This window comes from Microbispora siamensis (assembly GCF_016863095.1).
Lineage (GTDB): Bacteria > Actinomycetota > Actinomycetes > Streptosporangiales > Streptosporangiaceae > Microbispora > Microbispora siamensis.
Map to the genome: position 1 here is coordinate 57,672 of NZ_BOOF01000033.1, position 55,179 is coordinate 112,850.

58 protein-coding genes, 1 pseudogene and 1 riboswitch (2 of these 60 running past the window's edge) are annotated in these 55,179 nt (G+C 72.1%); of the genes and pseudogenes, 39 read left to right on the forward strand and 20 right to left on the reverse strand.

The genetic code is table 11. The features are described 5' to 3' along the window. From Msi02_RS26975 to thyX, 3 genes are all read left to right on the forward strand, one after another. Positions 1-1,200: the 3' portion of an anthranilate synthase component I gene (locus tag Msi02_RS26975; protein WP_204050859.1), read on the forward strand. Its footprint begins 936 nt before the window's first position; only the last 1,200 of its 2,136 coding nucleotides appear in the window; its start codon lies beyond the left edge, outside the window; its stop codon occupies positions 1,198-1,200. A 58-nt stretch (positions 1,201-1,258) separates the two neighbouring features. Further along, positions 1,259-2,515 carry an amidohydrolase family protein gene (locus Msi02_RS26980; protein ID WP_239108740.1) on the forward strand — a complete coding sequence of 419 codons (1,257 nt, stop codon included), beginning with the start codon at positions 1,259-1,261 and terminating at the stop codon, positions 2,513-2,515. Between the two features lie 107 nt (positions 2,516-2,622). Then, positions 2,623-3,405, forward strand: a complete 783-nt coding sequence (thyX, locus tag Msi02_RS26985; protein ID WP_204050860.1) for an FAD-dependent thymidylate synthase — start codon at positions 2,623-2,625, stop codon at positions 3,403-3,405. Between the two features lie 82 nt (positions 3,406-3,487). Here the strand turns inward: thyX and Msi02_RS26990 are convergent, their stop codons facing one another. After that, the gene (locus tag Msi02_RS26990; protein WP_204050861.1) at positions 3,488-4,564 is read right to left on the reverse strand and encodes a WD40/YVTN/BNR-like repeat-containing protein; all 1,077 of its coding nucleotides are present in this window, start codon (positions 4,562-4,564) and stop codon (positions 3,488-3,490) included. Positions 4,565-4,644: 80 nt separating this feature from the next. Continuing rightward, on the reverse strand, positions 4,645-5,754 hold the full coding sequence (locus Msi02_RS26995) for a globin domain-containing protein (protein WP_204050862.1): 1,110 nt from the start codon (positions 5,752-5,754) through the stop codon (positions 4,645-4,647). A 294-nt stretch (positions 5,755-6,048) separates the two neighbouring features. Between Msi02_RS26995 and Msi02_RS27000 the strand changes: the two genes are divergently transcribed. The 3 genes from Msi02_RS27000 (at position 6,049) to Msi02_RS27010 (ending at position 8,567) form a co-directional block, all read left to right on the forward strand. Beyond that, positions 6,049-6,747, forward strand: a complete 699-nt coding sequence (locus Msi02_RS27000; protein WP_079313927.1) for a gamma-glutamyl-gamma-aminobutyrate hydrolase family protein — start codon at positions 6,049-6,051, stop codon at positions 6,745-6,747. Between the two features lie 99 nt (positions 6,748-6,846). Next, on the forward strand, positions 6,847-7,776 hold the full coding sequence (locus Msi02_RS27005; RefSeq protein ID WP_204050863.1) for an alpha/beta hydrolase: 930 nt from the start codon (positions 6,847-6,849) through the stop codon (positions 7,774-7,776). Beyond that, positions 7,773-8,567: an enoyl-CoA hydratase/isomerase family protein gene (locus Msi02_RS27010; RefSeq protein ID WP_204050864.1), complete on the forward strand. Its 795-nt coding sequence runs from the start codon at positions 7,773-7,775 to the stop codon at positions 8,565-8,567. Before Msi02_RS27005 ends, Msi02_RS27010 begins: the two co-directional genes overlap by 4 nt. Positions 8,568-8,627: 60 nt before the next feature. Here the strand turns inward: Msi02_RS27010 and Msi02_RS27015 are convergent, their stop codons facing one another. Next, entirely contained in the window at positions 8,628-9,146 is a 519-nt protein-coding gene (locus Msi02_RS27015; RefSeq protein ID WP_204050865.1) for an enoyl-CoA hydratase/isomerase family protein, read from the reverse strand. A gap of 9 nt (positions 9,147-9,155) precedes the next feature. Here Msi02_RS27015 and Msi02_RS27020 point away from each other — a divergent pair, with 9 nt between their 5' ends. Next, positions 9,156-9,596: a winged helix-turn-helix transcriptional regulator gene (locus Msi02_RS27020; protein ID WP_204050866.1), complete on the forward strand. Its 441-nt coding sequence runs from the start codon at positions 9,156-9,158 to the stop codon at positions 9,594-9,596. Positions 9,597-9,612: 16 nt separating this feature from the next. Here Msi02_RS27020 and Msi02_RS27025 read toward each other — a convergent pair whose 3' ends face one another. The 3 genes from Msi02_RS27025 to Msi02_RS27035 all read right to left on the reverse strand — a co-directional run bounded on the left by Msi02_RS27025 (position 9,613) and on the right by Msi02_RS27035 (position 11,913). After that, positions 9,613-10,035, reverse strand: a complete 423-nt coding sequence (locus tag Msi02_RS27025; RefSeq protein WP_204050867.1) for an SRPBCC family protein — start codon at positions 10,033-10,035, stop codon at positions 9,613-9,615. A 67-nt stretch (positions 10,036-10,102) separates the two neighbouring features. Next, a complete protein-coding gene (locus Msi02_RS27030) occupies positions 10,103-11,284 on the reverse strand; it encodes an acyl-CoA dehydrogenase family protein (RefSeq protein WP_204050868.1) in 1,182 nt (393 codons plus the stop codon). Between the two features lie 38 nt (positions 11,285-11,322). After that, entirely contained in the window at positions 11,323-11,913 is a 591-nt protein-coding gene (locus Msi02_RS27035; protein ID WP_204050869.1) for a class I SAM-dependent methyltransferase, read from the reverse strand. Between the two features lie 173 nt (positions 11,914-12,086). Between Msi02_RS27035 and Msi02_RS27040 the strand changes: the two genes are divergently transcribed. The 15 genes from Msi02_RS27040 (at position 12,087) to Msi02_RS27105 (ending at position 29,102) form a co-directional block, all read left to right on the forward strand. Further along, positions 12,087-13,781, forward strand: a complete 1,695-nt coding sequence (locus tag Msi02_RS27040) for an ATP-binding protein (RefSeq protein WP_204050870.1) — start codon at positions 12,087-12,089, stop codon at positions 13,779-13,781. Further along, positions 13,778-14,488, forward strand: coding sequence for a response regulator (locus tag Msi02_RS27045; RefSeq protein WP_204050871.1), 711 nt, complete (start codon positions 13,778-13,780; stop codon positions 14,486-14,488). Before Msi02_RS27040 ends, Msi02_RS27045 begins: the two co-directional genes overlap by 4 nt. 144 nt (positions 14,489-14,632) lie before the next feature. After that, positions 14,633-14,785, forward strand: a complete 153-nt coding sequence (locus Msi02_RS27050; protein ID WP_143737104.1) for a putative ATP-grasp target RiPP — start codon at positions 14,633-14,635, stop codon at positions 14,783-14,785. Positions 14,786-14,893: 108 nt separating this feature from the next. After that, the gene (locus Msi02_RS27055; RefSeq protein ID WP_204050872.1) at positions 14,894-15,910 is read left to right on the forward strand and encodes an MvdC/MvdD family ATP grasp protein; all 1,017 of its coding nucleotides are present in this window, start codon (positions 14,894-14,896) and stop codon (positions 15,908-15,910) included. Continuing rightward, positions 15,891-16,862 carry a TIGR04500 family putative peptide maturation system protein gene (locus tag Msi02_RS27060; RefSeq protein ID WP_204050873.1) on the forward strand — a complete coding sequence of 324 codons (972 nt, stop codon included), beginning with the start codon at positions 15,891-15,893 and terminating at the stop codon, positions 16,860-16,862. Before Msi02_RS27055 ends, Msi02_RS27060 begins: the two co-directional genes overlap by 20 nt. Continuing rightward, a complete protein-coding gene (locus Msi02_RS43480) occupies positions 16,859-17,035 on the forward strand; it encodes a hypothetical protein (RefSeq protein ID WP_179155037.1) in 177 nt (58 codons plus the stop codon). The genes Msi02_RS27060 and Msi02_RS43480 overlap by 4 nt, the downstream gene beginning before the upstream one ends. Next, the gene (locus tag Msi02_RS27065) at positions 17,032-19,161 is read left to right on the forward strand and encodes a peptidase domain-containing ABC transporter (protein WP_239108741.1); all 2,130 of its coding nucleotides are present in this window, start codon (positions 17,032-17,034) and stop codon (positions 19,159-19,161) included. Before Msi02_RS43480 ends, Msi02_RS27065 begins: the two co-directional genes overlap by 4 nt. Before the next feature lie 120 nt (positions 19,162-19,281). Beyond that, the gene (gene clsA / locus Msi02_RS27070) at positions 19,282-19,848 is read left to right on the forward strand and encodes a cardiolipin synthase ClsA (protein ID WP_079313915.1); all 567 of its coding nucleotides are present in this window, start codon (positions 19,282-19,284) and stop codon (positions 19,846-19,848) included. A 3-nt stretch (positions 19,849-19,851) separates the two neighbouring features. Beyond that, positions 19,852-22,356: a mannose-1-phosphate guanyltransferase gene (locus tag Msi02_RS27075; protein ID WP_204050875.1), complete on the forward strand. Its 2,505-nt coding sequence runs from the start codon at positions 19,852-19,854 to the stop codon at positions 22,354-22,356. A 361-nt stretch (positions 22,357-22,717) separates the two neighbouring features. Continuing rightward, a complete protein-coding gene (locus tag Msi02_RS27080) occupies positions 22,718-23,221 on the forward strand; it encodes an FHA domain-containing protein (protein WP_079313913.1) in 504 nt (167 codons plus the stop codon). Positions 23,222-23,240: 19 nt separating this feature from the next. Then, complete coding sequence (gene ftsR / locus Msi02_RS27085; RefSeq protein ID WP_079313912.1) at positions 23,241-23,897, forward strand: transcriptional regulator FtsR; 657 nt, start codon at positions 23,241-23,243, stop codon at positions 23,895-23,897. A gap of 76 nt (positions 23,898-23,973) precedes the next feature. After that, complete coding sequence (locus Msi02_RS27090) at positions 23,974-24,444, forward strand: bifunctional nuclease family protein (RefSeq protein WP_139577972.1); 471 nt, start codon at positions 23,974-23,976, stop codon at positions 24,442-24,444. Positions 24,445-24,599: 155 nt separating this feature from the next. Next, a complete protein-coding gene (locus Msi02_RS27095) occupies positions 24,600-25,217 on the forward strand; it encodes a MerR family transcriptional regulator (protein ID WP_030506528.1) in 618 nt (205 codons plus the stop codon). A 154-nt stretch (positions 25,218-25,371) separates the two neighbouring features. Beyond that, positions 25,372-25,463: riboswitch (glycine riboswitch) on the forward strand. Positions 25,464-25,645: 182 nt separating this feature from the next. Then, positions 25,646-28,471 (forward strand): aminomethyl-transferring glycine dehydrogenase, encoded by a 2,826-nt coding sequence (gcvP, locus tag Msi02_RS27100; RefSeq protein ID WP_204050876.1) that lies wholly within the window; start codon positions 25,646-25,648, stop codon positions 28,469-28,471. A 91-nt stretch (positions 28,472-28,562) separates the two neighbouring features. Then, a complete protein-coding gene (locus tag Msi02_RS27105) occupies positions 28,563-29,102 on the forward strand; it encodes a hypothetical protein (protein WP_079313910.1) in 540 nt (179 codons plus the stop codon). A 14-nt stretch (positions 29,103-29,116) separates the two neighbouring features. On the opposite strand, the gene Msi02_RS27110 is transcribed toward Msi02_RS27105, so the two are convergent. Continuing rightward, positions 29,117-29,524, reverse strand: coding sequence for a hypothetical protein (locus Msi02_RS27110; RefSeq protein WP_204050877.1), 408 nt, complete (start codon positions 29,522-29,524; stop codon positions 29,117-29,119). 93 nt (positions 29,525-29,617) lie between these two features. On the opposite strand from Msi02_RS27110, the gene Msi02_RS27115 reads away from it, so the two are divergent. Next, positions 29,618-30,214, forward strand: a complete 597-nt coding sequence (locus Msi02_RS27115; RefSeq protein WP_204050878.1) for an alpha/beta hydrolase family protein — start codon at positions 29,618-29,620, stop codon at positions 30,212-30,214. On the opposite strand, the gene Msi02_RS27120 is transcribed toward Msi02_RS27115, so the two are convergent. Together Msi02_RS27120 and Msi02_RS27125 are read right to left on the reverse strand one after the other, a co-directional pair. Beyond that, complete coding sequence (locus tag Msi02_RS27120; RefSeq protein WP_079313908.1) at positions 30,201-30,401, reverse strand: DUF5999 family protein; 201 nt, start codon at positions 30,399-30,401, stop codon at positions 30,201-30,203. The genes Msi02_RS27115 and Msi02_RS27120 overlap by 14 nt on opposite strands. A gap of 322 nt (positions 30,402-30,723) precedes the next feature. After that, positions 30,724-31,299: a TetR/AcrR family transcriptional regulator C-terminal domain-containing protein gene (locus tag Msi02_RS27125; RefSeq protein WP_079313907.1), complete on the reverse strand. Its 576-nt coding sequence runs from the start codon at positions 31,297-31,299 to the stop codon at positions 30,724-30,726. A 114-nt stretch (positions 31,300-31,413) separates the two neighbouring features. On the opposite strand from Msi02_RS27125, the gene Msi02_RS27130 reads away from it, so the two are divergent. Continuing rightward, entirely contained in the window at positions 31,414-31,866 is a 453-nt protein-coding gene (locus Msi02_RS27130; RefSeq protein WP_204050879.1) for a hypothetical protein, read from the forward strand. A 163-nt stretch (positions 31,867-32,029) separates the two neighbouring features. Here the strand turns inward: Msi02_RS27130 and Msi02_RS27135 are convergent, their stop codons facing one another. The 3 genes from Msi02_RS27135 to Msi02_RS27145 all read right to left on the reverse strand — a co-directional run bounded on the left by Msi02_RS27135 (position 32,030) and on the right by Msi02_RS27145 (position 35,182). After that, positions 32,030-33,409 carry an RNA polymerase sigma factor gene (locus tag Msi02_RS27135; protein ID WP_204050880.1) on the reverse strand — a complete coding sequence of 460 codons (1,380 nt, stop codon included), beginning with the start codon at positions 33,407-33,409 and terminating at the stop codon, positions 32,030-32,032. A gap of 168 nt (positions 33,410-33,577) precedes the next feature. Continuing rightward, the gene (locus Msi02_RS27140; RefSeq protein WP_079313904.1) at positions 33,578-33,958 is read right to left on the reverse strand and encodes a hypothetical protein; all 381 of its coding nucleotides are present in this window, start codon (positions 33,956-33,958) and stop codon (positions 33,578-33,580) included. A 39-nt stretch (positions 33,959-33,997) separates the two neighbouring features. Continuing rightward, positions 33,998-35,182 carry an AMP-binding protein gene (locus Msi02_RS27145; RefSeq protein WP_239108742.1) on the reverse strand — a complete coding sequence of 395 codons (1,185 nt, stop codon included), beginning with the start codon at positions 35,180-35,182 and terminating at the stop codon, positions 33,998-34,000. Positions 35,183-35,285: 103 nt separating this feature from the next. Here Msi02_RS27145 and menB point away from each other — a divergent pair, with 103 nt between their 5' ends. From menB to Msi02_RS27190, 9 genes are all read left to right on the forward strand, one after another. Beyond that, the gene (gene menB / locus Msi02_RS27150) at positions 35,286-36,116 is read left to right on the forward strand and encodes a 1,4-dihydroxy-2-naphthoyl-CoA synthase (protein ID WP_142560577.1); all 831 of its coding nucleotides are present in this window, start codon (positions 35,286-35,288) and stop codon (positions 36,114-36,116) included. A gap of 133 nt (positions 36,117-36,249) precedes the next feature. Then, a complete protein-coding gene (menD, locus tag Msi02_RS27155) occupies positions 36,250-37,899 on the forward strand; it encodes a 2-succinyl-5-enolpyruvyl-6-hydroxy-3-cyclohexene-1-carboxylic-acid synthase (RefSeq protein ID WP_204050881.1) in 1,650 nt (549 codons plus the stop codon). Between the two features lie 127 nt (positions 37,900-38,026). Continuing rightward, positions 38,027-38,668 carry a DedA family protein gene (locus Msi02_RS27160; RefSeq protein WP_204050882.1) on the forward strand — a complete coding sequence of 214 codons (642 nt, stop codon included), beginning with the start codon at positions 38,027-38,029 and terminating at the stop codon, positions 38,666-38,668. A 55-nt stretch (positions 38,669-38,723) separates the two neighbouring features. After that, complete coding sequence (locus tag Msi02_RS27165; RefSeq protein ID WP_204050883.1) at positions 38,724-39,254, forward strand: DUF1203 domain-containing protein; 531 nt, start codon at positions 38,724-38,726, stop codon at positions 39,252-39,254. Between the two features lie 72 nt (positions 39,255-39,326). After that, the gene (locus tag Msi02_RS27170; protein WP_204050884.1) at positions 39,327-40,646 is read left to right on the forward strand and encodes a serine hydrolase domain-containing protein; all 1,320 of its coding nucleotides are present in this window, start codon (positions 39,327-39,329) and stop codon (positions 40,644-40,646) included. A 9-nt stretch (positions 40,647-40,655) separates the two neighbouring features. Continuing rightward, the gene (locus Msi02_RS27175) at positions 40,656-42,251 is read left to right on the forward strand and encodes a PucR family transcriptional regulator (RefSeq protein WP_204050885.1); all 1,596 of its coding nucleotides are present in this window, start codon (positions 40,656-40,658) and stop codon (positions 42,249-42,251) included. 195 nt (positions 42,252-42,446) lie between these two features. Continuing rightward, positions 42,447-42,908 (forward strand): SRPBCC family protein, encoded by a 462-nt coding sequence (locus Msi02_RS27180; protein WP_204050886.1) that lies wholly within the window; start codon positions 42,447-42,449, stop codon positions 42,906-42,908. Further along, positions 42,905-43,255 carry an ArsR/SmtB family transcription factor gene (locus Msi02_RS27185; RefSeq protein WP_204050887.1) on the forward strand — a complete coding sequence of 117 codons (351 nt, stop codon included), beginning with the start codon at positions 42,905-42,907 and terminating at the stop codon, positions 43,253-43,255. The genes Msi02_RS27180 and Msi02_RS27185 overlap by 4 nt, the downstream gene beginning before the upstream one ends. Positions 43,256-43,276: 21 nt before the next feature. Then, complete coding sequence (locus Msi02_RS27190; RefSeq protein ID WP_204050888.1) at positions 43,277-43,720, forward strand: SRPBCC family protein; 444 nt, start codon at positions 43,277-43,279, stop codon at positions 43,718-43,720. Between the two features lie 18 nt (positions 43,721-43,738). Here the strand turns inward: Msi02_RS27190 and Msi02_RS27195 are convergent, their stop codons facing one another. Then, complete coding sequence (locus Msi02_RS27195; protein WP_204050889.1) at positions 43,739-44,362, reverse strand: TetR/AcrR family transcriptional regulator; 624 nt, start codon at positions 44,360-44,362, stop codon at positions 43,739-43,741. 122 nt (positions 44,363-44,484) lie between these two features. On the opposite strand from Msi02_RS27195, the gene Msi02_RS27200 reads away from it, so the two are divergent. Continuing rightward, positions 44,485-44,895, forward strand: coding sequence for an ester cyclase (locus Msi02_RS27200; RefSeq protein WP_204050890.1), 411 nt, complete (start codon positions 44,485-44,487; stop codon positions 44,893-44,895). A 26-nt stretch (positions 44,896-44,921) separates the two neighbouring features. Here the strand turns inward: Msi02_RS27200 and menC are convergent, their stop codons facing one another. The 4 genes from menC to Msi02_RS27220 are packed head-to-tail and all read right to left on the reverse strand — an operon-like array spanning position 44,922 to position 49,010. Next, on the reverse strand, positions 44,922-46,022 hold the full coding sequence (gene menC / locus Msi02_RS27205; protein WP_204050891.1) for an o-succinylbenzoate synthase: 1,101 nt from the start codon (positions 46,020-46,022) through the stop codon (positions 44,922-44,924). A 26-nt stretch (positions 46,023-46,048) separates the two neighbouring features. Beyond that, complete coding sequence (locus Msi02_RS27210; protein WP_204050892.1) at positions 46,049-46,876, reverse strand: GNAT family N-acetyltransferase; 828 nt, start codon at positions 46,874-46,876, stop codon at positions 46,049-46,051. After that, entirely contained in the window at positions 46,873-47,964 is a 1,092-nt protein-coding gene (locus tag Msi02_RS27215; RefSeq protein WP_204050893.1) for a M20 family metallopeptidase, read from the reverse strand. Before Msi02_RS27215 ends, Msi02_RS27210 begins: the two co-directional genes overlap by 4 nt. After that, positions 47,961-49,010 carry a dipeptidase gene (locus Msi02_RS27220; RefSeq protein ID WP_204050894.1) on the reverse strand — a complete coding sequence of 350 codons (1,050 nt, stop codon included), beginning with the start codon at positions 49,008-49,010 and terminating at the stop codon, positions 47,961-47,963. Before Msi02_RS27220 ends, Msi02_RS27215 begins: the two co-directional genes overlap by 4 nt. 132 nt (positions 49,011-49,142) lie before the next feature. On the opposite strand from Msi02_RS27220, the gene Msi02_RS27225 reads away from it, so the two are divergent. The 3 genes from Msi02_RS27225 to Msi02_RS27235 all read left to right on the forward strand — a co-directional run bounded on the left by Msi02_RS27225 (position 49,143) and on the right by Msi02_RS27235 (position 51,942). Continuing rightward, positions 49,143-49,763 carry an IMPACT family protein gene (locus tag Msi02_RS27225; RefSeq protein WP_204050895.1) on the forward strand — a complete coding sequence of 207 codons (621 nt, stop codon included), beginning with the start codon at positions 49,143-49,145 and terminating at the stop codon, positions 49,761-49,763. A 466-nt stretch (positions 49,764-50,229) separates the two neighbouring features. After that, complete coding sequence (locus Msi02_RS27230) at positions 50,230-50,760, forward strand: hypothetical protein (RefSeq protein ID WP_204050896.1); 531 nt, start codon at positions 50,230-50,232, stop codon at positions 50,758-50,760. 3 nt (positions 50,761-50,763) lie between these two features. Then, on the forward strand, positions 50,764-51,942 hold the full coding sequence (locus Msi02_RS27235; protein WP_204050897.1) for an MAB_1171c family putative transporter: 1,179 nt from the start codon (positions 50,764-50,766) through the stop codon (positions 51,940-51,942). Between the two features lie 45 nt (positions 51,943-51,987). On the opposite strand, the pseudogene Msi02_RS44620 reads toward Msi02_RS27235, so the two are convergent. Together Msi02_RS44620 and Msi02_RS27250 are read right to left on the reverse strand one after the other, a co-directional pair. Next, positions 51,988-52,553 (reverse strand): annotated as a pseudogene (locus tag Msi02_RS44620) (IS701 family transposase); the annotation flags it as partial. 232 nt (positions 52,554-52,785) lie between these two features. Then, positions 52,786-53,262 (reverse strand): phospholipase, encoded by a 477-nt coding sequence (locus Msi02_RS27250; RefSeq protein WP_204050898.1) that lies wholly within the window; start codon positions 53,260-53,262, stop codon positions 52,786-52,788. Between the two features lie 311 nt (positions 53,263-53,573). Between Msi02_RS27250 and Msi02_RS27255 the strand changes: the two genes are divergently transcribed. Both Msi02_RS27255 and Msi02_RS27260 read left to right on the forward strand, forming a co-directional pair. After that, the gene (locus Msi02_RS27255; protein WP_079313884.1) at positions 53,574-54,017 is read left to right on the forward strand and encodes a helix-turn-helix domain-containing protein; all 444 of its coding nucleotides are present in this window, start codon (positions 53,574-53,576) and stop codon (positions 54,015-54,017) included. Between the two features lie 246 nt (positions 54,018-54,263). After that, positions 54,264-54,647 carry a hypothetical protein gene (locus Msi02_RS27260; protein ID WP_204050899.1) on the forward strand — a complete coding sequence of 128 codons (384 nt, stop codon included), beginning with the start codon at positions 54,264-54,266 and terminating at the stop codon, positions 54,645-54,647. A gap of 130 nt (positions 54,648-54,777) precedes the next feature. On the opposite strand, the gene Msi02_RS27265 is transcribed toward Msi02_RS27260, so the two are convergent. Next, positions 54,778-55,179, reverse strand: the 3' end of a protein-coding gene (locus tag Msi02_RS27265; RefSeq protein WP_239108743.1) for an isochorismate synthase. The gene runs 822 nt beyond the window's last position; only the last 402 of its 1,224 coding nucleotides appear in the window; its start codon lies beyond the right edge, outside the window; its stop codon occupies positions 54,778-54,780.

The following is a 55,179-nucleotide window of genomic DNA, read 5'->3' on the forward strand; positions in this document are numbered from 1 at the left end:
ACCTGCCCGATCTCCGGCACCATCGCCCGCGGGGCCAACCCCGTCGAGGACGCCGAGGCCATCCGCACGCTCCTGTCCAGCGTGAAGGAGGAGTCGGAGCTGACCATGTGCACGGACGTTGACCGCAACGACAAGTCGCGGATCTGCGTCCCGGGCAGCGTCCGCGTGATCGGCCGCCGCCAGATCGAGATGTACTCCCGGCTGATCCACACCGTCGACCACATCGAGGGCCGCCTGCGCCCCGAGTTCGACGCCCTCGACGCGTTCCTCACCCACATGTGGGCCGTCACCGTCACCGGCGCCCCCAAGACGTGGGCCATGCAGTTCATCGAGGACCACGAGGAGACCACCCGGCGCTGGTACGGCGGCGCCGTGGGCTTCATCGGCTTCGACGGCTCGATGAACACCGGCCTGACCCTGCGCACCGCGCAGATCCGCGACGGCGTCGCCACCGTGCGCGCCGGGGCCACGCTGCTTTTCGACTCCGACCCCGAGGCCGAGGAGCGGGAGACCGAGCTCAAGGCCAGCGCCCTCCTCGGCGCGCTCGCCGCGTCCGCCCGCCCCCGGGAGGAGGCACCGGCGGAGCCCCGGGCCGACCTGCCGGGCGAGGGCCACCGCGTGCTGCTCGTGGACCACGAGGACTCCTTCGTCAACACGCTCGCCGACTACTTCCGGCAGCAGGGCGCGTCGGTGGTCACGCTGCGGCACGGCTTCCCGCTGGAGAAGCTGGACGAGATCGCCCCCACGCTCGTCGTGCTGTCGCCCGGCCCCGGCTGGCCGTCCGACTTCGGCTGCTCGGCGCTGGTCGAGGCGCTGTACGCCCGGAGGCTGCCGGTGTTCGGGGTGTGCCTGGGCCTGCAGGCCATGGTCGAGCAGGCGGGCGGCACGCTCGAACTGCTGCCCTACCCGGAGCACGGCAAGCGCGGCCGGGTCCGCCGCGAGGGCGACAGCGTGCTGCTCGACGGGCTGCCCGCCGAGTTCGTCGCGGCCCGCTACCACTCCCTGCACGCCAAGGAGCAGGGAGTCAAGGGCTTCCGGGTCACGGCGTACACGCCGGACGGCGCGGCCATGGCGATCGAGGACGCCGAGAACCTGCGCTTCGGCGTGCAGTTCCACCCCGAGTCGATCCTGACCACGCAGGGCGGCGCCGGGGCCCGGATCATCGCCAACGTCCTGCGGCTTTGCGCACGTCATGGCTGAGTAAAGAGGCCGTCTGGGGCGGCGCCGGCACGGCGGGGGAGCCGTAGAGTCCACTGCCGTGCCGGAGCCGAGATCCCACGACATGCTGCCCGTACCCCTTCCCGACGCGGTGCGGGCGGCCCTGTTCGCGCCCGTGGTCGACCAGCACTGCCACGGCGTGCGCCGCGACGACACCACCAGGTCGGGGTTCGAGCAGCTCATCGGCGAAGGCGGCACGCCCGCGCCGCCCGGCACCACGCACTTCGACACCCCGGCCGGCGCCGCCATCCGCCGCTGGTGCGCGCCGGTCCTCGGCCTGGAGCCGCACGCCTCGGCCACCGTCTACCTGTCGCGCCGCGCCGAACTCGGGGCGGCCGAGGTCAACCGGCGGCTGCTGCGCGGCGCCGGGGTGTCGGCCTTCCTGGTCGACACCGGACCCGACGTCCCGGGGCTGCTCTCACCCGCCGAGATGGGACGCCTCGGTTCGGCCGCCGCCGACGAGATCGTCCGGCTGGAGCAGGTCGAGCAGGACGTCGCCGAGGCCGGGCTGCCCGCCGCCGACTACGCCGGGACGCTGCGGGACGAGCTCGCGGCCCGCGCGGCCCGCGCCGCCGCGCTCAAGTCGGTCGCGGCGCACCGCTGCGGCCTCGGCTTCGACCCTTCCCGGCCCTCGCGCGGCAGCGTGATCGCGGCGGCCGGCCGCAGGCTCGCCGACCCCAAGTCGCGCCTGGACGACCCCGTCCTCGTACGGCACCTGCTGTGGGCGGCGGTCGACGTCGCGAGGGAGCGGGGCCTGCCGCTGCAGTTCCACTGTGGTTTGTCCGGCGGGGGCTTGTCCGGCGGTGGTCTGTCCGGCGGGGGCTCGTCCGGCGGTGGTCTGTCCGGCTGGGGTCTGCCCGGCGGTGGTCCGTCGGGCGTCGGTGTGGGCCATCTGGCCGATCCCGCGCTGCTGACCGGGTTCGTCCGCGCCCTCGCCCCGCTCGGGGTGCCGGTCGTCCTGCTGCACTGCTATCCCTACCACCGCCAGGCGGCGTACCTGGCGGCCGTCTTCCCGCACGTCTACGTGGACGCCGGGCCCGCCGTCGCCCACACCGCAGCCGGCTCCGCGCAGGTCCTGCGCGAACTGCTCGAACTCGTCCCGTTCCACAAGCAGATGTACGGCTCCGGCTGCCACGGCGCCGCCGAGCTGTGTTTCCTGGCCGCGCTCTGCCATCGCCGCGGCCTGGCCCGCGTGCTCGCCGACCGGATCGCCGACGGCGAGTGGAGCCCGGCCGACGCCGCCCGGATCGCCCACATGATCGGCTCGGGTAACGCCCGCCGCGTTTACCGCCTCTGAAATCCGGAAGCCCCGAGGGCCATGACATGGGGCCGGGTCGCGATCGTGGGGCCGAGCTGGTTTGCTTGGACGGTCACCCATCGGCAACCACTTCACGGGGAATGTGAATGCGCAGCGTCGAGCCCGAGGTCTTCCTCGTCGCCAAACCCTCTGTCGACTACGACGAGCTGGCCCGCTACCTCCACGAGATCGGCGGGGAGAGCTGGCTTGAGCGGCTGGAGCGGGGCGAGTTCGACGCCCAGAACCTCGCCGAGTTCGCCGGACGGCTGTGCTACCGGTCGTTCGAGCCGGGCCTGAACCCCAACGTCACGAGGGTGCGCACCGACCAGGAGGCGTACCTGCGCAACATCCTGGCCAGCGCGCACGGCAGCGTGCTTGAGCACCTCAGCTTCAGCTTCGTGCTGCACAACGTCTCGCGGGTGCTCACCCACGAGCTGGTACGGCACCGGCCGGGGGTGGCGATCTCGCAGGAGTCGCTGCGGTTCGTCCGGCTGAGCGACATCCCGTTCTGGTTCCCCGAGTGGGCGCGCGAGGACGCCGAGCTGATGAAGCGGGCGACCGAGATGCTCGACCGGATGGAGGAGTTCCAGAACTGGATGGCCACCCATTTCGGGCTGGACGAGGACGGCGTGCCGTTCGCGGAGAAGAAGCACCGCACCTCGTTCATGCGCCGCTTCGCCCCCGAGGGCGTCGCGACCGGCCTGGTCTGGACGGCCAACGTGCGCACCCTGCGGCACACGATCGAGGCCCGTACGGCCGCGGGAGCCGAGGAGGAGATCCGCCTCATCTTCAACCGCATCGGGGAGATCATGCGGGAGGAGGCCCCGGCCCTGTTCGGCGACTACGTCGTCGAGGACGGCGCCTGGGTTCCCGGCTGGCGCAAGGTCTGAGCCGCCGAGGTTCGAGTCACCGAGGTCTTGGACCGCCGGCCCGCGGTCGCCCGGAAGGGCGCCGCGGGACGGCGGCGGGGGGTCAGAGGACGGCCGCCCGCACGCACAGCACGTCGGGCAGGTGACGGGCGATCAGCGACCAGGTCTCGCCCGCGTCGGCCGAGCCGTACACCTCGCCGTCCCGGGTGCCGAAGAACACCCCGGCGGGCCCCGCGGACATCGCGTCCCTGAGCACCGAGGCGTGCACCGGGCCCTCGGGCAGCCCGGCGGAGTATCCGTGCCAGGTCTCCCCGGCGTCGTCGCTGCGGAACACCTGGTAGCGGTGGCCGAGCGGGGTCCGGTCGACGTCGCCGTGCAGCGGGAAGACGTACAGCCTGTCGGGGTGGTCCGGGTCCACCGCGATCGGGAACCCGAAGTCGGAGGGCAGGCTCGACCCGATCTCGGTCCAGGAGTCGCCGAAGTCGTCGGACCGGTAGACACCGAAGTGGTGCTGCAGGTAGAGCCGCTCGGGCGCCGCGGGATGCTGCGCCACCTTGTGCACGCACTGGCCGAACTCGGGATACTGTGCGCCTTCCGGGAGGAAGGGGGCGCGGATGTTCTTGTTGGACGGCCGCCAGGTGGCCCCCGCGTCGTCGCTGCGGAAGAACCCCACGGCGGAGGCGGCGACCCCGATGCGCCGCGGGTCGGAGGGGTGGGGGATCACCGTGTGGAGGCACAGGCCGCCGCCGCCGGCCTGCCACTGGGGCCGGGTGGGGTGGTCCCACAGGCCGTCGACCATCGTGTAGGTGGCCCCGCGGTCCTCCGACCGGAACAGCGCGGCGGGCTCGGCGCCCGCCCAGACCACGTCCGGCTCGGCCGGCGACGGCTGGAGCTGCCAGACCCGGGCCAGTGCGGCCCCGGTGCGCTCGGGGAAGGCGACCGGCGGGGTCGTCGCCTCCTCCCAGGTCTCGCCGAGGTCGTCGGACCACATCACCGACGGGCCGAAGTGGCCGTACTCGATGCCGGCGAGGAGACGGGGCGTGGTCCCGCGGGTGTCGATCGCGACCGAGTGGATCGCGATCGTGGAGAACCGCACGGGCTCGACCTCGAACGAGCCGCCGTCCGAGGAGCGCGCGAGGAACAATCCTTTGCGGGTGCCGATCGCGAGCAGTGCGGTCATATGTCCTCCCTGTGCCGATTTCGATTATGTTTTCGATTCGAATCCTGCCAGGAAACCTTCGCCGTCGCCCGCCCTTCCGGTCAAGCCTCGCTCTGCACCGGATCTCGGTGGATCCGCGCGAGCGGCACCCCCGAGCTCTGCAGACGCCGTACGGTCTCGTTCACCATCGCGGGCGGCCCGCAGACGTACGCCTCGTGGTCGGCCCACGAGTGGAACCTCTCGACCACGTCGGGGAGCCGGCCGCGCATCCCGTCGTAGGCCGGGTCGTCGGAGACCACCGGCACGACCCGCAGCCAGGGGAATGCGGCCTCCATCCTCGCCAGGTCCGGTATGTCGTACAGGTCGCACGCGCGCCGGACGCCGAACAGCAGGTGGATGTTCGGGCGGGCGCCGGAGGCGATGACGTGCTCGATGACGGCCTTGAGCGGCGCGAGGCCGGTTCCTCCGGCGACGCAGAGGAGGTCGCGGTCGGTCTCCGGCGGCGTCATCGTGCCCACCGGCGGGCCGAGCAGGAGCTGGTCGCCGATGCGGGTGTGGCGGACCAGCGCCGTGCTCACCCAGCCGCCCGGCACGGCGCGCACGTGCAGGCGCAGCGAGCCGTCCGGGCGGGGCGCGTTGGCGATGGAGAACCGCCGCCACACGCGCGGCCATCTGGCCGTCTGGACCGTGACGTACTGCCCGGGGACGAAGTCCAGCCGCTGCGAGGGCCGCAGTGTGAGCACCGCGATGTCCCGGGTGCGCGGCTCGTGGTCGGTCACCTCGGCGAGCCACCAGGGGGGCGTGGTCTCCGCGGCGGCGGCGTCGATCATGATCTTCGCCGCCATGGCGTACGCCTCGGTCCAGGCGGCCTCGATCTCGTCGGTCCAGATCTCGGCGGCGAAGTGCCTGATCGTGGCGAGGAGTGCGCTTCCCACGGCTCCGTAGTGCTCGGGGGACACGCCGTACTTGCGATGGTCCCGCCCCAGTTGGGCGAGATAGGACGCCAGCCCCTCGGGGCTGTCGAGCATCCAGACGACCCTCGTGAGCGCGTTGAAGAGCCGGTCGCGCTGCACCTCCATGCCCGGCGGGAACATGCCCCGCATGTGCGGGCACTGCGTGAACAGTCGTCCGTAGAAATACCCCGCGGCCTTCTCGGCGACGGGCTCGACGACCGAGAAGCTCTCCTTGACGAGGCGCGGATTCAGCGGCATCAGTTGTGTCCCACCCTAGGGACCGGAATCGTGCTCCGGTCTGTCGATCCACCTCCCTGACGGCTCCGGGTGACGAGCGCCGGCGGCCCCGGCTCGACCGATCGCTCAACGGGGAGTGTTCCACTCGCTCTCGGGCGTCACAACCGATTCTCCGCAAGGCAACCGACTGTGAACACTTCGTTATTTTTCGTGATGTTGCTGCTGTGACTCATGTGACTGGTGAGAAAATTGCCAAAAGGAAAACGATCTGCGCCATGATGGGCCTGCCTGCTCGCACACCCCCAGGAGATGGCCATGGCGCGTCCCATCGTCGGCATCACCACCTATCTCGAGGCCGCGCGCTGGGGCACGTGGGTTCGTGAGGCGGCGGTCTCGCCCCAGGCGTACGCGCGCGCGGTGGAGAAGGCGGGCGGCGCGCCCGTCCTGCTGCCGCCGCTGAGCCCCGTGTCCGCCGGCGACTACGTGCGCCGCCTGGACGCGGTCATCCTCGCCGGGGGCGTCGAGGTCGATCCGGCGCTGTACGGCGAGGTCCCGGCGGGAGAGCAGGACGACGACGGGCTCGGCGGCCCGCAGCCCCAGCGCGACCGGTTCGAGACCGCGCTGGCACAGGCGGCGGTGGAGGCGGGCGTGCCGCTGCTGGCGATCTCGCGCGGCATGCACGTGCTCAACGTCGCCCAGGGCGGCACGCTGATCACGTCCCTGCGTGAGGCCGTGGGCCATGACCGCCACGAGACGGCCGCGCACGTGGTCACCGTCAGCGTGTCGAGCAGGGTCGGCAAGGCCGTGGGCGACCGCGCGGAGGTGACCGGCGCGCACCGCCGGGCCGTGCGGCGGCTCGGCACCGGCCTGATCGCCGTGGCGTGGGCGGACGACCAGATCGTCGAGGCCGTCGAACTCCAGGGGCACCGGTTCGCCGTCGGCGTGCAGTGGCACCCCGAGCGCGGCGCGGACAACCGCCTCTTCGAGGCCCTGGTGGACGCGGCCCGCCCCTGACCCGTACGGGCCGGTGTCCGGGAGGCGGCTCGCCGGCCGGGAGCGCGCGCCGCGGCCGCCTCGGCGGTTGTGTCGGCGCGCGCTGTTACTGTGCGGGGCATGGCGTTGCATCCCCAGGCGGAGGCCTATCTCAAGCTGTTCCCCTCGGATCTCGGCGTCGACCTCGACTCCCTCACCCGCGAGCAGATCGCCGAGATGCGGTCCCTGGACGGGATGGCCGAGCAGCGCGGGCCGAGGATCGGCCTGCCGGTGGTCAGGGACGAGACGGCGGCCGGCGTGCCGGTCCGGATCTACCGCCCTGAGCCGGGCGGGCATCCGCTGCCGGCGCTCGTCTACTTCCACGGCGGCGGCTGGGTCTTCGGCAGCGTCGAGCGCAACGACGCCCTGGGCCGCGACCTCGCCCACAAAACCGGAGCGGTCGTCGTCTCGGTGGACTACCGCCTCGCGCCCGAGCACCCGTTTCCCGCGGCCGCCGAGGACGCCTTCGGCGTGGTCCGCGACGTGCACGCCCGTCCCGCGTTCTACGGCGCGGACACGCGCAGAGTGGCGGTCGTCGGCGACAGCGCCGGGGGCAACCTCGCGGCGGTGGCGGCCTGGCTGGCCAGGGACGCCGGGCTCCGCCTCGCCCACCAGGCGCTGATCTGCCCGGTCACCGACGTCGCCACCGACACGAGCAGCTATCGCGCGTACGGGAAGGGGTTCGGGCTCGACGCGGCGGAGATGAGGTGGTTCATCGAGCAGTACGCCGCCGGCGCCGACCCCCGCGACCCCCGTCTCGCGCCGCTCCACCTGCCGGACAAGTCGGGCCTGGCGCCCGCGACGGTGATCACGGCGGAGTGCGACCCGCTGTGCGACGAGGGCGCCGCCTACGCGCGGGCGCTCGCCGAGGCGGGCGTCCCCGTGGAGCACCGCAGCTTCGAGGGCGCGCTGCACGGCTTCCTCGGCCTGCCGGGGTTCTTCGACCAGGCGCTGGAGGGCCGCGACTACCTCGCCGCCAGGATCAGGGACGCGCTGGGAGTCGCGTCGTGAGGGAGTACGAGAAGCTGAAGGTCGACTGGGCGGCGGACGGCGTCCTACGCGTTGTGATCAGCGAGCCGTCCCGGCGCAACGCCGTGGACCGCACGGGTCACCGCGAGCTGGCCGAGATCTGGCGTGACGTGGACCGCGACGACGACGTCAGGGCGGTGGTCGTGCGCGGTGAGGGCGAGGCGTTCTCGGCGGGCGGCGACCTGTCGATGATCGAGGAGATGACCCGCGACCACGCCACCCGCCTGGAGGTCTTCGCCGAGGCCCGCGACATCGTCTACAACGTGCTGAACTGCTCGAAGCCGGTCGTCTCGGCGATCCAGGGCCCGGCGGTGGGGGCGGGGCTGGCCGTCGCGCTGCTGGCCGACATCTCGGTGGCCGGGCGGACGGCCCGCATCATCGACGGCCACACCCGGCTCGGCGTCGCTGCGGGCGACCACGCGGCGATCATCTGGCCGCTGCTGTGCGGGATGGCCAAGGCCAAATACCACCTCCTCCTGTGCGAGCCGGTCACGGGCGAGCAGGCCGAGGCGATGGGGCTGGTGAGCCTGTGCGTCGACGACGACCAGGTCCACGACCGGGCGCTGGAGATCGCGACACGGCTGGCCGCCGGGTCGGCCGAGGCGATCCGGCTGACCAAGTACGCGCTGAACAACTGGCTGCGCATGGCCGGCCCGTCGTTCGACGCCTCGCTGGCCATGGAGTTCCTCGGCTTCACCGGCCCCGACGCCGCCGAGGGCGTGCTGGCCCTGCGCGAGAAGCGCCCGCCCCGCTTCCGGCCGGGGTCGGCCTGACGGCCCGGCCTGACTCCAGGTGCCGGGCGAAGAACCGGGGCCGTGTCGTCCCTTCAGGTCCTAACCGGCCAGTCGCCGGAGGAGCCCCTCCAGGTCGCGTTCGCCGTCGGGGGTCTGGGCGCCGTGGGCCAGTCCGTCGCGGATCAGCTGTGCGGCAGCAGGGCGAATGATCTGTCCCGTCCAGGCGTCGTTCTCCCGCAGGAGCCCCTCGGCCAGATCCTCCGGCGGGATGGCGCGCTTGGCCGCCGCGATCACGCCCTCGGGCAGGGCGGCGATGTTGCGGGCGAGTCGGTCGACGATGTCGTCGAGTTCGTCGGCGGGGACGGCCCGGTTGACCCAGCCGTAGCGCTCCGCGGTCTTGGCGTCGTACAGGTCGGCACTCAGCACCGCCTCCAGCGCGCGGTTGCGGCCGACCCTGGTGGCCAGATACTGCGTGCCCCCTCCGCCGGGCACGATGCCCATGAGGGCTTCGACCTGGCCGATCCCGGCACGGCCGATCGCCGCGAAGGTCATGTCCGCGGAGGCGACGAACTCCGCCCCGCCGCCGCGCGCCATCCCGGCGAGCTTGATGATGGTCACCTGGGGCTGGTGCCGCAGCAGTTCCCCCAAAGCCTGGAAAACGTTGACACCATCCGGAAGGTCGTGCGCGAACTCGTCGAGCGCGTCCGGCGTGTCACCAAGCGACATGTCGACGTGGGCGATGAAGAACTCACCTCGATCAGATCGCCGACAAAGTGGTCGATGATGGTGATGGCGGTCCTGAACGAGCCCAGGCGGTTCAACGACATCAAGCGCCGCCTTGAGGGCGTCACCCAGCGCGTCCTGACCCAGACCCTGCGCCGCCTGGAGCGCAACGGGATGATCACGCGCCGCGTGCTCCCCACCTCGCCGGTCGGGGTCGAGTACTCACTCACGCCGCTCGGCGAATCGCTGCGCGAGCCGTTCGGCCGGTTGTACGACTGGACGGTCGACAACGCGGACGAAATCCAAAGGCATCAAATGGAGTACGACCGACGCGTTCAGAGCTGAATTCGTCAGAGACGACTCAGCCGAATCGCTTGCGCAGCGATTCGAGGCCAGGGACGAAGACGCCCCGGGTGAGGATCTTGGCGACCTTCTCCGGGTCGTCGGCCTCGAAGCTCGCGTACCACTCCACGAACGCCTGTCCGGAGTCCGTCACCGGGGCGACCCGGCAGGTCGCGTGGTAGTCGCGCATGGGCAGCGGGGACTCGACGGCGGTGTACGTCAGCGTGCGCGCCTCGTCGTCGAGGGTCAGCAACCGCTCGCGGAACACCCCGCCCGCCCCCTCGGCCCGCCGCACGACCCCCGGGGCGAGCGGTGCGCCGTCCTCGATCTCGCAGGTGGCCACGCCCGGCAGCCACTCGTGGAGGTTGCCGAACTCGCGCAGATACCCCCAGACGTCCCCGGCGTCCGCGCTGATCACCGTGCTGGCGTACGGACCGCGCATGTGTGACTCCCTTCCGCTGCCTCAGGTAAGTGCCCCGCCGGGGCGGCGCGCAAGCGGCCGGAAGCGGTCAGAAGCTCCTGGGCAGGCCGAGCACCTGGGTGGCCAGGTAGTTGAGCAGCAGTTCCTCGGTCACCGGCGCGATCCGGCCGATCCTGGCGTCGGCCAGCAGTCGCGCGACGGGGTACTCCAGCGAGTACGCCATGCCCCCGTGGGTCTGGAACGCGGCGTCGGCGGCCTCCCACGCGGCCTGCGAGGCCGTCAGCTTGGCGATGTTGGCCTCCGTGCCGCAGGGCAGCCGGTTGTCGAACGACCAGGCCGCCTTGTAGAGCATCAGCCTGGCCAGCTCGATCTTGGCCTTGACCTGCGCCAGCGGGAACGCGATGGCCTGGTTGGCCCCGATGGGCCGGCCGAAGACCTCCCGCTGCTTCGCGTAGTCCACGCCCACCCGCAGCGCCACCTCGGCCCCGCCGAGAGCGCTGGCCGCCAGCAGGATCCGCTCGGGGTTCAGCACGTCCCACAGCACGGCCACTCCCCGGTCCACCTCGCCGACCACGCTGGAGGCGGGCAGCCGCAGGTCGTCGATGAAGACCATGTTGGACGGCGTGGTGTTCGCGCCCATCTTGGGGATCGGCCGGTAGGACAGCCGTCCCGCCGCCACGGCCTCAGGGACGTTCACCAGGAACACCGTCAGCCCGTCGCTGCGCGGCTTGGCCTGCGCCGCCGGGATCGTCCGGGTGACGAGCAGCATCCAGGCGGCCCGCTGGACACCCGTGATCCAGATCTTCTGGCCGTTGACGACGAAGTCGTCGCCGTCCCTGCGGGCGAAGGTCGAGATCGCCAGGGAGTTGGACCCGGCGTCGGGCTCGGTCAGCGCGAAGCAGGTCTCGATCTCCCCCGTCGCCAGCTTCGGCAGCAGCGCGGCCTTCTGCTCGGCCGAGCCGTGCCTGGCCAGCGTGAGCGCCCCGAACCCCGGCGTCAGCACGTACATGAACGCGGAACCGCCGGCGGAGCCGGAGGCCGACAGGGTCTCGGTGGCCACGGCCAGCTCCAGCAGGCCCTGCCCGGCTCCGCCGTACTCCTCGGGTACGGCCAGGCCGAGCCAGCCGCCCTTGGCGAGCTCGGCCCACACCTCCTCGGGCCAGCGCTTTTCCGATTCGCAGCGCTGCCAGTAGTCCATGTCGTACCGCGAGCAGATGTCCGCGATGCCCCGGCGCACCGCCTGCGCGCTCTCCGGCAGCGTGAAGTCCATGCCCGCCACTCTAGAACGCCGTTCGGCGGGCTGCGAGATCACCGGCGGGGGCGGCGCGCGTGGTAGACGAAGGCGGGCGGCAGGTTCCGCCACACCGTGCGCCCGGCCACCACCTCCTCGAACGCCTCGCCCAGCCTGCGGCGGAACCGCAGGGCCGCGGGCAGGGCCCGGGCGTGGACGTAGGAGAACGTCGTGAACGCGCCTCCGGGCGCGAGCGAGGCGACCACGGCCCGCAGTAGGTCCGCCTGGTGGGCGGGGGGGAACGCCGCCCAGGGCAGCCCGCTCACGATCACGTCGGCGGCGGCCACGCCCCGGGCGGCGAGCAGCTCGGGCAGCCGTGCGGCGTTGTCGACCACGAGCTCGACCCCCGGGTAGCGGGCGCCGAGGTGGCCGGCCAGCCGCGGATTGATCTCGACCGCCAGGTGCCGCCCCCGCCCGCCGATGCGACGCTGGATCTCGGCGGTGAAGGGGCCGGTGCCCGGCCCCAGCTCGACCACGACGGGGTCGCCGCGCTCCGGCACCGGCACGCACACCGCCTCCGACAACCGCCGTGAACTGGGTGCGACCGCACCGGTCACGGCGGGGGAACGCAGGAACTGCCCGAAGAAGATCGCTGTTTCGTTGGCCATGTGGTGACGCTAGGGCCGCGCGACCGCCCGGACCGCCCGCCGTCCGGACCGACCCGGCGGCCGGGTGGATCACCGCGTACGGCCCTTGGACGGGCGGGTCCGGCCAGAAGGAGGAGAGGCGTCCTCCCGACGGAGGACCGGCCTCTGTGCGGGCGGGCGGTAGCGTTCCCCTCATGCGGTGGCCCTCGACGCGCCGGCTCGTCGCTCAGCGTCCCTTCAGTGGCAGGCCCTTCGCGCTCCCGCGCGGCACGGCCCTCGACATCGGCCTGGCGTTGTGCGGGACCGGGCTCGACGTGCTCGTCAGCGCCGGTTCCTGGAGTGGCGGGAGCGGCCCGGCCCCGGTATGGGTGGGGATGGGCTTCGCCCTGCTGGCCGGGCTGCCGATGGGCCTGGTGCGCCGATGGCCCGGCCCGGTGGCCGTCTACCTGTCCGTGCTGCTGGTGGTCTGCGACCAGATCGGCGCGTTCACCGTCAACACCCTGCAGGTCCTGCTGCCGATCTCGGTTGGCGTGCTGGCCAGGTCGCGCGGCTGGGGCTGGACGGCGCCGGCGGCCGTGCTCGCCTCCGCCGCGACCGCCGTGAACCTCGCCGACCCCGGCATCGCCCTCACGAGAAACACCTGGTTCTACTCCGTCGGCCTGATCGCGGCTCCGGTGCTGGTCGGCCGCTACCTGCGCGGCCAGGAGGGGCGCCGCAAGGAGGACCCCGCGCCGCTGCTCGACGTGCTGCTCGCCGGCGGCGGGGTGGCGCTGTCGGTGCTGACCACCTGGCCGTACTGGCACGGCGGCGAGCCGCCCGTGTGGGCGGTCGCGCTCGGGGTGATGCTCGCGGGGCTCGCGCTCGGCGTCGTGCGGCACCTGCCCGGCGCGGTGCTGCTGCTGGAGAGCCTCGCGCTGATCGTGGCCGACCAGTACGTCCCGAGGACCGGCAACAGCCTGCAACTGCTCGCCCTGGTGGCGCTCGGCGTGTTCGCGACCCGCGCCACCTGGCCGTGGGTCGCCGCGGCGTACGCCCTGACCTGCTCGGTCGCCGCGATCGTGGTCGTGGACGACCCCGGCGACGTCACCCCGTTCCGGGTGGTGGCGCTGATGACGATGGTGACCGCGCCCGTGGCGATCGGCCGGTACGCCGGCGTGCGGCAGGCCCAGGCCAGGCACGCCGCCGAACTGGCCGCGGAGCGGACCAGGGCGGGCCGGCTCGCGGAGCGGGAGCGGATCGCCCGCGAGGTCCACGACATCGTGGCCCACCACGTGGGGGCGATGGTGCTGCGGGCGAGCGCGGCGCAGTACGCGGGGGCCGACGGCCCGGCCGCCGAGGCGCTGGCCGACATCAGGGACACCGGCCACCGCGTGCTGGAGGACCTGCGCGGACTGCTGGCCGTGCTGCGTGACCCGGACGAGGCGCTGGGCTCCGATCTCATGCTCGCGAACATGCTGGCCGACCCCGGCGACGTGCTGCGCGACGCCGTGTCCCGGATGTCGTCGGCAGGCCTTCGGGTGGACCTGCGTCTCGCGCCCGAGGCGGAACGGGCCCCGCTGGTGGTGCGGGCGTCGGCGGCGAGGATCGTCCAGGAAGGGCTGACGAACGTGCTCAAACACGCCGGGCCGGGAGCCCGCGCGGAGGTCGATGTGGCGATGCGCCCGGACGCGCTCACGGTCGAGGTGCGCAACGGCCCCGGCACGTCCCGTCCCCCGGACGTGCTGCCGTCCCACGGCCAGGGCATCGCGGGCATGCGGGAACGGGCCCGCGCCTTCGGCGGGCACATCACCGCGGGCCCGGCCGAGGGCGGCGGCTGGCGGCTGACCGCTTCGCTGCCGGTCCCGCGTGAGAGCCGGTCGGAGTGCCGCGTGGCGGGGAGGTTCGCGTGATCCGCGTCGTGGTCGCCGACGACCAGGCCCTGGTGCGGGCGGGCGTCCGGATGATGCTGGAGGCGGCCGGCGACATGGAGGTGTGCGGGGAGGCCGCCGACGGGGCCGAGGCCGTACGGCTGGCCGAGCGGCACCGCCCCGACGTGGTGCTGATGGACCTGCGGATGCCGCGCGTCGACGGCCTGGAGGCCACCCGCAGGATCCTCTCCGCCCAGCCGTCCGCCCGGATCGTCGTGCTCACCACGTTCTCCGAGGACGAGAACCTCTACGCCGCGCTGGGCGCGGGCGCGCTCGGGTTCCTGGTCAAGGACGACCCGCCCGCCCGGATGGTCGAATCCGTACGGCGGGCCGCGACGGGGGAGTCCCCGCTCGCGCCGTCGGTGCTGCGGCGCGTCGTCGAACGGGCCCTGGCGGCCGAGCGGCAGGCGGTGACGCTCCCGCCCGGCCTCACCGAGCGTGAGGCGCAGGTGCTCACGCTGGTCGGGGTGGGCCTGTCCAACGCCGAGATCGCCGACCGGCTGCACGTGGGGGTCACGACGGTCAAGAGCCACGTCGCCGCGCTCATCGAGAAGCTGGGGCTGCGCAACCGCACCCAGGCGGCGGTGATGGCGCACCGGTTCGGTTTGGTCGACAACGGGTTCAACCCCGTGGCTCCTGCCCGGAGCGACCGGGGGAGCGGCGCCTCCGGCTCCTACCGCCACCCGTGACGCCGGCTTAAGCGCCCGTTCAGCCGATCCCCAGATCGTCCAAAGTGGACGCCAAGAGGGCCCTCCTAGTGTCTGTGCCCGGTGCCCGACCGGGTGCCCTCACATCGAGAACCGCGCCGTCCTCGGACGGCGGGAGGGATCACAATGTCCAAGATCAGGATCGACGACATCGCGGCGGCCGGGCCGGAGCTCGACGAGGGAGACCTCCGTCTCGTCAACGGCGGCCGGAAGTTCGAGTGGTCGAGCCACGTCATCACCCCGGACGGCAGCGTCGACGCCAAGGACCTCGACTTCTGAGTGACCGCTTCCGAGTGACCGCGCGGGGCGCCCTTCCGGCGCCCCGCGCCCGACCAGGAAGCCCGACCAGGAAGCCGGATCAGGAAGCCAGACGAGGAAGAACGAGGGATGTCCGGCGAGATACTCATCCTCACGATCGACGGAGACCTCCATGCGGAGCACGTGGCCCGTCTGCTGGCCGCGCGGGGGGCGAAAGCCGTCATCTTCGACCCGGCCGACTATCCGGTCCGCGCTGTGCTCGACGCGGCTTACCACCGTGACGGGCGGGTGCGACGGCGGCTGCGCACGGAGACGGCGGACGTCGATCTCGACCATCTGACGGCGGTGTGGTTCCGCCGGCCCCAGGCTCCCGTCGCGCATCCCGAGATCGCCGACCCGGTGGCACGTGCCCACATCGAGCAGGAGTGCGCGGTGTTCGCCGGGGACCTGTGGGAGCAGCTCGACTGCCGCATGGTTCCCGCGCCCAGGGAACGGGTCAGGCTGGCCCAGCGCAAGTCGTCCCAGCTGCTCCTGGCCGGTCGTCTCGGATTCGAGCTGCCGGAGACACTGATCACCAACGACCCCGACGAGTTCCTGGACTTCTACAACCGGCACCAGGGCCGCATCATCACCAAGCCCTTGGGTGTTCCCACGAGCGTCCGCGCCGACGGGGAGGGCGTGGCCCGGATGTCGGAACCGGTGTCCACCCGGGATGCGGCGTACGCGGACGCGATCAGGTTCGGCCCGGTCGTCATGCAGGAGTACGTGCCCAAGCGGGTCGAACTGCGGGTGACCGTCGTGGGACGGGCCGTCTTCGCGGCGGAGATCCACTCGCAGGAGAGCAATCACACGAGGCTCGACTGGCGCCGCTACGACCCGAGCAGCACGCGCCATGAGGTGCACGAGCTGCCCTCGGAGGTGGCCGAGCGCTGCACGCGGATCGTGCGGCGGCTCGGCCTGCGCTACGGAGCGATCGATCTCATCCTGACCCCCGACGGGCGTTACGTCTTCCTCGAAGTCAACCCCAGTGGCCAGTGGCTCTGGATCGAGAAGGCCACGGGCCTGCCGATCGGCGCGGCGTTGTGTGATCTGTTGATGTACGGCACGGTCGGAGAGGAGACCGCGCATGTTGCCGGACGCCCTTGAAACCCTCCGCGGCCTGGACGGCGTCGACCCGTCCGAGGCCCAGGAGCACCTGCGGGAGTTGCGGGAGCGCCATCCCGGCGTGCGCTTCCGCCTGCTGTGGCAGCGGGAGGACTACGACGACTCGCTCCACTACGACCTCCTGATCAAACGGCCGGGGGAGGGGACCGTCTCGCTGTCCTGGTGCCCCGACCGCGCCCTGCCCTGGCCCCTGCGGGGCGTGCAGCGGGCCGGCGAGATGCTGCTGCTGCGGATCGACGGAGTCGGGGTCAAGGTGGTCGACGCGGTCGCCTGGCTCGACTTCCTGTGGGACGAGGCCCGGCTGGTGGACCGGATCGTCGCCGCCGCCCTCGTCCAGGCCGAGATGGAGGAGGCGCCGGTCGAGCTGTCCGACGACGAGATCCAGGAGGCGGTGGACGCGTTCCGGCGCGCCCGGGGACTGCTCACCGCGGAACGGACGCGCGAGTGGATGGACCGCCGCTCCCTCACCCTGGTGGACCTCCAGGAACTGGTCGCGGGGGAGGTGGCCGCCGCCCGCGTCCGCGAGCGGGTGACGGCCGGACGGGTCGAGCCGTACTTCGAGGAGCACCGGGAGGAGTTCGCGACGGCCCGGGTCGCCCGCCTCACCTTCCCCGACTCGGAGACGGCCCGGCGGGCGGCGGCCGAGATCGACGCCGGAGCCGGCTTCTTCGCGCTGGCGGAGCGGACGCGCGGCGCCCGGCTGGTCGTCGAGGACGTGCCCGCGGCCGAGATCGGCACCGCCCGCCCCGGCGACGTCGTCTCGCCCGCCCCGGACGTCCTGCTCAAGGTGATCTCCGTGGCCGGCGCCGAGCTCGACGCGGACACGCGCCGCCGTGTCGAACGGCGGGTCTTCGACCTGTGGATCGATGAACGCCGCCGTTCCGCGAAGATCGAATGGTTCTGGGGAACCACGGCGCGGACCGGCACGCTGTGAACCGGCAGATCTTCCGCGCCGAGGCGCTGCGCCGCCATGCCGCCCCGCCGCCCGCCGCGGCCGGTGTCAAGGAGGTCGGCGACCGTACGCTCGTCCTGCTCTGGTGCGCGGTCGCGGTGCTCACCGCGGGGCTGGCCGTCCTCACCGCTCTGGTCCTGAGGGGTGGCGGGTGAGACGGGTCCCGGTCTTTCTGCAGAACTCGGCGACCGAGTGCGGCGCGGCCTGCCTGGCGATGATCCTGTCCTTCCATGGCCACCGCACCACCGTGCAGGAGGTCGCCGACCACCTCCAGGTGGGCAGGGACGGCCTGAGCGCGCTGGCCATCGTCCGCGCCGCGCGGGAGTTCGGCCTGAACGCCAAGGCGTTCTCGCTGGAGCCGGCCGATCTCGGGCGAGTGCCCATGCCCGCGATCGTCCACTGGGAGTTTCAGCACTTCGTGGTGGTGGAGCGGTGGACGCCCGACCACGTGGACATCGTGGACCCCGGCCAGGGACGCAGGCGGCTCACGCCCGCCGAGTTCGACGCCGGCTTCACCGGCGTGCTGCTGGCGTTCGAGCCCGAGCCGGGGTTCCGCCGCGTACGGTCCAGCGCCGCGCGGGCGTGGCGGCGTGACTTCCTGCGCACGCTGGTGTTCCGCAGGAAGGGCCTGCTCGCCCAGGTGCTCGCGGCCTCGGTGCTGCTCCAGGTGCTCGGCCTGGGGCTCGCGACGGCGTTCCAGATCGTCGTCGACCGGATCCTCCCGCGCGGGGACTCCGGGCTTCTCACGCTGCTCGGCGTGGCCGTGCTGGTCGCCGTGGTCACCCAGTTCGCGGTGGGCTACCTGCGTTCGGTGCTGCTCGTCGCGCTCCGCTCGCGCACCGACGGGGAGGTGACGCGGAACCTGGTGTCGCACCTTGTCGCACTGCCGTACCGGTACTTCGCGGTGCGCGGCAAGGGCGACCTGGTGAACCGATCGAACAGCGTCATCGCCCTGCGCGAGACGCTGACCGGGCAGATTCTCTCGTCGCTGCTCGACGGGCCGCTCGCCCTGGTCTACCTGCTGCTCGTCTTCGCCCGGGACCCGGTCTTCGGCGGCTTCCTCGCGCTGCTCGCCGGAGGGCAGGCCGCCCTCCTGCTCGGCACCGCCCGCCGGGTGGGCGACCTGACCAGGCGCGAGCTGGCGGCTCTCGCCGTCACGCAGGGCCGGCTGATGGAGGCCGTCGGCGGCATCGAGACGCTCAAGGCGTCCGGGGCCGAGCCGCGGGCGATGCAGCGGTGGTCGGACCTGTTCGCCCGGCAACTCGACGCCGACGTGCGGGGAGGGCTCGTCCGGGGGCTCATCGAGGCGGTGCTCGGGGCGGTGCGCTATCTCGCGCCGCTGGGGCTGCTGTGGGTCGGCGCGTGGCGGGTGCTCGACGGGTCGCTGAGCCTCGGGACCCTGCTCGCGCTGAACGCCCTGGCCACCGCCGCGCTCACCCCGATCGGCTCGCTGATGACCACCCTGCGCAGCCTTCAGCAGGCCGGGGCGCACTTCGACCGGCTGTCGGACATCCTCGCCTCCGAGCCCGAGCCGTCCACGGGGATCGAGGTGCTGCGGCTGCGCGGCGGCATCGAGCTGCGCGGGGTGGGTTTCCGCCACGACCCGCGCGGCCCGTGGACGCTGCGCGACGTCTCACTGGTCGTACGGCCCGGGCAGAAGGTCGCACTGGTCGGTCCCTCGGGGTCGGGCAAGAGCACGCTCGCCCGCCTCCTGCTCGCCCTGTACCAGCCGACGGCCGGGGAGATCCGGTACGACGGCGTTCCCGCTGCGGAGCTCAACCCGCGATCGCTGCGCCGCCAGTTCGGCGTGGTCACCCAGGAGCCGTCGCTGTTCACCGGGACGATCCGCGAGAACATCGCGCTCAACTTCCCCGAGGCCGGCATGGACCGGATCGCCGAGGCGGCCCGGCTCGCGGGCCTGCACGACGAGATCATGGCGATGCCGATGGGCTACGAGACGATCCTGGTCGAGGGCGGCGGCCTGTCGGGCGGACAGCGCCAGCGCCTCGCCCTGGCCCGCGCGCTGCTGCCCCGCCCCAAGGTGCTGCTGCTCGACGAGGCGACCAGCAACCTGGACAGCGCGACCGAGGCGGGCATCGAGGCCCGGCTGTCCCGCCTGACGCAGACCCGCATCGTGATCGCGCACCGGCTGAGCACGGTGCGGGACGCCGACCTGATCCTGGTCGTCGAGCGGGGCATGGTGGTGGAGCGGGGCACCCACGAGGAGCTGCTGGCCCTGGGCGGGCGCTACACCCGGCTCGTCGCCGCGCAAACGGCCTGAGGCCGCGCACCCGCGGCCGGGCCGCGGTGACGGCGCACCGGTTCGGCGTGGTCGGCAACGGGTTCAACCCCGTGGCTCCTGCCCGGAGCGACCGGGAGAGCGGCATGTAGGGTCTGGGGCGTGAACGCTGCCGAGGACCGGATCTGGACGGTGCCCAACCTGCTGAGCGCCCTGCGGCTGCTCGGCGTCCCCGTCTTCCTCTGGCTCGTGCTGGGTCCCCACGCCGACGGGTGGGCCATCGCGCTCCTGGCGCTCGCGGGCTTCAGCGACTGGCTCGACGGCAAGCTCGCCCGCGCCTGGAACCAGATCAGCAGGCTGGGCCGGCTCATCGACCCGCTCGCCGACCGGCTCTACATCCTCGCCACCCTGATCGGCCTGGTGCTGCGGGGCGCCGTCCCCTGGTGGCTGGCGCTCGCGGTGCCGCTGCGCGACGTGCTGCTGCTGTGGATGCCGCCCGTGTTGCGGCGGCACGGCTACGGCCCGGCGCTGCCCGTCCACTTCCTCGGCAAGGCCGGCACTGCCGCCCTGATGTACGCGTTCCCGCTGCTGTTCCTCGCCTCTCACGAGGGGTGGTACGCCGAGATTGCCGCGATCTTCGGATGGGCCTTCGCCATCTGGGGAACTGGTCTGTATTGGTGGGCGGGGGTGTTGTATGTCGTACAGGTGCGCCAGCTAACGAAGGGGTGACCCGTGAAGGCCGTCGTCATGGCGGGCGGGGAGGGGACACGGCTGCGGCCGATGACCGCGAACCAGCCCAAACCCCTGCTCCCCATCATCAACCGGCCGATCATGGAACACGTGCTCCGGCTGCTGAAGCGGCACGGGTTCACCGAGACCGTGGTGACCGTGCAGTTCCTGGCCGCGCTGATCCGCAACTACTTCGGCGACGGCGACGAGCTGGGCATGACCCTCCACTACGCCACCGAGGAGGTCCCCCTCGGGACGGCCGGCAGCGTGAAGAACGCCGCAGACAAGCTCCGTGACGACCGCTTCCTGGTCATCTCCGGCGACGCGCTCACCGACATCGACCTGACCGACATGCTCCGCTTCCACCGCGAGAACCGGGCGCTGGTCACCATCGGGCTCAAGCGCGTGCCCAACCCGCTGGAGTTCGGGATCATCATCGTGGACGAGAGCGGCCGCATCCAGCGCTTCCTGGAGAAGCCCACCTGGGGCCAGGTGTTCTCCGACACGGTCAACACCGGCATCTACATCATGGAGCCGTCGGTCCTCGACGAGATCGCCCCCGGCCAGTCGGTCGACTGGTCGTCCGACATCTTCCCGGAGATGCTCGAACGGGGGTGCCGGCTGTTCGGCTACGTGGCCGAGGGCTACTGGGAGGACGTCGGCACGCACGAGAGCTACCTCAAGGCCCAGGCCGACGTGCTGGAGGGCAAGGTCAAGGTCGACTTCGACGCGTTCGAGCTGGCCCCCGGCGTGTGGGCCGCCGAGGGCGCCTCGGTGGACCCCGAGGCCGTGCTCAAGGGCCCCCTCTACATCGGCGACTACGCGAAGGTCGAGGCCGGCGCCGAACTGCGGGAGTACACCGTGCTCGGCAGCAACGCCGTCGTCAAGGAGGGCGCGTTCCTGCACCGCGCCGTGGTCAGCGACAACGTGTACGTCGGCCCGGCCGCCCACCTGCGCGGCTGCGTGATCGGCAAGAACACCGACGTGATGACCGGCGCCAGGATCGAGGAGAACGCCGTCGTCGGCGACGAGTGCGTCATCGAGGCCGAGGCGTACGTCTCCTCAGGCGTGAAGATCTACCCCTTCAAGACGATCGAGGCGGGCACGGTCGTCAACACCAGCGTCATCTGGGAGTCGCGGGGCCAGCGCAGCCTGTTCGGCCCCCGCGGGGTCTCCGGGCTGGTCAACGTCGAGATCACCCCCGAGCTGTGCGTACGGCTGGCCAGCGCGTACGCCACGACGCTGCGCAAGGGCGACACGGTCGTCACCTCCCGCGACGCCTCGCGCGCGGCGCGGGCGCTCAAGCGGGCGGTGATCAGCGCGCTGAACTCCAGCGCGATCAACGTGGTCGACCTGGAGGCCGCCGCCCTGCCGGTCGCCAGGTTCAACACCTCGCGGGAGAACGTCAGGGGCGGCATCGCCCTGCGCACCACGTCGGGCGACCCCCAGAGCGTCGACATCGTGTTCATGGACGAGACGGGGGCCGACCTGTCCCAGGCGGCCCAGCGCAAGCTGGAGCGGGTCTTCTCCCGGCAGGAGTACCGGCGCGCCTTCCCCGGCGAGATCGCCGAGCTGACCTTCCCCGCCCGCGCCGTGGACACCTACGCCAGGGAGTTGCTGGCCTGCATCGACATGTCCGGGGTGAAGGACACCGAGATGAAGGTCGTGGTCGACTGCGCGGGCGGCACCTCCTCGCTCGTGCTGCCGAGCCTGCTGGGCCGGGCCGGGGTCGACGTGCTCACCGTGAACAACCGCCTCGACGACGCCTCGCCCACCGAGACGCTCGCCGAGCGCCGCCGCGACCTGCAGCGCCTGGCGGAGCTGGTGGCCTCGGCGCGGGCCGCCTTCGGCGTACGGTTCGACCCGGTGGGGGAGCGCGTCTCCCTGGTGGACGAGATGGGCCAGCTGATCAGCGAGGAGCGGGCGCTGCTCGTCGTGCTCGACCTGGTGGCGGCCGAGCGCCGGGGCGGCCGGGTGGCCCTGCCCGTCACCACGACCCGGGTGGCGGAGATGGTCTGCCGATTCCACGGCGTGCAGGTCGACTGGACGGCCACGAGCCTCGACACGCTGACGCGGGCGGCCAGGCACCCTGACACGATCTTCGCCGGCGACGGGAGGGGCGGCTTCATCGTCCCGGAGTTCGCGCCCACCGTGGACGGCCTGGCGGTGTTCCTGCGCCTGCTCGGCCTCGTGGCGCGCACGCGGCTGTCGCTCAGCCAGATCGACGCCCGCATCCCGGAGGCCAAGCTGCTCAAGCGGACCGTTCCCACGCCCTGGGCGCACAAGGGGGCCGTGATGCGCTCGGTCGTCGAGGCGGCCGAGGGCCACCGCCTGGACACCACCGACGGCGTCCGCGTCGTGGAGGACGACGGAAGCTGGGCCCTCGTCCTGCCCGACCCCGCCGAGGCCGTCACCCATCTGTGGGCCGAGGGCCACGACATGGACACCGCCCAGGCCCTCCTGGAGCGCTGGGCCCACGTCGTCGAACAAGCCGCCGGCGCCCACTGATATCCCTTCGGATACGCCGCGCGACCGTCCCGCGAAGCGGCTACCCCATTGCGAGGTTTACGGCGCGCAACCGCCACGCGAGGGGCGCGGCCGTGGTCTGGACTGACGAGCGAGGGGTGCGAGGAACGAGCGTCCCGAGCGAGGAGGGAAGACACAGCCTGAAAGCGCCCCGAGCCGCGCGAGCGGAGCGAGCGCAATCAAACACTGTGTGGCGGGATGGACCTTGAACCTCCGCTGGCTGTAGCGTTGGTCAGTCCACGCCCAGCCGCGGTCTTGACCTTTGTGCCTGATCAGCGTAAGTTGCGGCATTCGCAGTTTGAGCTAGTCCTAGAGCAAGTCGTGAGAGAGGCCGAGCCGTTCGATGCCCAGCGTCTACTGCACGCAGTGCGGTCATGCCAACCCCGAGGATGCCCGTTTCTGTTCACGATGCGGTTCGCCGCTGAGCGCTCCGGCGCCCGTCGCAGCCGACACGACCTCGACGATCTCACTCGAGGCGCTTGAGGCGGAGACGGGCCAGACGCTTCTGCCGGACAGAGCCGCCGTCGAGCAGTTGCCGCCCGGCACGGCTCTTCTGGTGGTCATGCGGGGTCCGAACGCGGGCAGCCGATTTCTGCTCGACAGCGACCTCACTACGGCGGGTCGCCACCCGGAAAGCGACATTTTCCTGGACGATGTGACCGTGTCCAGGAGGCACGTGGAGTTCTACCGGCGCGGAGGCCAGTTCACCGTGCGGGACGTGGGCAGCCTCAACGGCACCTACGTCAACCGGGAGCGCATCGAGGAGTCCCCGTTGCAGGGCGGCGACGAGGTGCAGATCGGCAAGTTCCGGCTGGTGTTCCTCACACGTGGTCCCGGAGGGCTGTGATCGGTGAGGAGGAGGAGTCATGAGCGCGCAGGCCGTACGGGCGTTCATGAGCATCGGGGAGGTGCTCGCCCTGCTGCAGGGCGAGTTCCCGGACGTGACCGTCTCCAAGATCCGGTTTCTGGAGGGTGAGGGGCTGATCGAGCCCCAGCGGAGCCCGTCGGGGTACCGCAAGTTCACCTACAACGACGTCGAACGCCTGCGGTACATCCTGCGTGCGCAGCGTGACCAGTACCTGCCGCTCCGGGTGATCAAGGATCAGCTGGACGAGCAGGCGGCCCGCCCGCACGCGGTGTCCGACGGCGCTCCGCCCGTGCGCCTCAGCCGGGAGGAGCTCATCGAGGCCGCCGGCATCGACGAGGAGACCCTGGCCGAGATGGAGAGTTTCGGCCTGGTCGCTCCCGTGGCGCGCCGGTACGACGGGGAGGCGCTTGAGGTCGCGCGCAGCGTGGGGGCGCTGGCGCGCTTCGGCCTGCAGGCGCGGCACCTGAGGGCGATCCGCGCCGCGGTGGAGCGGGAGGCCGGTCTGATCGAGCAGGCGGTGGCCCCGCTGCTGCGGCGCAAGGCGCCGGGGGCGATTGCGGAGGCGGACGAGACCGCCAGGGAGATCTCCGGACTTCTCCAGGAACTGCACAATGCGTTACTGCGTGGGAGTGTTCGCGGCGTTCTGGGGCGGTGACCGGCACATCCGCACCTCCGTGGGTGTTACGTTGAATGCCTGGTGATATGCCGCGACGCTTGAGACGGAGCCGCCCGTGTTGCAGATGGAGGTCGTGGGGGTTCGCGTTGAGATGCCCACCAACCAGCCGATCGTTCTCCTGAAGGAGACGAGCGGTGATCGGTATCTGCCGATCTGGATAGGCATGACCGAGGCGACCGCTATCGCGTTGGCCCAGGCGGAGGAGCCGCCGCCCCGGCCGCTGACCCACGACTTGTTCCGTGACGTTCTTGAGGCCTTGGGGGTGCGGTTGCGCACCGTCAACATCGTCGCGCTCCGCGATGGAATCTTCTTCGCCGATCTGGTCTTCTCCAACGGCGTGGAGGTCAGCGCCCGTCCTTCGGACTCGATCGCGCTGGCGTTGCGTACGGGTGCGACGATCTACGCGAGTGAGGACGTGATCCAGGAGGCGGGCGTGAGCATGCCCGACGACCAGGAAGACGAAGTGGAAAAGTTCCGCGAGTTCCTGGACAAAATCACACCGGAAGACTTCGGCCGGGCGGGCTGACGTGCCGGACGATTTCGGGAGATTACGCTTCACGACGCGCCGGACGGGGTCGTTGACTGACGATGGCCCCGGTCCTACGGTGCAAGGGAAACCACGGTTGTAATTCACGAACCCCCAGATCAGACCGTGGGATGAGAGAAAGCCGGAGGTCCGCAGTGGCGGTCAGCAGCGGCGAGGGTAAGTCGGCCGGCCAGCACGACCCGGTTCGGCAGGCGGCGCGCGAGCGCGCCGGCGAACAGGGTCTGCTGTTCGACGAGCAGCCGACGGCGCTGCCTCAGGGCATCGGATACCGCGGGCCCACGGCGTGCGCGGCGGCCGGGATCACCTACCGGCAGCTCGACTACTGGGCCCGGACCGAACTGGTGCTCCCGACGATAAGGGCCGCCCAGGGATCCGGGTCCCAGCGACTGTACAGCTTCCGCGACATCCTCGTCCTGAAGGTCGTCAAACGTCTTCTGGACACCGGGGTCTCCCTCCAGCAGATACGCACCGCCGTACGGCACCTGCGCGACCGCGGCGTCAACGACCTGGCCCAGATCACTTTGATGAGCGACGGCGTGAGCGTCTACGAGTGCACGAGCGCCGACGAGGTGATCGACCTGCTGCAGGGCGGCCAGGGCGTGTTCGGCATCGCGCTCGGGCGGGTCTGGCGGGAGGTCGAGGGATCGCTGGCCGAGCTTCCGGGCGAGCGCGCGGAGGCCGCTCCGGATGCGGAGGGGGACCATCCGGCGGACGAGCTGGCCCGTCGAAGAAAGGCCCGCAGGACCGGCTGAGCGGATGCCCCGGCGAGCGCTGGGCCGGGATCAGCCCGACCAGGAACGGCAGGGCGAACCATCGGATCGCGCCCGCGCCGCGGACTCGGCGCCGATCTCGAGCGGGGTGCGAACCGGGCGATCCGGGGTAGCCGGTAGAGTGGGACACGGCCGACGACCTCGTGCGGGAGAGACCCCTGGCCTTCAGGGGCGCCGAAGGAGCAAACCTCCCCGGAATCTCTCAGGCACCCGTACCGCACGGACGAGGCGACTCTGAAAAGCAGGCCCGCCGGCCAGGCGGTGCCTCACCGAAGGGGAAAGCCGGGCTCGACGGCCCGGTGAAGCTCTCAGGTCCGATGACAGAGGGGGAGACCGCTTCACGACCGGCCGCGCCACCGCAGGCGCCGGGCGGTCGCCGCAGGTCTCGACCCGCCCAGGAGGCCCCTGTCATGAGCGACCGGTCCACACTTCGCGATCTTTCCGCCCCGCCCTTCGCCACCCGCCATATCGGCCCCTCCGAGGGCGACCGCGCCCGGATGCTGGAGGTGGTCGGTTACGAGTCGGTGGCCGACCTGCTCGCCGTGGCCGTGCCCGAGGCGATCCGCACGCGCGGTCCGCTGAACCTGCCCGAGGCGGTGGGGGAGGCCGAGGCCCTGGCCGAACTGCGCGCCCTCGCCGGCCGCAACCGGGTGCTGACCCCGATGATCGGCCTCGGGTACTACGACACGATCACCCCGGGCGTCGTCCTGCGCAACGTGCTGGAGAACCCCGGCTGGTACACCGCGTACACGCCCTACCAGCCGGAGATCTCGCAGGGGCGGCTGGAGGCGCTGCTGAACTTCCAGACGGTCGTGTCGGACCTCACCGGCCTCGACGTCGCCGGCGCGTCCCTGCTCGACGAGGCGACGGCCGCGGCCGAGGCGATGACGCTGGCCCGGCGGGCGAGCAAGGCGAAGACCGACGTGTTCGTGGTGGACGCCGACGCGCTGCCGCAGACCAAGGCCGTGCTGGCGACCCGCGCCGAGCCGCTCGGCATCACGCTGGTGGAGTCGGACCTCGCCGGTGAGCTGCCCGAGTGCTTCGGCGTCCTCGTGCAGTATCCGGGCGCGAGCGGCCGGGTGGCGTCCTTCCGCGCGGTCGCCGAGCGGGCGCACGCCCAGGGGGCGCTGCTGGTGGCCGCGGCCGACCTGCTGGCGCTGACCCTGCTGGAGGCCCCGGGCGAGCAGGGCGCCGACATCGCCGTCGGCTCCTCCCAGCGCTTCGGCGTCCCGCTGGGCTACGGCGGCCCCCACGCGGCGTACATGGCGGTACGCGAGGGCCTTCAGCGGCAGATGCCGGGCCGCCTGGTCGGGGTCTCGGTGGACGCCGACGGCCGCACGGCCTACCGGCTGGCCCTGCAGACCCGCGAGCAGCACATCCGGCGGGAGAAGGCCACCAGCAACATCTGCACCGCGCAGGTGCTGCTCGCCGTGATGGCGTCGATGTACGCCGTCTACCACGGCCCGGAGGGCCTCAGGAGGATCGCCCAGCGTGTGCACCGCCATGCGGCCGTCCTCGCCGCCGGGCTGCGCGAGGGCGGCGTGGAGGTCGTCCACGACGAGTTCTTCGACACCGTGCTCGCCCGCGTTCCCGGGCGGGCCGCCCAGGTCGTGGCCGCCGCCGCGGAGCGGGGCGTGAACCTGCGCCTGGCCGGAGACGACCACGTCGGCGTCGCCTGCGACGAGAAGACCACCACGGAGCACCTGCGGGCGGTCTGGGCGGCGTTCGGCGCGTCCGAACTCGTGGTCGAGGACCTCGACCGGGTGACCTCCGACGCGCTCCCGGCCGACCTGCAGCGGACCTCGGACTTCCTCACCCACCCGGTGTTCCACTCCCACCGGTCCGAGACGGCCATGCTGCGCTACCTGCGGCGCCTGCAGGACAAGGACATCGCGCTCGACCGCTCGATGATCCCGCTGGGCTCCTGCACGATGAAGCTCAACGCGACCACCGAGATGGAGCCGGTCACCTGGCCGGAGTTCGCCTCGATCCACCCGTTCGCGCCGGCGGAGCAGGCCGAGGGGTACGCCGAGCTGATCTCGACGCTGGAGGGCTGGCTGGCCGAGGTCACCGGCTACGACCGGGTGTCGATCCAGCCGAACGCGGGCTCCCAGGGCGAGTTCGCCGGGCTGCTGGCGATCAGGTCCTACCACCGATCCAGGGGTGAGGACGGGCGCGACGTGTGCCTGATCCCGTCATCCGCGCACGGCACCAACGCCGCCAGCGCCGTCATGGCGGGCATGCGGGTGGTCGTGGTGGCCTGTGACCCGAACGGCAACGTCGACCTGGCCGATCTCGCCGCCAAGATCGACAAGCACCGCGACGCGCTCGCCGCGATCATGGTGACCTACCCGTCCACCCACGGGGTGTACGAGGAGACGATCGTCGAGATCTGCGAGCGGGTCCACGAGGCCGGCGGGCAGGTCTACGTCGACGGGGCCAACCTCAACGCGCTGGTGGGCCTGGCCAAGCTGGGCGAGTTCGGCGCGGACGTCTCCCACCTGAACCTGCACAAGACCTTCTGCATCCCGCACGGCGGCGGCGGCCCCGGCGTCGGCCCGGTGGCGGTCAAGGCCCACCTCGCCGACCACCTGCCGGCGCACGTGTCGGCCGCGCCGTACGGCTCGGCGGGCATCCTGCCGATCTCCTGGGCGTACGTCAGGATGATGGGCGCCGACGGGCTGCGGCAGGCCACCGAGCAGGCGATCCTGTCGGCCAACTACCTGGCCCGGCGGCTGGCGCCGCACTACCCGGTGCTGTACACCGGCCGGGACGGCCTGGTCGCCCACGAGTGCATCGTCGACCTGCGCCAGATCACCAAGGAGACCGGCGTCACGGTCGACGACGTGGCCAAGCGGCTGATCGACTACGGCTTCCACGCGCCCACGATGTCGTTCCCCGTCGCCGGGACGCTCATGATCGAGCCGACCGAGAGCGAGGACCTGGCCGAGCTCGACCGCTTCGCCGACGCGATGATCGCCATCCGGGAAGAGATCGCCAAGGTGGCGTCGGGCGAGTACGACAAGACCGACAACCCGCTCCGCAACGCCCCGCACACGGCCGAGTGCCTCACCGCCGACGAGTGGACCCACCCGTACTCGCGGGCGGTGGCCGCCTACCCGGTGCCCGGCCTGCGGGACGACAAGTACTGGTCGCCGGTGCGCCGCATCGACCAGGCGTACGGTGACCGCAACCTGGTCTGCTCCTGCCCGCCCCTGGAGGCGTACGAGGACTGATCAGTTGGGTATGTCGGCCCCGCCCGGCGGCCGGTCTCGTTAAGATCGCGGTGATCGTTTCTCATCACCTGCGACCATGCGAGGCCCCTGTATGACGGCCATCGATTCCGGGCGGCGGTCCGACCGGCTCGACCACGCGCGCCGGCTCGCCGAGGGCGGCGACCTCGACGGCGCGGCCGCGATCTTCGCGGAACTCGCCGCGGACGAGGACGCGCCGGACCGCGGCGAGGCCGGCGAAGGCCTGTCCGTCGTGGTCGAGCGGATGGCCGAGCGGCTGCTGGAGGACGGCGAGCCCGAGAGGGCCGCCGACGTGCTGCTCGAGGCGCTGTCGGTCAGCGCGGTGGCCGACCCGGCACGCCTGCGGGTGCTGCTCGGCATGGCGCACCTGGAGATGGCGTGCGCGCAGTTCGCCGGGGCCGTGGAGGACAGCCGCCAGGAGGGGGCCGACGCCGGCACCGGGGCGCTCGCGATCGAGCTGCTGGCCCGTACGCTGCCGCTGCGGGGCCGCGACGCCGACGCGGAGACCGTGTGGCGCTACGGCCTCGACCACCCCGACGAGGCGCTGGCCGACCAGGTGCGGCTGCGCCTCGGGCGGGACGTGCGCCCCGCCATGGAGGGTGTCGAGGGCTGAACCGCCGGACTGGCTCAGCGCTGGGAGCGGCGGCTGATGGCGTAGGCGAAGTTGACCGCGACGATCCCGCCCCAGGCGAGCAGGAGCCCCGGAAAGTGCCCGGCTCCGGCCGCGATGGCGGTCAGCGGGATGCCGATGCCGAGTGAGCCGAGGGCCAGGCCCACGGCGCCGTCCTTCTGCTTGGGCTGGTTGCCCGGGGGCTGGTGGTGCAGCTGGGCCGCCACCTCGTTGCGTACCCGCGCGGCGATCTCGACGTCGAGCTTGTCGAGGAACGAGTCGACCAGCGCGTCCTCGTAATCCGGGCCGAGGTCGCGGCGGGCCGCCATGACGGCGCGCAGGTCCTCGCGGGTCGAGGAGGCCGCCGGCGGCGGAGGGACGGGGCGCCCGGGCGCGGGCGGCTGCTGCGATGCGATGTCCGTCACCATGACATTCTGGCCCCTTTCACGGGGGCGTGCCATCCTCCGAACGGAGGGTCGCCTCCTCCCGCTTCAGTCGGACCCGCTACCGTCACCGGCATGGAGATCGAGACCCCGCACGGCCGTGCCCTGGCCGAGGTGGACGAGGCGGCCGATCCCCGGCTGCTGCTGGTCCTGACCCACGGGTCCGGGGGAGGTGTGGACGCCCCCGACCTGCTCGCCGTACGGGACGCGGTGCTGGCGGACGGGGGGACCGTCGCCCGGGTGACGCAGCCGTTCCGGTTGCGCGGCGCGCGGGCGCCGGGGTCGGCGGTCAAGCAGGACGAGGCGTGGCTGTCGATCGTCGCCGCGCTCCGCGAGCGCCACCCGGGCCTGCCGCTCGTCCAGGGCGGGCGGAGCAACGGCGCGCGGGTCGCCTGCCGCACCGCGCGTGCCGCCGGGGCCGAGGCGGTGGTGGCGCTCGCGTTCCCGCTCCACCCGCCGGGCAAGCCGGAACGGTCACGGGCGGAAGAACTGCGGCAGGCGGGGACCCCCGTGCTCGTGGTCAACGGGGATCGGGATCCGTTCGGCGTGCCGGACGAGAAGGACGCCGCACGTCTCGTGGTCCTCCCGGGGGAGGGGCACGAGTTCAAGAAGGACCCCGCCCGGGTGGGCGAGGTGGTGGCGCGGTGGCTGCGTTCGCCTAGGCCGCGCTGATGGCCATGTCGGTGGGGCGGTGCGGGGCGATGACGCCGCCGTCGGGCAGCAGCTCGCCGGTGTCCTCGAACAGCACGACGCCGTTGCAGAGCAGGCTCCAGCCTTGCTCGGGGTGACAGGCTATCGTGCGGGCGGCTTCTCGGTCCTTCGCGTCCGCGCTGGGACAGGCCGGTTCATGAGGGCACATCGCCGGGGCTCCGTGTCTTTATCGTTCGCTCGTTTTGTCTTCCGGGTGTCCGTGGGGTATGACGCACACCACACTGGACTACACCAGTTTGCGGCTCGGCCGCATCCGTACGACATAGTCAGTTCGGAGCATTTCCGCCGGTCGGGCAGGGGACCCGGCCGCACCCCGAGCAGGCTCACGCGCACTGATGTGACCTAGTACACAAGAATGCCCCATTGGAGGCAACGGTCCGGCCTCGACACGCCGACGGCCGGGTAACCGAGAGATCACAGATTCCGGTCACCGGAAGCGGTCGTTGTGGACGACCCGGAAACCCCAGGTCTCAGCCGCCGAGGCCGGCGATCAGCGCGTCGAGGCCGTGCTCGAAGTCGCGCTCGCCCTCGGCGGTGCGGGCGTCGCGCACTTCGGCGTCCGGGTCGGCCCATCCCGACTGCTGGACCTCCACCGCCACGCTGCCGAACACGTAGGCCCGCAGCGCCCGGACCGCTCCGGCCGGGTCGCCCGCCCCCGCCTCGCGCAACTGCTCGGTCTGCTCCCCGATCGCGATGAGGGCCGACCCCTTCGGCGGCTTGGTCAGGGCCAGCGACAGCACGCCCGGGTGCTCGAGTAGCGCCGCACGGCTCGCGCGGGCCCAGGCGCGTGCCCTGTCCTGCCAGGTGGCGGCGGTGGCCGGATCGACCTCCACGGTCGTCACGTGCTCGGCGAGGGCGTCCATCAGCGCCTCCTTGCCCCGCGGCAGGTGGTGGTAGATGGCCATGGCCTCCACCTGGAGGGCGTCGCCGAGGCGGCGCATGGTCAGCCGGCGCAGGCCCTGACCGTCGGCGATGTGCAGGGCGGCGTCGATGATCCGCTCGCGGGACAGGGGGACGGGTGGTCGCTTGGCAGGCACGGCGATCATGCTGCCACATTGGGCCTTACTTCGTAAAGGGCGGCGCACCCTGCGGTGCGGGCCCCCGCGCGGAGCGCGTACGCTACCGGTTGCGACGCGAGTTCGATACCGAAGGGGCTGACGATGGCGTTTTTCCGTCCGCGGGTGAGCCGGGAGGCGGAGGTCCGCTACCACGCGGATCTGGAGATCCGGAAGAACTTCGACCAGGTGCTGGAGAAGGTCCGGGTGGCGCAGCGGCGGTTCCAGGAGGCGAAGGCGGCGGGCGCGCCGCTCCCCGAGCTCCGTGAGGCGGCCCTGGGCCTCGACGCGGCCCTGACCGAGGCGCTGCGCGCCGCGGAGGCGGGCCAGCGCGCCACGTTCGGCGTGAAGTCCTACGACAGCAGGATCGCCCGGCGCAAGGCGAAGGCCACTCCCGATGGCGCGCTGTGGACCGACGAGGTGAACCGCCTGCGCACGCTGCGGGAGGCGCACCGCCTCAGCGGCATCCCCCGGGTGCCGCGCGCCTCCAAGACGGGCGACCCCGCCCGCCTGACCCCGCGCGACGTGCGCAAGGGCCTGGCCGCCGCGCACCACTAGGCAGGAGCAGGCCACGCAGGCCCGCCCGCTCCGCGCTGTGGGCGTTCCTGCACCGCCTCCGCGGCGGAAGAAGGGACGACCACCAGGCCGGCTGAAAAGCCGTACGGCCCGCACCCCCTGAGGGTGCGGGCCGTACGGATATGTGAATCAGCTGGCCCAGTTCTCAGCTGGCCCAGTCGAGCAGCGGGCGGGTGTTGCTCGGGTGGCGCAGCTTGGACAGCGACTCCTTCTCCAGCTGGCGGATCCGCTCCCGGGTCAGGCCCAGGTGCTTGCCGATCTCGTCCAGGGTGTGGGGCTTGCCGTCGGCCAGGCCGAAGCGCAGGCTCATGATCTTGGCCTCGCGCGGGGACAGGTTGCTCAGCACGCCCTTGAGCTGCTCGGCCAGCAGCTGCCGGTCGACGACCTCGGACGCCTCGGGGGAGTCGACGTCCTCGATGAGGTCGCCGATGCGGGTCTCGCCGTCCTCACCGATGGTCGAGTCGAGACTGATCGGCTGCCGGCTGGTGCGCAGCAGCTCCTCGATCTGGTCCGGGGTCTTGTCCAGCTCGACGGCCAGCTCCTCCGGCGTGGGCTCCCGGCCGAGCCGCTGGTGCATGTCACGCTCGACGCGCGACAGCTTCGACAGCATCTCCAGCACGTGGACGGGCAGCCGGATCGTCCGGGCAGAGTCGGCGAAGCCGCGCTGGATGGCCTGCCGGATCCACCACATGGCGTACGTCGAGAACTTGTAGCCCTTGGTGTAGTCGAACTTCTCGACGGCGCGGATCAGGCCGAGGTTGCCCTCCTGCACGACGTCGAGCAGGGCCATGCCGCGGTCGGTGTACTTCTTGGCCACCGAGACGACCAGGCGGAGGTTGGCCTCCAGCATGTGGTCCTTGGCCCGCCTGCCGTCCTCGATGACCCACTCCAGGTCCTCGCGTACGTGCGGGGGCAGGTGCTCGCCGTTCTCGAGCGCGGTCTCCAGCTTGTACTCGGCGTACAGACCGGCCTCGATGCGCTTGGCCAGCTCCACCTCCTGGGCGGCGGTGAGCAGGGTGCGGCGGCCGATGGACTTCAGGTAGGTGTGCACCGAGTCGCCCATGACCGAGGAGGTGTCGTCGAGGTCGAGCGTCTCGCCGTCCTCCGCCTCGGCCTCGTCGGCCTGCAGCTCCTCCTCGTACGGCTCCTCGTCGGCGGCCTTGGCCGTCTTCTTCGCGGCGCTCCTGGAGGCCGGCGCGCTCTTGGCGGCCTGCGCCGCGGCCTGGGCGGCCCGGCGGGACTTCCTGGCCGGCGCCTTGGCCGGGGTCCGCGCCCCCGTCTCGGCGGTCGTCTGCGCGCCCGGCTCGTTCTCCGTGCCGTTGTCAGCGGCCAGGTTCACGCCCGCCTCGGTGAGCTCGCGCAGGATCGAGCGGCCCTCGACGGGGCTGACGCCGGCCTTCGCGAAGGCCTCGCGCAGCTCCGACAGGGAAAGGCGACCCTGTGCACGGCCTCGCTCCAGCAGCAGGTCGAGCGTCGTCGGGGTCGCCTCGCGCTCGGGCGAGTCCGCCACGGCGGTCCGGGGCATGAGGACACCTCCTCCTTGCGGAGTTCATGGTTGGTTCGAGGTTTGTGATGCTTGCGATCGGGGCGCGGCGTCCGGCGGCTCAGCGCACCAGTATCAATAACGCTCTCGCGCCTGGTTTGTTCCCTCACCCCGCGGGGGAGGTCTGCCGGATTCGGCGGAGCGGCCCGGTCATTCGGGGATGATGACGCTGACCTCGGGCACCGGCATGGGGTCCGCGCCCTCGGTGCGCTCGCGCGTCCAGTATTCGGCGACCCCGTCCGGGTCGTCCGTGAGGACCTTGGACGTCACGCCGGAGTCGTCGGCCTCGGGAGTGGACCGCGCCCCGGTGAGGTCGCGGCCGGAAGCGTCGGGGGAGACCTCGACCGATTGCCCGTGGCCGCCCGTCGCGGGGCCGAGCTTGGCGGCGGGGGCGTCGCCCACCTTCGCGACGTCGTCCAGGCGGCCGGCGAAGGCGGCGGCCGTGATCGACGCTCCACCCACGATGACGACGCCGACGAGCACGGCGGAGGCCATCGTCTTCTGGGCCGGCGTGAGGCGGATCGGTTGCATGCGGCGTCCCCTTCCCCTGCTCTTACAGACGCACGAAGGTCATCCGCGGTTCCGGTTCTTGAGTTCGACCATATCGGGTTTGCCGTTCGGCAGGAGCGGGATCTGGGACACCAGCTCGACGGCGCGCGGCGCGGCGTAGGCGGGCAGCCGCTCCTTGGCGAAGTCCCTGAGCTCGCCGAGCGTCACCTCGCCGCCGTCGCGGGGAACCACGACGGCGACCACGATCTCGCCCCACTCGGGGTCGGGCCTGCCCACCACCACGACGTCGCGTACGGCCGGGTGCCCGGCCAGGACCTCGGCGACCGCGCCGGCCACGACCTTGCGGCCGCCGGTGTTGATCACGTCGTCGGCCCGGCCCAGCACGGTGAGCCGTCCGTCCTCGATCGAGCCCAGGTCGGAGGTGACGAACCAGCCGCCCTCGAAGGGCCGTTCCTCGCGCAGGCGGTAACCCGAGAACAGCACCGGGCCGGCGATCCGGACCCGTCCGTCGCCGCCGATCTTGACCTCGACTCCGTCGAGCGGCACGCCGTCGTACACGCACCCGCCGCTCGTCTCGCTCGACCCGTACGTGGTGACGATCCTGGCTCCCGCCGCGCGGGCCTCGGCCAGCAGGCCCGAGGGGGCGGCGGCCCCGCCGAGCAGGATCGTGCCGAAGGCCGCGACGCCGGCCCCCGCGTCCAGCATCCGCCGCAGCTGGGTGGGGACCAGCGAGACGTGGTCGGCCCCGCTCGCGGCGACGTCGGCGGGGGAGAAGCGCGCGTGGACGATCGGCTCGGTGCCGCACAGCAGCGACCTGATGAGAACCTGCGCGCCCGAGATGTGCGACGGCGGCAGGCAGCACAGCCAGCGGTCGCCCTCGCGGGCGCCGAGCCTGGCCAGCGAGGCGCGGGCCGAGGCGAGCAGCGCCTCGGCCGTCAGCTCCACCCCCTTCGGGGTGCCGGTGGAGCCGGAGGTCGCGATGATCAGCGCCGCGTCGGACGGCTCTCCGTCCGGCATGCGCCGGACGCCGTCGGCGGTGACGACGTGGGTGGGGCGCAGCGCGGCGAGCGTCGCCTCCAGCGCGGGCCGCGGCAGGTCGGGCGACAGCGGCAGCACGGTGGGCCCGTCGCCGGTCAGGGCCTGCCGTACGGCCTCGGACAGGGCGGGCCCCGGAGGCAGGACGAGGGCGTGCACGGGTCGCTGTCCCGGGCGGCGTCCCGGGTGGTGTCCTGGACTGCTGAGCACGGTCGTAAGGTTAGTCCCGGCGCGGTGGCCGGAGGCGACCGCCTGGTCTGTGACGGCGCCTGGTTGCTGACGGCGCCTGGTTGGTGACGACGAAGGAGCGGGTGTGACGAGCGGGGTCGACTGGAAGCGGTCGGGCGAGTACGAGGACATCATCTACGAGACCGCGGAGGGGATGGCGAAGATCACGATCAACCGCCCCGAGCGGCACAACGCCTTCCGGCCCACGACCTTGTTCGAGCTCCGCGAGGCATTCAACCGCGCCCAGGAGGACACCGAGGTCGGTGTGATCATCTTCACCGGTGCCGGGGACAAGGCGTTCTGCTCGGGCGGCGACCAGAAGATCCGCGGCGACGACGGCTACGTGGACGACAAGACCCACGGCATCGGCCGGCTCAACGTCCTGGACCTGCAGGTGCAGATCCGCCGCTGCCCCAAGCCGGTCATCGCCATGGTGGCGGGCTACGCCATCGGCGGCGGCCACGTGCTGCACGTCTGCTGCGACCTGACGATCGCCGCCGACAACGCGAGGTTCGGCCAGACCGGTCCGAAGGTGGGCTCGTTCGACGGCGGGTACGGCTCCTGGCTGCTCGCCGAGACGGTGGGCCTCAAGCGGGCCCGCGAGATCTGGTACATGTGCCGCCAGTACGACGCCCAGACCGCGCTCCAGTGGGGCCTGGTCAACGCGGTGGTGCCGCTGGAGCGCCTGGAGGAGGAGACCGTCCAGTGGGCCCGCGAGCTGCTGGAGAAGTCGCCCCTCGCGCTGCGCATGCTGAAGGGCGCGCTCAACGCGGTGACCGACGGCGCGGCCGGCATGCAGCAGTTCGCCGGCGACGCGACGCTGATCTACTACATGAGCGAGGAGGCCCAGGAGGGCCGCGACGCGTTCAAGGAGAAGCGCAAGCCGGACTTCTCGAAGTTCCCCCGCCGCCCGTAGAAGGGCGAGCGATGACGGCGGCCTCTCCGTTTTGCCGTACGCTTGCGGCTGCGGGAACGGGAGGAGACGGGCGGGTGGACAGGAACCGGGCCGGTCTGGGCGTTCTGAATCTGGGCGTTCTGGAGGCGCGGCGGTGAACCCGGCGACCGCCCTCTCGACCGTCCTGATCGACGAACTGGTGCGTTGCGGGGTCACCGACGTGGTGCTCGCCCCGGGCTCCCGGTCGGCGCCGCTGGCGCTCGCCGCGCACGCCGACTCGCGGGTGCGGCTGCACGTGCGCGTCGACGAGCGGTCGGCCTCGTACGTCGCGCTCGGCCTGGCCAAGCGGTCCGAGCGCCCGGTGGCCCTGATCTGCACGTCGGGCACGGCGGCGGCCAACTTCCACCCCGCCGTGATCGAGGCGTCCGAGTCGGGCGTGCCGCTGCTCGTGCTGACCGCCGACCGGCCGCCCGAGCTGCGCGGCACCGGCGCCAACCAGACGATCGACCAGATCAAGCTGTACGGCTCGGCCGTGCGCTGGTTCGCCGAGGTCGGCGTGCCGGAGGAGCGGCCGGGCCAGGTGGCCTACTGGCGGTCGCTGGTGTGCCGGGCCTGCCAGCGCGCCGCCGGGCCGCCGGATCCCGGGCCCGTCCACCTCAACGTGGCCTTCCGCGAGCCGCTGATCCCCGACGGCGACGCGAGCTGGTGCGAGCCGCTGGACGGCGACGCCTCCGGCGCGTGGTTCCGGGCGCGGGTCGCGCCGCCCTCCGCCGCCCTGCACATCCCGCCGACCCGGCGCGGGGTGCTGATCGTCGGCGACGGCGCCGCCAACGTGCGGCGATACGTCGCCGCGGCGGGCATGGCGGGCTGGCCCGTGCTGTCGGAGCCCAACGGCGGCGGCCGGTACGGCGACCACGCCATCTCGACCTACCACTTCCTGCTGGGCGACCAGGAGTGGGCCGACGCCCACCGGCCCGACGTCGTGGTCACCCTCGGCCGCCCCGGCCTGTCGCGCCCGCTGCTGTCGTGGCTGCGCCGGGCCGAGGAGCACATCGTGGTGGCCCCCGACCTGACCCGGTGGCCCGACCCGACCCGCTCGGCGACCCAGGTGGCCCAGGCCGTGGAGATCCCCATCGCGGCCGGTGGGGACGCCTGGCTGCGTGCCTGGCGGCACGCCGACCACGTGGCCCGCGAGGCGATCGACGCCGTGCTCGACTCCTCCGGGCTGACCGAGCCGCGGCTGGCCAGGGACCTCGCCGAGGTGCTGCCCAACGGCTCGCTGCTGTTCTGCGGGTCCTCCATGCCGATCCGCGACCTCGACCAGGCCATGCGCCCCCGGCGGGGGCTGCGGCTGATGGCCAACCGGGGCGCGTCGGGCATCGACGGCCTGGTCTCCACCGCCGTCGGGGCCGCGCTCGCCCACAACGGCCCGGCGTACGCGCTGATCGGCGACCTCACGCTGCTGCACGACCAGAACGGCCTGATCCTCGGCCCGCGCGAGCCCCGGCCCGACCTGTGCCTGGTGGTGGTGAACAACGACGGCGGCGGGATCTTCTCGCTGCTGCCGCAGGCCGCGCTCGAGGACCCGTTCGAGCGGGTCTTCGGCACCCCCCACGGGGTGGATCTCGGCTACCTGGCCGCCGCGAGCGGCCTGCCGTACGCGCTGGTCGAGGACCCGGAGGAGCTGTCCAGGGCGATCAAGGGGGACGGCCTGCGAATCGTGGAGGCACGCACCGACCGGGTGGGCAACGCGGCCGTCCACGTCGCGATGCGCGACGCCGTACGCGCGGCGATGCGCGACTGATCGTCTTCCGGTCGGAGGCGGGGCGGGCCCGTCCTCCTAACGGGTTACCGGCCTTGGTCCTTTCGGCGGATGCCGCACCCCCGGGGCGACGGCAGAATGGGTGCTGTTACCGCGTTGAGGGAGTGAGATGCACGTCGACGAGTGGCTGCAGACCATCCCGTCCGTATGGGTCTACGTGCTCGTGGGCGCCGTCATCGGGCTGGAGAGCCTGGGCATCCCGCTCCCGGGTGAGATCGTGCTGGTGAGCGCCGCGCTGCTGTCGTCCAGAGGGGTCGTGGACCCCGTGGTCCTCGGGCTCTGCGCGAGCGGCGGCGCGATCGTGGGGGACTCCATCGGCTACCTGATCGGCCGCAAGGGCGGACGGGCGCTGTTCGACCGGCTGGGACGGCGCTTCCCCAAGCACTTCGGCCCCGCGCACATCGCCAAGGCGGAGCACATGTTCAACCGCCACGGGATGTGGGCGGTGTTCTTCGGCCGCTTCATCGCCCTGCTGCGGATCCTCGCGGGGCCGCTGGCCGGGGCCCTGCACATGCCCTACTGGCGCTTCCTCGTCGCCAACGTCCTCGGCGGCGTCGCCTGGGCCGGCGGGACCACGGCCGCGATCTACTACCTGGGCATGGTGGCCGACAAGTGGCTCAAGGGCTTCTCGTGGGTGGGGCTGGTGATCGCCGTCCTGGTCGGCCTGGGCACCACGGTGTGGCTCAAGCGCAAGGCCGCCAAGGCGGTGGGCGAGGAGGAGAGCGTGCCGGAGACCGTCAGCGCCTCGTAACGCGCCGTCCGTTTTCCGCCAGCCTTCCGGACGGCCGGAAGGCCACGATGAGGGCATGGCGTTCGAGATCAGGGCCATCGAGCCCGACGTGCTTGACCAGCTCAGGAAGACCGACGACGCCGGGCGCCGGCCGCGCCGGATCGTCGAGGAGGAGGGCGGCAACCCGCTGCGCTGCTGCCTGCGCCGCTCCCGGCCCGGGGAGGCGGTCCTGCTCGCGGCCTACGCGCCGCTGCGCCGCTGGGCGCTGGAGACCGGCGCCGACCCCGGGGCGTACGAGGAGGTCGGGCCGGTGTTCGTCCACGAGGAGCCGTGCGAGGGACCGGAGCCCGGCTATCCGGCGGCCATGGGCGGCCCGCGGCGGGTCTTCCGCACCTACCGCGCCGACGGCTCCATTCTGAACGGGCACCTCGTGGAGGCGCACCAGTCGGCCGACCCCGTCGCGGCGTCGATCCTGCTGGACACCCTGCTGGAGGACCCGGAGACGGCGGTGGTCCACGTGCGGGCCGTGGAGTTCGGCTGTTTCCTGTTCGAGGTACGGCGCGGCGTGTTGGAGAATCCCACTACGAGCGGCGCGCCGGTTCGTTGAGGTGAACGAAGCAGCGGCGGGAAAGGACGCCTAGCGTTCGGGCAACGGCCCGGCGACGAAAGGACCCCTCCGATGGCTGACGTGGCAGGACGATGGCAGACCCGGCTCGGTGAGCTGATCGCCGAGTACGAGGTCCCCGGAGCGACCCTGGCCTACCTGCACGAGGGAGAGGTCCACGAGTTCGCCGCCGGGGTGCTCAACGTCGCCACCGGCGTCGAGGCGACCCCCGACTCGCTCTTCCAGATCGGCTCGATCACCAAGCTGTGGACCTCGACGCAGATCATGCTGCTCGTCGAGCAGGGACGGGTCACCCTCGACACCCCGGTGCGGGAGATCCTGCCGGAGTTCAAGGTGGCCGACCCGGAGGTGACCAAGACGGTCACCCTCCGGCACCTGCTGTCGCACACCTCGGGCATCGACGGCGACCTGTTCCTCGACACCGGCCGGGGCGACGACTGCCTGGAGAAGTACGTCGAGGCGTGCGCGGACCTCGCCCAGAACCACCCGCTCGGCGCCACCCAGTCGTACTGCAACTCCGGCTTCTCGGTGGCGGGGCGGGTGGTCGAGCGCCTGACCGGTCAGGTGTGGGACGCCGCGCTGCGCGAGCAGGTCGTCGAGCCGCTGGGCCTGACCCACACCTGGACTCTGCCGGAGGACGTCCTGCGCTTCCGCGCGGCCATGGGCCACATGGGCGGCGCGCCCGCGCCGATGTGGGGCCTGATGCGCTCGGCCGGGCCCGCCGGGCTGATCTGCGCCCGCGCCGCCGACGTCGTGGCCTTCGCCCGCGCCCATCTCGAAGGCGGCCTGCTGGCCGACCCGCGGGCGATGTGGGAGCCGCAGGTGGACGTCCCCAACCCGCACACACTGGGCAGGCAGTGGGGGATCGGCTGGATTCTGGACGAGTGGGACGGCCACCGGGTGATCTCCCACGGCGGCAACACGATCGGCCAGGCGGCCATGCTCTGGGCGGTCCCCGACTCGGGCACGGCCGTGTGCGTGCTGGCCAACGGCGGCCATACCTCCGCCTTCCAGCACGCGGTGGCCACCGAGTTGTTCGCCGACCTGCTCGGCCTGGCCGTCCCGCCCGTGCTCGGCCCGCCGGCCGAGCCGTACGAGACCGACGTTGAGCGGTACGCCGGCGTCTACGAGCGGGCCGGCATGCGCATCACGATGACCGTGCGCGACGGGGTGCTCGCGACGCACATGGAGGCCACCGGGGCCCTCGCCGGGGCGCAGCCGCCCATGGACGTCGACCTCGTTCCGGTGGACGACGTCACCTTCGTCGGCCGCCCGCAGGGGCAGCCCGACTGGTGGTCGGCGGTGTTCTTCCGGCTCGCCGACGGCACGCCGTACGTCCACCTCGGCGCGCGGGCCACGCCCAGGATCGGCTGAGGCGGGGGGATGACCGCACGGCCGCGCGCCAGCCTGCGCCGGGTCCTGGAGGACCTCGGCAGCACCGTGCTCGACGTGGCCGCCTCACCCGGTGACCTCGACGCCGAGGTCACCGGGGTGCACATCTACGACCCCCTGGACGAGCCGCTGCTTCAGGAGGGGGCTCTCGTGCTCGCCGTCGGGGTGGACTCGGCCGAGCGGGTCCGGGCCCTGCTGGACGCGGCCGGTCCGGCGGCAGGCGTCGTCGTCAAGCAGCCGGTGGAGGTGGACGAGCCGCTCCGCGCGAAGGTCCTGGAGACCGGCGTCGCGGTGCTCGGCCTCACCCGCGCCGCCTCCTGGGCCCAGGTGGCCGCGCTGCTGCGCTCCCTGCTGGCCGAGCTCCGGGGCGAAGGCGATCTCGCGGAGCCAGGACAGCCCCCGCCGGACGGCCTGTTCTCGCTGGCCAACGCCGTGTGCGCGCTGCTGGACGCGCCGGTGACCATCGAGGACCGCTCCTCGCGGGTGCTGGCGTACTCCGAGCGGCAGGAGGAGGCCGACGCCGGGCGGGTGGCGACCGTGCTCGGCCGCCAGGTGCCGGAGCGGTATCGGCGGATGCTGGAGGAAGGAGGCGTCTTCCGCCGGCTCTACCAGAGCCGCGAGCCGATCTACATCGAACTCGACGACGAGGGGATCAACCGGGCGGCGGTGGCCGTCCGCTCGGGGGACGAGATCCTCGGCTCCATCTGGGCCGCGGTGCGCGAGCCGCTGAGCGAGCAGCGGCGGCGCGCCCTCGCCGACGCCGCCAAGATCGTCGCGTTGCAGCTCCTGCGGCAGCGCGCCGGGGCCGACACCAGCAGGCGGCTGCGCGCCGACCTGCTGTCGACCGTGCTCGCCGGCGGGCGCGACGCGGCGGAGGCGGCGGGCCGGCTGGGCGTCGCGAGCGAGCACCTGTGCGTGCTCGCGGCCCAGCTCACCGAGGAGACGTACGACGACGCCGCCCGGCTGGAGGGCGACCGGCAGCGGTTCTGCGATGCTCTCGCCCTGCACGTCGGGGCCATCCACCCGAAGGCCGCCGCCGCGCTGGTCGGTTCCGTCGCCTACGCCGTGCTGCCTCTGCAGGCCGGCGGGCAGGAGGAGACGCGGGCCGTGAGCGTGGCGGAGAGTTTCCTGACCAGGGTCGGCCCCCGGCACGCGGCCAACATCGGCGTGGGGCGCCTGGCGGCCGACCTCACCGAGGTGGCGCGCTCGCGGTCCGACGCCGACCGCGCGCTGCGGGTGCTGCGCGCCAGGGGCGCCTCCGGCCAGGTGGCCGGGTATACGAGCGTGCACTTCGAGGCGTTGCTGCTCCAGCTGTCCGATCTGGTCAGGGCGGACAAGCAGGCGCCCACAGGGCCGTACGAGCGGCTGCTCGCGTACGACGCCGAGCACGGCAGCGAGCTGGTCGCCACCCTGCGGGCCTACCTGGACGCCTTCGGCGATGTCAACGCCGCCGCCGCGCGGGTCCACGTGCACCCCAACACCTTCCGCTACCGCCTCAAGCGGCTGACGGAGATCGGCGGGCTGGACCTGGCCGACCCCGACGCGCGGCTCGGCGTCATGCTCCAGATGCGGATCTTCGGCCGATAGCGCGCCGCCTCGGCATGGCGGCCAGGGCGTAGTGGCGCGCCCGGTTCCCGGGCGTGCCGTACCGGGACGTCTGTGCCGTGGGAGCTCGGTGAATCGATCGCCCGGCGCGGGATCGGCAAATGCGCAACCGATGGTTGCGTGAAAGGCGGCCTTCCGGATAGCCTCATGTGCAACCAAACGTTGCAGGAGGCTGACGTGGAGTTCGGCACCATCGAGCGCGAGATCTACATCGAGGCGTCCCCGGAGATCGTCTTCGAGGTGGTGAGCAGTCCCGACCACCTCAAGGAGTGGTGGCCGGACGACGCCAGGTACGAGCCGGCGCCCGGAGCGGCTGGGGAGATCGTCTTCGGTGACCGCGACGCCGGCGGGGCGGTGGTGTCGTTCACCGTCGTCGACGTGCGGCCCCCGCGGACGTTCTCGTTCCGCTGGACGCACCCGGCCGGCGAGGTGGCGGCCGAGGGCAACTCGCTGCTGGTCACCTTCGACCTGACCCCCTCGGGCGGCGGGACGCTGCTCAAGATGACCGAGTCCGGCTTCCGCGAGATGGGCTGGGAGGCGGCGGTCCTCGAACAGCAGTACCGCGAGCATGTCACCGGCTGGGACTTCTACCTGCCGCGGCTGGCGCCGTACGTCGCGACGCTGTGGGTGCGGCCGTGAGCGCCGCGGCAGCCGAGGACGTCGACGACGACCTCTGGTCGGCGATCGGAGACCCCACCCGGCGCCGAATGCTCGACCTGCTGCTCGTCGAGGGCGAGGGCACCGCGACCTCGCTGGCCCAGCGGCTCCCGGTCACCCGGCAGGCGGTGGCCAAGCACCTCGGCGTCCTCGACCGGGTCGGCCTGGTCCGGGGGACGCCGGCGGGCCGGGAGAAGCGCTATCGGGTGGACGACGTCCAGCTCGCCCGCGCGGTGGCCCAGCTGTCCTCGGTCGGGGCGGCGTGGGACGCCCGGCTGCGGCGGATCAAGCGGATCGCCGAGGCGATCCAGCGCACCCAACAGGACTGACGAGACCAAGGAGAGCCGAAGATGGCGGACATCCTGCACAGGATCGGCGTCAAGACCACGACGCCGGAGAAGGTGTACGACGCGCTGACGACAGTCGAGGGCCTGGCCGGCTGGTGGACCGACGACACGAAGGGGAGCGGCGACGCCGGTGGCGTGCTCGAGTTCCGGTTTCCGGTCGGCGGCTTCGACATGGAGGTCGTCGAACTGCGGCCGTCCGAGCGGGTGGCGTGGCGGGTGGTCGACGGCCCCGCGGAATGGATCGGGACGACGATCGACTGGAATCTGCGCCAGGACGGCGACTACACGATCGTGCTGTTCGAGCACCGGGGCTGGAAGGAGCCCGTGGAGTTCATGCACCACTGCAGCACCAAGTGGGCCACGTTCCTGATGAGCCTGAAGTCCCTGGTGGAGACCGGCGAGGGCGCACCGGCGCCCCGGGACGTGCAGATCAGTGACTGGCACTGAGCCGGGCGCACGTCTTGCTCAGCGGGACCGGGGGCGCAGCCCGTCGAGGATGAGCTGGGCGATGTGCCCGGAGCGCTCGCGGCTGGTCTCCGCGCCGGCGTGGCGGATCGCGGCGAAGGCGCCGGCGACCAGTGCCATCACCTCGTCGACGGTGAGGTCGGGGCGCACGGCGCCGGCCGCGTGCGCGCGCTCCAGCAGGTCCGCGACATGGCGCGTGAGATCCGCCGCCACATCCGGGGCGGCGGTGCGCAGGTCGAACTCGGCGGCCACCAGGGCGCTCTTCACCGCCACGTTCTCCGCACCGCTGGCCATCATCGCGGACAGCAGCGTGAACAGGGCCGCGGGATCGCCGGTCGCGGCCAGCGTCTCCGCTTCCGCCACCAGGTGCCTGAGCTGGTCGGTCGCGACGGCGAGATACAGCGCTTCCTTTGTCGGGAAGTGCCGGTGGACGGTGCCGGGGCCGACGCCCGCACGGCGGGCGATCTCATCGAGCGAGACGCCGAGACCCTCCGTCGCGAACAGTTGCTGCGCGGTCCGCAGGACGCGCTCGCGATTGCGGCGCGCGTCGGCCCGCAGCTCCCGGTCGCTCCCGTGCGGTGCCGTCGGGTTCGCCGCGACTGATCGAGGTGGCTGGCTGGACATGTCGATATGAGTATAACCGGGGCGGCGCACCGCATAGTATGGCCATAACCGGGGCGGCGCACCGATTGCAGCTCGCGCCGCTCGTCATGACCAGAAGCGCCGGCCACGAGGAGACCACGCCGATGACCACACGCGAGAACGCGGCCGCCCAGGTGAAGCAGGTGCAGGTGGAGTTGGTGCGGCGGATGCAGGAGTGCTTCAACAGCCGGCGATTCGACCAGGCCGCCGACCTGCACACCCCGGACTTCTTCAGCCATCCGCTCGGCGTCCCGGGGTTCGAGGCGGGCAAAGCCGCCTGGCGCGCGCTCGTCGCCCGGTTCCCCGACGTACGTGTCGTCGCGCAGGACATCCTGGTCGACGGCGACAAGGCCGCCGTACGCTCGACCGTCGAGGGGATCACGGGCCCGGACGGCGACGTGCGGCCCATGCTGTTCGAGATCTTCCGCATCGACGACGGCCGGTTCGCCGAGATGTGGGGGGCCGGCACGGGATTCCCGCCCGCGGCCAGCCCCGAGGACGTGGCCGCCGGGTGAGCCGCGGGCGCCTGTGCCGGCAGGCGTCAGAGTGGGATCCACTCGGTGGCGACGGTGACCTCGTCCAGCAGTGACGGGATCGGCTCGACCCCGATGCCCGGGCCGGTGGGCACGGTCAGATGCCCGTCCTCGAGCTCGAAGGGCGGGGTGATGTCGGTGCTGTAGTAGCGGCGGGAGCCGGAGGTGTCACCCGGCAGGGTGAAGCCGGGCAGCGCGGCCAGCGCGACGTTGGCCGCCCTGCCGATCCCGGTCTCCAGCATGCCGCCGCACCAGACCGTGACGCCGTGGGCGCGGCACAGGTCGTGGATGCGCCGGGCTTCGAGGTAGCCGCCGACCCGGCCGGGCTTGATGTTGACGACCGAGCAGGCGCCGAGGGAGATGGCCGCCGCCGCGTGGTCGGCGGACTCGATCGACTCGTCCAGGCACACGGGGGTGCTGATCGAGGCGGCCAGCCGGGCGTGCTGGACCATGTCGTCGTCGGCCAGCGGCTGCTCGATGAGCAGCAGGCCGAACTCGTCCAGCCGCGCCAGGTGCGGGGCGTCGGCAAGGGTGTAGGCGGCGTTCGCGTCGACCTGCAGCGGCAGCTCGGGCCCGAAGCGCTCGCGCACGGCCCGTACGGGCTCCAGGTCCCAGCCGGGCTGGATCTTGAGCTTGATACGGACGTAGCCCTCGTCCAGGTAGCCGGCGACGGCGTCGAGCAGTTCGGGGACGGAGTTCATGATGCCGACCGAGACCCCGGCGGCCACCCGGCTCCTCGTGGCGCCGAGGAAGTCGGCGAACGACTGCCCGGCGGCACGCAGGTGCGCGTCCAGCACGGCCGTCTCCAGCGCCGCCTTCGCCATGCGGTGCCCCTTGACCGGGCGCAGCGCCTCGTTCACGGCGTACGGCCCGGGCCGCGCGGGCAGCGCGGGGATCAGGAACCGGCGCAGCACGTCGGCCGCGCCTTCGGCGTACTCGGAGGAGTAGAGCGGCTGGGACATCGCCACGCACTCGCCCCAGCCCTCGGCGTCGGGCGTGACGACGCGCAGCAGCAGCACGTCACGCCGTGTCTCGGTGCCGAAGGACGTGCGGAACGGCGCGACCAGCGGCATCGCGATCCGCCGCAGCTCGATACCGGTGATTTTCATGCCCGTGGTTTTCATGCCCGTGGTTTTCATGACAGTGCGCGGCCGTCGCCGCCTCTCCCTTCGTCGCGGGCGCCCCGGCGGACGACGTAGCAGGACTTGTCGTGAAATCCGGTGACCCGCGCGCCCTCGCGAAGCAGGTCGCCGAGCACCTCGCGCAGGGCCAGCCGCCAGGCCCTGGCCGCGGCCGGATCCGTCACGCGCAGGGTCTCGATGTCCGCGGGCACGGCCACCAGCACGGTCTCGGCGTCGGTGTGGCCCCGTACGGGCCGGCCGCCGTCGTCGTCCAGCCCGGTGGCCGCGTCCGGCGGGATCTCCACCGGGGACGGCTCACCCCGTACGGCGGCGAGGACGTGCGGCGAGGTCAGGGGCCAGACGGCGAGCACCCGGTCGGACTCGTCCCCGGCGTTGATCGCGTCGCCCATGGTGCCGTAGAAGGCCGGCAGGTACTCTTCGGGCCGCGCGCCGAGCTTGGCGAGGTTGAAGTGGGCGTTGCGGCGCACCAGCGGATCGTACGTCCAGGTGATCGTCTCCAGGCCCCGGTCGAGCGCCCACTCCCGCTGGTGCAGCTTCAGCGCGAAGCCGACGCGCTGCCCGGCGAGAGTCCCGGTGACGTGGGAGTGCAGCGCCCGCCGCGGCGGGGCCGCGACGAACCCGACCGACGCACCGACCAGCCGGTCGTGCCGGAAGGCCCCGGCGACGTAGTTGCCGGCGTGCGAGAGCGCCCGCATCATCTCCACCGTGACCGGCTCGCCTCCGGGGTCCGGCCGCCAGATGCCGCCGAACAGGCGCCAGACGTCCTCGAACTCCTCGATGGTGTGCAATTCACGCAGCCGCAGGTCGCCGAGACCGCTCATCGCCGCACCGCCTCGACCAGGCCCGCCAGCAGCGCCGCGCGGCCCGGCATCTCGGCCACGACCACGTGCTCGTCGTCGGCGTGCGCGCCGCCGCCGACCGCGCCGAGACCGTCAAGGGTGGGGCAGCCCACCCCGGCGGTGAGGTTGCCGTCCGACGCGCCGCCGACGGCGGCGCCCGTCAGGGGAGGGAGCCCGAGTTCGGCGGCGACCCGCTTGGCGAGCGCGAACAGGCCCGCCGACGAGGCCGGTTCGAGCGGCGGGCGGTTCGGGCCGCCGAGAACCTCCAGGCGGGTTCCGGGCGTCCGGGGTGACAGCGCCCGCATCAGCGCGTCCACCCGGAGCTGGGCCGCGACCGTGGGCACGCGTACGTCGACGGCCAGGCGGGCCAACGCCGGCACGGTGTTCATGATGGTGCCGCCGGACAGCAGCGTGGGCGTGACCGTCGTGCCGTCCGTGCCGTCGGTGGCCGCCATCGCGGCGACGGCGAGGATCTGGTGGGCGAGCTCGACTCCGGCGTTGGCTCCCTTGCCTGGGTCGAGGCCCGCGTGGGCGGCCCGGCCGTGCACCACGACCTCGTACGCCGAGATGCCCTTGCGCGCGGTCTTCAGCGCGCCGCCCTCGGCGCTCGCCTCCAGCACGAAGGCGGCGGCGCAGCCGCGCGCCGTCTCCTCGACCAGGGCGCGGGAGGACGGCGAGCCGACCTCCTCGTCGCCGGTGACCAGCACGCACACGCCGTCCGGGGAGGGCAGCGCGGCCAGCGCGTGGAACATCTGCACCAGTCCGGCCTTCATGTCGAACACCCCGGGCCCCCGGGCGATCCCGCCGCTGACCGACCAGGGCCGCGTACGCAGGGAGCCGATCGGCCAGACCGTGTCGTGGTGACCGAGCAGCAGCACGCGCGGCTCGCCGAAGCTCCACCGCAGGTGCGTCACCCCGTCGACCACGATCGTCTCGGGAGGCACGCCGAGCAGGCGGCGTCCCTGGGCGGCGACCACGGCCGCGCTGCGGGCCACCGCCTCGTGGTCGGCCGAGAACGACTCGCAGCGGACGAGCTCCTCCAGGTCCGCGAGCATGTCAGTCGCGTTCACCGCGGCCTGCCCAGCTCGGCGCGGAACAGCCGCCGCACGTTGCCGCCGAGGATCTTCACGATGTCGTCGCCGGGCAGACCCCGCCGCAGCAGGGCCTCGGTGACCAGGGGCAGCCCGCGTGGCCCGTCCAGGCCGGGCAGGGCGGCGCCGGGGTCGATCCCGTCGAAGCCGAAGTCCTCACAGCACGGGGGAGTGACGTCGTGCAGCACCTCGCGGACGAAGTCCGGCCCCAGTCCCACGTGGTCGATCCCGGCGACCTCCGCGACGTGCTCGATGTGGTCCACCAGCCGGTCCACCGTGTAGCCGGCCGGATCCTCGGCGAGGAAGACGGGGAAGAAGTTGACGCAGACGACCCCGCCGGTCGCGGCGACGCTCCGGATCTGGTCGTCGGTGAGGTTGCGGTGGTGGTCGCGCAGGGCACGGGCGGCCGAATGCGTCGCCATCACCGGGCGGGAGGCCAGCTCCAGCACGTGCTCGACCCCGCGCGCGCCCAGGTGGGAGACGTCGAAGATCATGCCGAGCCGCTCCATCTCGCCTACGGCCGCCACTCCGGCGTGGGTCAGCCGGCCGCCGGTGGCGTCCTCGCCGCTGCCGTCCGCCAGCGGCGTGCGCCCCCAGTGGGCGATCGAGGCGACCCGCACGCCGAGCCGGTGCAGGGTGGGCAGCAGTTCGACGGAGGAGTCCAGGCCGGGCATGCTCTCCATCGCCAGGACCAGGGCGATGACGCCGTCGTCGAGCGCCCGGTCGACCTGCGCGCCGTCCAGACACAGCCGTACGGCGTCCGCGTTGCCCTCGGCCAGCGTGTGCGCGCACTCGATCATGCGCAGGGTCTGGCGCAGCGCGCCCTCCGGGCGGTAGCGGTCGTCCACGAAGACCGGCAGCACCTGGAGGTCCACTCCGCCGTCCTGCAACTGGGGCAGCCACCGTTCGCGGAAGAACTCCGCCCACCGGGCCGGCGGGCGTTCGGCGACCGCCATCAGCAGGTCGTTGTGGGTGTCCGCGACGACCGCGCGATGGTGGAGGTGGGAGGGGAGTTCGACTGACACCCCGCTGACGGTACGGCAGGGAGGGAGCGGGGCAATTCATCCGCTCTTACCAAAGAACGGCGCAATCTTCGTCCATCCGTCCAAAGACCTCACATTACTTTGTAAAGGCGGGCCGCTGAATAAGCTGATCCCGTGGCAGCGCCGTACCGGACGATCAGGGACATCGTCGAGCACGAAATCGAGATCCGCCGTTCGCGCTTCATCTGCGCGCTCGCCCCCGCGGCCACGGAGGAGGCCGCGCGCGGGTTCGTCGCCGAGCGCAGGCGGCTCTACGCCGACGCGACCCACAACTGCTCGGCGTACGTCGTCGGCGAAGGCGTGCGCAGGGCGGACGACGACGGGGAGCCGGGCGGCACGGCCGGCACGCCGATGCTGGAGATGCTCACCCGGCGCGGCTTCGCCGACGTGGCCGCCGTCGTCACCCGTTACTTCGGCGGGGTGCTACTGGGCGCGGGCGGCCTCGCCCGGGCGTACGGCGGCGCGGTGGGGGAGACGCTCGACCGGGCGGAGGTGGTCGAGATGGTCCCCGCGGCGGTCGTGACCGTGTCGGTCGGCCACGCGCAGGCCGGGAGGCTGGAAAGCGACCTGCGCGCCTCGCCGTACGCGCTGCGCGGTGTGGACTACGGCGCGCGGGTCGCCTTCGAGGTGGCGGTGGCCGAGGACCGGCTGCCCGTCTTCGAGGAGTGGATCGCGGCGGTCACCGCCGGGCGGGCCCGGACGGCGCTCGGCGGCACCGTCCACCTCGCCCGCTGACGCGGGGCCACTGGCCGTTCGGTTGCTGCGTTGAGGAGCCGTCGGGGGCTCGCGCTGACGCCACTGGCCGTTCCGATGCGGGCGAGGACGGCGACCGGTAATGGTCTGTACCGCTTTGATCGCTTCGGGTTGGCTACTTGTGGACCAGTCATGCTTTGCGGCGTATGCCGGTGGAGTTTCTCACTGATGATGAGGCGGCTGCGTACGGGCGGTTCGCGGGGCCGCCGTCGCAGGCCGATCTGGAGCGGTGTTCTTCCGTCGGTCCGGTCGTGGTGTTCCTGCTTTATATGCAGGAGCCGCGATCGATACCGATGTGGGATCTGCCTTTGGGTATCATTTACGAGTTTGCGAGCTTGCGCCACGTAGTTCATACGGGAGGGCAAATGACTTGCACGACGGCGTGGGTGAGCGGAGCCGAGCCGGGCCGCAATTCTGTTTTCTCTGTCCTCGCGAGGATGTGAGTCGCGTGGCGAGCAGGCTCAGGGAATTACGCCGGGCGTGCGAGGCCAGGGCGCGGCAGTTGCCGTTGCCTTCGCCGTTTGACGTGCGGCGACTGTGCGCGGTGGTGGCCGAGCAGCGCGGGCGGCCCATCCATCTGCGGCCGCTGACCGGCGGAGCGGGCGTGTATGGCCTGTGGGTGGCGACCGAGGTGGCCGACCTGATCTTCTACGAGCAGGCGACCACGACGCCGCACCAGGAGCACATCATCCTGCACGAGCTGTGCCACATCCTGTGCGACCACTACCCGGCTCCGGACTCGGCGGCCGAGGACACCCGGTGGCTGCTGCCGGACCTGGATCCGGAGATGGTGCGCAGGGTCCTGGAGCGCGCGGGCTATTCGGCGGTGGAGGAGCAGGAGGCGGAGCTGCTCGCCTCGCTCATCTGGCAGCGGGCCCGGGCCGAGCCGATGACCCCGGGGCAGGGCGGGACGATATCCGACCGGCTGCAGGCCGCGCTGGAGTGGTCCGAGGGGCCCTCAGGCCCGGCGGCGCGATAGCGCATGAGTGCGTGGCTGCGCCTGTACGGGCCCACCACCTTGACCTGGGGTTTCCTGGCGTGGCGGATCTTCTCCACGCGACGGCTGTCGCGCGATCCGATGCGTATCGCGGTTCTGCTCGCGCTGAGCGGGCTCGCCGTCTCCCAGACCGTGAACACACCGGTGGCCTACGAATGGATCGGGCGGTTCACCAGCGTGCCCAACCTCGCCCGGCTGCTCTGCCACGCCAGCATGCTGCTGGTGATCGGGGCGCTGCAGGCGTTCCTGTTCCATATGACCTACCCGCCGGCGCAGGCGCGGGCCCGGGCGGTGCGCACCGTGGGGTGGCTGGCCGGCGCGGTGGCGGCGATGACCGTCTTCTTCGTCCTCGCCCCCACTCCGGTCAACGACGTACGCTTCGCCAGCCGCTACGCAGACACGCCCTGGGTCCTCGAATACTGGTTGGTCTACCTGGCCTGTATGGCCCCGGCCAGCTTCCGGTGGGTGCGGCTGGGCTGGCGCTACTCCAACCTGGCGAACGGCCCGGCTCTGCGCTGGGGAGTCCGCCTCGCGGTCATCGGCACGGTGGACGCGCTCGCCTACCACGTGCACCGGATGCTGTTCTTCGTGCAGCACAGGTTCGACCTGCCCTACCTGGGGCCCGGCCCGCGCGCACTCGTGGAGATGTTCCTGCCGCCGCTCGCGCACGTCCTCATCGTGGCGGGCTTCACCATGCCGGTGTGGGGACCGCGGATGCCCCACATGGTGGCCTGGTTGCGGCAGTATCGCGTCTACCACGGGCTCGGGCCGCTGTGGCTGGCGCTGTACCGGGCGGCGCCGCAGATCGCGCTGGCACCGCCGACGTCCCGGCTGGTCGAGCTGCTGTGGCCGCGCGACCTCGGGCTGCGCCTGTACCGGCGGGTCGTCGAGATCCGTGACGGCCGGCTGGCCCTGCTGCCCTACCTCGACGTCGATGCGGCCGCAGCAGCGTACGGCCGGGCCGCCGCGACCGGCGTGTCCGGCCGCAAGCTGGACGCGCTGGCCGAGGCGGCCCTGCTGAGCGCCGCGCTGCGGGCCAAGGCGGGCGGCGCCGACCCGGTGGGTTCGTGGGCGCCGCCCTTGGTTCCAGGTGGCGGCGATCTCGACAGCGACATCGCCTTCCTCGAGGATGTCGCCCGAGCCTTCCGCCGCCAGCCGTGCTGACTGGCCGGACTAGTACGGGACTGGTACTCCAGTGACACATTGAGATCATGGTTGGGATCTGCGCTGGTAGTGGCATCGGCGGGCGGTGGCTTGATGGCGACGTCGCCAGTGTGACCAGTGCGGGATCTCCTCGATCCTGCGGTGTCGGGTGAGGGTGAGGGCGGCCAGTAAGCGGCGGATCTCGGGCATGGTCAAGGGGAGATGCGCTTCGTCGCCGTCGGGCTGGGATGCGGCCAGGACCGCGAGGAAGGCCAGGGCGAGCATCGCCAGGGTGATGTGGCGATACCAGCCGTCCCAGCTGCGGACCTGGTAGTGGTCCAGCCCGACCTGGCCTTTGGCGGCCTGGAAGGACTCCTCAATGGTCCAGCGGATGCCGGCGATGCGCACCAGGGCGGCCAGTGGTGTCGGCCGGGGCGCGTAGCAGCGGTAGAAGGCCAGCTCCCCGGTGGCCGGGCCGGTGGGTGTCGATGCGTGTCCAGGCCCAGGCGTACCAGCGGTGCCCCTTGGCGCCGCGCCCGGCGCTGTGGAGATGCCAGTGATCGTCAGGGACGTGCGCGGCGGACCTGGGCGGCCTGCCAGTCAACGCCCAGCAGTTCTTCCGCTCGACGTCCGACAGCAGGCCCCGGACGTACGCGTTGGCCGCGCGACGCGGCTCGATGCGGCTGAACCGGTGCGCGATCCGCGTCATCAGCTCATTGAGGGTGACGACCCAGCGGTCAGGGTCTACGCTGCCGGCCACGGCCATCACGCGATCTTCAGATGTCTTCACAAACTCCGAATGATCACGTGATGGCCGTTCTCATGCGACCAGGACCGCGAAGATCGCGAAGTGTCACTGGAGTACTAGGCACCGAAGTTGCGCACGGCCGCGTAGTAGGTGTCGGCGTACCGGCGGCACGCCACGCCCAGCGCCGCCTTCAGTCCGGAGAATCGGCTGCAGTAGTTGTACATGTCCGAGCGGAAGTTGTTGTCGATCTGCCCGCGGTTGTACTCGGTGAACCTGCCCTGCTTTTTGTAATTGCGGTAGCCGAAATCGTGGCGTTGGCAGGACGGCAGGAAATCGAACCCGCCCGGCTTGTTGCCGTTGGGCAGCGGCGAGGAGCAGCCGTCCGAGCTCCAGTCGAGACTGGGGGAGTACACCTTGGAGTTGCGGTAGTCCAGGAACGAGCTGATCGAGATGTTGAAGAGGAAATTGTCGGTCACGACCGCGTACAGGTTGGGGTCGTAGGGGTCGGCGGATGCGGCGGGGGCTGCCACGACAACGGTGCCCAGTGCGGCTGCGGCCGTGGTGACTGCGGCGAGACCGGTGCGCATTTTCATGGGAGATTCCTTTCGGGGGGTGAATTTGGCAGCGCAAATTCGCAGGTGCGCGGTATTTCGGGAACGATTTCGAGCGCGCGCGAGAATCGGAACGAAAAGCGGACTCACGTGATCTGGCCGTGCGAGATTCCGGCGGCGGGGGACAGTCGGGGTGCGGTGCCCGTCGCCTTAATCTCAGTTCATCTAGACGACACGAATATAAACCCATATAAATGAGGTGTCAACTGCTGTGAACTGGGCAGCCGGATGGTCATTCACGTCGGCTGGTACGCTGGGGAGGAGTCCCCGGGTGAGCACCGAGAGGAGCGTCCATGGCTGACACCGAGCCGAGGGCCGAGCGGACGCTGGCGGACAAGTTGAACCATCTCTTCGCCACAGTCCGCCCGCGCGGCGGCGGCGAGTACAGCCTCGAAGACGTCGCCGAGACCATCCGGCAAAAGGGCGGGCCGACGATCTCGGCCACCTACGTCTGGCAGCTACGGAAGGGCATCCGCGACAACCCCACCAAGCGCCATCTGGAAGCCCTGGCCGACTTCTTCGGAGTCCCACCCGCCTACTTCTTCGACGACGCGGCGACGCAGCGCATCGACGCCGAGCTCCAGCTCCTGAGCGCGCTGCGTGACGCCTCGGTCCGGCGGATCGCCCTGCGCGCCTCCGGCCTGTCCCCCAAGAGCCTGGACGCGATCACCGACATGGTTGACCGGGTGCGCGAACTCGAAGGTCTACCGGAGACCTCCCCGGAGCGAGATCTCTGAGCGTGGGTCGCTTCGCCCCGGCTCGCATAACGGAGGGCCAGGACGAACGAAAATGTGCCCGGGATTCGGCTGCCCGGGTGCTCGCGCCGCCACTGCTTGACCATGTACGGGGTCGAGGAACCCAGGAAGGGGGCAGCCGGAATACGCCAACCCCCGGCCGCACCCGGGCGCTGACCCCGCGCGGAGGTCGCCGCCGCACGGCCCCGGCCGCCTGACGCTGACGCTGCCGCTGCTGCGGCGCTCGACGTGCTGAGCATCCCGCTGGTGGCGGCCCTCGCGTTCCTGCTCGCCCTCGACGGGCTGTTATTCGACACGGCCGCCACGGCGTACCTGCCGGATCTGCTCGGCCGCGACCCCGCGCCCCTGGAGCGCGCCCACGCTCGCCTGCGCGGCGCCCAGACCGCAGCCGCCCCATCCGGCGCCTTCCTCGGCGGTTGGCTGGCCACCACCTACGACCTGCGCACCCCGCTTTACGCCGCCGCAGGCCTCCTCCTCGCCATGACCGCCGTCACCGCGACCATGACCAGCAATCGCCGCGTCGAGGCCGCACTGCGCAGCGCGCGCCCGCAAGCCGACCCGGCCGGCCAGGACCCCGCCAAGGAGATAGCGGTGCACACCACATCCAGGTGACGGTCATCGCTTGCAGGTCGCAACACCTTCACCCGCATCGGAGCGGTGAAGACCCGTTGCCCCGCCGGGCAACCCCTTGACGCCACTGGCCGTTCGGTTGCTGCTCAAGCCCCGAGACGGGGAGAGGCGGTCACCCCTCCAGGGCGTACCGCATCACGCGGAGCTTGGCCTGCGCCTCGGCGAGTTCGGCGGCGGGGTCCGACCCGGCCATGATGCCGCAGCCGGCGAACAGCCGGGCGCGCCTGCCCGAGACGTACGCGCAGCGCAGCGCGATGCCCCACTCGCCGTCGCCGCGCGAGTCGATCCAGCCGACCGGCCCGGCGTAGCCCGCGCGGTCCATGCCCTCCAGCTCGCGGATGACACCGAGCGCGGCGCCGGTGGGCGTCCCGCCGACGGCGGCCGTGGGGTGCATGGCGGCCACCACGTCGAGCACCGACGCGCCGTCGGACAGCCGGCCGGTGACCCGGCTGGCCAGATGCTGCACGTTGGGCAGCACCAGAAGTTCGGGCTCGTCGGGGACGTGGAGCTCCGA

Excerpts from the sequence above, each read along its gene's own strand:
- thyX (WP_204050860.1), top strand. The coding sequence starts at position 2,623 with ATGCGCAGCGTCGAGCCCGAGGTCTTCCTCGTCGCCAAACCCTCTGTC.
- Msi02_RS26990 (WP_204050861.1), bottom strand. The coding sequence starts at position 4,564 with ATGACCGCACTGCTCGCGATCGGCACCCGCAAAGGATTGTTCCTCGCG.
- Msi02_RS26995 (WP_204050862.1), bottom strand. The coding sequence starts at position 5,754 with ATGCCGCTGAATCCGCGCCTCGTCAAGGAGAGCTTCTCGGTCGTCGAG.
- Msi02_RS27000 (WP_079313927.1), top strand. The coding sequence starts at position 6,049 with ATGGCGCGTCCCATCGTCGGCATCACCACCTATCTCGAGGCCGCGCGC.
- Msi02_RS27005 (WP_204050863.1), top strand. The coding sequence starts at position 6,847 with ATGGCGTTGCATCCCCAGGCGGAGGCCTATCTCAAGCTGTTCCCCTCG.
- Msi02_RS27025 (WP_204050867.1), bottom strand. The coding sequence starts at position 10,035 with ATGCGCGGTCCGTACGCCAGCACGGTGATCAGCGCGGACGCCGGGGAC.
- Msi02_RS27030 (WP_204050868.1), bottom strand. The coding sequence starts at position 11,284 with ATGGACTTCACGCTGCCGGAGAGCGCGCAGGCGGTGCGCCGGGGCATC.
- Msi02_RS27035 (WP_204050869.1), bottom strand. The coding sequence starts at position 11,913 with ATGGCCAACGAAACAGCGATCTTCTTCGGGCAGTTCCTGCGTTCCCCC.
- Msi02_RS27040 (WP_204050870.1), top strand. The coding sequence starts at position 12,087 with ATGCGGTGGCCCTCGACGCGCCGGCTCGTCGCTCAGCGTCCCTTCAGT.
- Msi02_RS27050 (WP_143737104.1), top strand. The coding sequence starts at position 14,633 with ATGTCCAAGATCAGGATCGACGACATCGCGGCGGCCGGGCCGGAGCTC.
- Msi02_RS27055 (WP_204050872.1), top strand. The coding sequence starts at position 14,894 with ATGTCCGGCGAGATACTCATCCTCACGATCGACGGAGACCTCCATGCG.
- Msi02_RS27060 (WP_204050873.1), top strand. The coding sequence starts at position 15,891 with ATGTTGCCGGACGCCCTTGAAACCCTCCGCGGCCTGGACGGCGTCGAC.
- Msi02_RS27080 (WP_079313913.1), top strand. The coding sequence starts at position 22,718 with ATGCCCAGCGTCTACTGCACGCAGTGCGGTCATGCCAACCCCGAGGAT.
- ftsR (WP_079313912.1), top strand. The coding sequence starts at position 23,241 with ATGAGCGCGCAGGCCGTACGGGCGTTCATGAGCATCGGGGAGGTGCTC.
- gcvP (WP_204050876.1), top strand. The coding sequence starts at position 25,646 with ATGAGCGACCGGTCCACACTTCGCGATCTTTCCGCCCCGCCCTTCGCC.
- Msi02_RS27105 (WP_079313910.1), top strand. The coding sequence starts at position 28,563 with ATGACGGCCATCGATTCCGGGCGGCGGTCCGACCGGCTCGACCACGCG.
- Msi02_RS27115 (WP_204050878.1), top strand. The coding sequence starts at position 29,618 with ATGGAGATCGAGACCCCGCACGGCCGTGCCCTGGCCGAGGTGGACGAG.
- Msi02_RS27120 (WP_079313908.1), bottom strand. The coding sequence starts at position 30,401 with ATGTGCCCTCATGAACCGGCCTGTCCCAGCGCGGACGCGAAGGACCGA.
- Msi02_RS27125 (WP_079313907.1), bottom strand. The coding sequence starts at position 31,299 with ATGATCGCCGTGCCTGCCAAGCGACCACCCGTCCCCCTGTCCCGCGAG.
- Msi02_RS27130 (WP_204050879.1), top strand. The coding sequence starts at position 31,414 with ATGGCGTTTTTCCGTCCGCGGGTGAGCCGGGAGGCGGAGGTCCGCTAC.
- Msi02_RS27135 (WP_204050880.1), bottom strand. The coding sequence starts at position 33,409 with ATGCCCCGGACCGCCGTGGCGGACTCGCCCGAGCGCGAGGCGACCCCG.
- Msi02_RS27140 (WP_079313904.1), bottom strand. The coding sequence starts at position 33,958 with ATGCAACCGATCCGCCTCACGCCGGCCCAGAAGACGATGGCCTCCGCC.
- Msi02_RS27160 (WP_204050882.1), top strand. The coding sequence starts at position 38,027 with ATGCACGTCGACGAGTGGCTGCAGACCATCCCGTCCGTATGGGTCTAC.
- Msi02_RS27165 (WP_204050883.1), top strand. The coding sequence starts at position 38,724 with ATGGCGTTCGAGATCAGGGCCATCGAGCCCGACGTGCTTGACCAGCTC.
- Msi02_RS27170 (WP_204050884.1), top strand. The coding sequence starts at position 39,327 with ATGGCTGACGTGGCAGGACGATGGCAGACCCGGCTCGGTGAGCTGATC.
- Msi02_RS27175 (WP_204050885.1), top strand. The coding sequence starts at position 40,656 with ATGACCGCACGGCCGCGCGCCAGCCTGCGCCGGGTCCTGGAGGACCTC.
- Msi02_RS27190 (WP_204050888.1), top strand. The coding sequence starts at position 43,277 with ATGGCGGACATCCTGCACAGGATCGGCGTCAAGACCACGACGCCGGAG.
- Msi02_RS27195 (WP_204050889.1), bottom strand. The coding sequence starts at position 44,362 with ATGTCCAGCCAGCCACCTCGATCAGTCGCGGCGAACCCGACGGCACCG.
- Msi02_RS27200 (WP_204050890.1), top strand. The coding sequence starts at position 44,485 with ATGACCACACGCGAGAACGCGGCCGCCCAGGTGAAGCAGGTGCAGGTG.
- menC (WP_204050891.1), bottom strand. The coding sequence starts at position 46,022 with ATGAAAATCACCGGTATCGAGCTGCGGCGGATCGCGATGCCGCTGGTC.
- Msi02_RS27210 (WP_204050892.1), bottom strand. The coding sequence starts at position 46,876 with ATGAGCGGTCTCGGCGACCTGCGGCTGCGTGAATTGCACACCATCGAG.
- Msi02_RS27235 (WP_204050897.1), top strand. The coding sequence starts at position 50,764 with ATGAGTGCGTGGCTGCGCCTGTACGGGCCCACCACCTTGACCTGGGGT.
- Msi02_RS27250 (WP_204050898.1), bottom strand. The coding sequence starts at position 53,262 with ATGAAAATGCGCACCGGTCTCGCCGCAGTCACCACGGCCGCAGCCGCA.
- Msi02_RS27255 (WP_079313884.1), top strand. The coding sequence starts at position 53,574 with ATGGCTGACACCGAGCCGAGGGCCGAGCGGACGCTGGCGGACAAGTTG.